The organism is Pseudomonas sp. A-1, from assembly GCF_004801855.1.
Lineage (GTDB): Bacteria > Pseudomonadota > Gammaproteobacteria > Pseudomonadales > Pseudomonadaceae > Geopseudomonas.
Genome location: NZ_SSTC01000021.1, coordinates 1 through 53,864, shown reverse-complemented (window position 1 = coordinate 53,864; position 53,864 = coordinate 1). Strand labels below are relative to the sequence as shown.

Genomic DNA, 53,864 nt, shown 5'->3' with positions numbered 1-53,864 from the left:
TGGGGAGGTTGCCCTCCGCCTGCCGGTGGTGACCGGCGATGATCTTGGGGTTCGTAGGGTGGGTTACGGCTGTCGCCGGCATCGGTGGGTTACGCCGCAGGCGGCTAACCCACCCTACGGTCATGTGCTCTGCTGCTCCGCCAGCCTGCCTTCGGCCTCGGCCAGTCGCGCGCGAGCAGCCTCCAGCGCGGCCGGGTCGGCGTTCTCGTCGCGCTCCAGCTTGCGCAGGTCGGCGCGGGCGAAGGCGACCTCGGTCTTCAGGGCGCGGGTGGCCTCGTCGACCGGGCGCTTGTCGGTGCGCACCAGCTCCGGCGCCGGCTTGCTGGAGGCGTCCTCGGCGGCGTGCAGGGCCTGCTCGGCGCCTGCCAGCGCCTCGCGCAGCCGGGCCAGCTCGGCTTCGCCCGCGCCAGCCTTCTCGGCCTTCTTCAGCTCGGCGCGCTTCATCGCCAGCTCGACCTTGGCCTTCTTCAGCGGGTCGATCTCGGCCCTGGCCGGTTCGGCCGGCGCGGGCGCCGGTGCGGCGGCCTGCTGTTCCAGCGTGGCCAGGGCCTTCTCCGCGTGCGCCTGCTGCTCGCGCAGCCTGGCCAGTTCGGCCTGCTGTTCGGCGTCCGGGGCCTCGAGCTTCTCCAGCTTGCGGATCTGCGCCTTGAGCATGGCGGCCTCGATCTTGGCCTTCTTCAAAGCCTCGTCGCCGGCCGGCCTGGCGGCGGCGGGAGCGGGCGCGGCGCTTTCGGCGGCGGCCAGCGCCTGGTCGGCGGCGGCGAGCTGCTCGCGCAGCTTCGCCAGTTCGGCCTGCTGTTCGGCGTCCGGGGCCTCGAGCTTCTCCAGCTTGCGGATCTGCGCCTTGAGCATGGCGGCTTCGATCTTGGCCTTCTTCAGCGCCTCGTCGCCGGCCGGCTTGGCGGCGGCGGGCGCGGCCGGAGCGGAGGCCTGGGCTTCGGCGAGGGCCTTCTGTGCGGCTTCCAGCGCGGCGCGCAGCTCGGCGACCTGGGCGTGCAGTTCGGGTGTATCGTGCTGGGCCAGTTGCTTCTCGGCCTTCTTCAGCGCCACCTGGGCCATGCTGGCCTCGATCTTCAGGCGCTTGAGTTCCTCGCTCGCCGCGCTGGAGGCCGGTGCGGCAGCTTCCTCGGGCTTGGCGGCAGTTTCGGCCTGGGCGGCCTTGGCGCGTGCGGCCTTCTCGGCGCGCGCCTTGCGCTCCTCTTCCTTGCGCTCTTCCTCGCGGCGCAGGCGCTCCTGGCGCAGCTCGAAGCGCTGCTTGGAGTGCTCGGCCTTCTGCTGCTTCTGCTCCAGCTCGCGGATTTCCGCCTTGGCCGCCCGGTAGTACTGCACCAGCGGGATGCTCGACGGGCAGACATAAGCGCAGGCGCCGCACTCGATGCAGTCGAACAGGTTGTGCGCCTTGAGCTGCTCGTGCTCCTGGCCGAGGGCGAAGAAGTGCAGCTGCTGCGGCAGCAGGCTGGCCGGACAGGCCAGGGCGCACTCGCCGCAGCGGATGCACGGCATGGCCGGCGGCGGCGGCGGCAGTTCCTTGCTTGTCGGCGCCAGCAGGCAGTTGGTGGTCTTGACCAGCGGCACGTCGAGTGCCGGCAGGGTGAAGCCCATCATCGGTCCGCCCATGATCAGGCGGTCCATCTTGTTCGCGTCGAGGCCGGCGAAGGCCAGCAGCTCGCCGACCGGAGTGCCGATCAGCGCCTCGACGTTCATCGGCCGGGCCAGCGCCTCGCCGGTGAGGGTGACGATCCGCGCGATCAGCGGCCGGCCGAGCACCACGGCGTCGTGCACCGCCACCGCGGTGCCGACGTTCTGGCAGAGCATGCCGATGTCCGCCGGCAGGCCGCCGGCTGGCACTTCGCGGCCGGTGAGGATCTGGATCAGCTGCCGCTCGCCCCCCGACGGGTATTTGGTGGGGAACACGCGCAGCTGGTAGCTGCGCTCGCCGAGGGCGGCGCGCACCGCGGCGATGGCCTCCGGCTTGTTGTCCTCGATGCCGATCAGCACCTCGTCCGGCTGGATCAGCTGGGCCAGGATGTCGATGCCGACCACCAGTTCGGCGGCCTTCTCGCGCATCAGCACATCGTCGGCGGTGATGTACGGCTCGCACTCGGTGCCGTTGATCACCAGGGTGTGGATCTTCTGCTGCGGCCGCGCGGTGAGCTTGACCGCGGTGGGGAAACCGGCGCCGCCCAGGCCGTTGATGCCGGCGTCGCGGATCCTCCCCAGCAGCTCCTCGGGCGCCAGGGCGCGGAAGTCGGCGCAGGGGGCCAGCTCGCACCATTCGTCCAGACCGTCGGCCTCGATGACGATGGCCGGGGCCAGCATGCCGGAGGCGTGCGGGTAGGGCTGCGGGCCGATGAAGGTCACGGTGCCGGAGGTCGGCGCATGCACCGGGACGCTGACGAAGCCGGCGGCCTCGGCGATCTTCTGGCCCTTGCGCACCCGCTCGCCGACTGCCACGCAGGGTTCGGCCGGCGCGCCGATGTGCTGGCTGAGCGGCAGGGTCAGCTGCCTGGGCAGCGGCGCCGACTGGATCGGTGTGCGGTTGGACAGTTCCTTGCGCTCCGGCGGATGGATGCCGCCGGGGATGTCCCAGATCTTCGCGCGTACGTTCATGCGGCCTGCTCCCGGTCGCTGGCGATCAATTGGCCGGGCGGGAGCGGGCGCTCCCACTTCCAGTTCTGCACGCTGCCGCCCACCTCGAGCATGTCGATGCAGTCCACCGGGCAGGGCTCCACGCACAGGTCGCAGCCGGTGCACTCGTCCTTGATCACCGTGTGCATCTGCCGCGCCGCGCCGACGATGGCGTCGACCGGGCAGGCCTGCAGGCACTTGGTGCAGCCGATGCACTCGGCCTCGCGGATGAAGGCGACCATGCGCGGCTTCTCGCCGCCGGCGGCGTCGAGCGGTTCGGCCTCGACGTCGAGCAGGTCGGCCAGCGCCTGCACGGTGGTCTGCCCGCCGGGCGGGCACTTGTTGATCTTGTCGCCGCCGGCGATGGCCTCTGCGTAGGGCTTGCAGCCCGGGTAGCCGCACTGGCCGCACTGGGTCTGCGGCAGCAGGGCGTTGATCTGCTCGACGATGGGGTCGCCCTCGACGCGGAAACGCACCGCGGCATAGCCGAGGATGGCGCCGGCGATCAGGCAGATCGCGGCCAGGGCAACGACGGCAATGAGGACCAGACTCATAGCTTGATCAATCCGGTGAAGCCCATGAACGCCAGCGACATCAGGCCGGCGGTGACCAGGCCGATGGCCGCGCCGCGGAACGGCTTGGGCACGTCGGCGATGGCGATGCGTTCGCGCATGGCGGCGAACAGCACCAGCACCAGGGAGAAGCCCAGGCCGGCGGCGAAGCCGTTGGCGGTGGCGGTGAAGAAGGTGAACTCGGCCTTGTTGGCGTTGAGCAGGGCCACGCCGAGCACGATGCAGTTGGTGGTGATCAGCGGCAGGAAGATGCCGAGCACGCGGTACAGCACGGGACTGGTCTTGTTCACCACCATCTCGGTGAACTGCACCACCACGGCGATCACCAGGATGAAGGTGATGGTCTTGAGGAACTCGAGATCCAGCGGCTTGAGCACGTACTGCTGCACCAGGTAGCAGCACATGGCGGCCAGGGTCAGCACGAAGGTGGTGGCCAGCGCCAGGCCGATGGCGGTTTCGATCTTCTTCGAAACCCCCATGAACGGGCAGAGGCCAAGGAACTGCACCAACACGAAGTTGTTGACCAGAATGGCGCTGACCAGGATGAGGGCGAATTCGGTCATGGGCAGGGAGACTCGCGCCGGTGGATAAAGGGGGCGCATATTATCGTGAACCCGTTCATAGCGTACAAGCGGAGCGGGCTGGGCGCTTTTAAGCTCTTTTTGGAATAAATGCCGCGTGTCCGGCTATTAGCGTGGCTTGCAGCCGGCTCGGAGCGCGGTGCGTCCCATTGTCGCGAGCGCCCTTGTCGCAGGCGCGGGCCAGAGGCGCCGGCGCCTGCGGGGGGGTCAGTAGACCATGCAGGCGGCGTTGAGCAGGCCGGCGCACAGGGCGCTGCCGCCGAGGAACAGGCCGTGGGCCAGGCAGTTGCCGGTGATGCCCTGGCGCAGCTCGGGGAGCAGCCGGGCGACCGCCAGGTAGACCAGCGCCTGCACCAGCATGGCGATGCAGCCCCACACCAGCATGTCGAGCAGGCTGGTGCTGTGGGCGATGCTGCTGGCCAGCGGCAGGGCGAAGCCGAGCAGCGCGCCGATCAGGGCCAGGGCGGCGGCGAGGTTGCCGGCACGGATCAGTTCCAGTTCGGCGTAGGGCGTCAGGCGGATGTACAGGCTGGCGAACAGGCCGAACAGGGCCAGCGCAGTGGCGAAGTAGGCGAGGAAGCTGGGCAGGGTTTGCAGCAGGTCCACGACGGGATCTCCTTGGATTCGGTGGGCTCAGGCGTTGCGGAAGAAGTGCGGCACGAAGCGGCTGCTGTCGCGGGTGATCGGCCCGGCATCCTCGCGGATGCCCAGGCCCGCGGCGCGCTCGCCGACCATCCAGCAGCCGAGCACCGGGTAGTTGCCGGCGAACTCCGGCAGCGGCGCATACGCCTGCCAGATGCACGGCGCCTGGCCATGCGGGCCGTCGCTGGCCAGGATGCCGCCCTCGCTGACGATGCGGATGTTCTCGCCCTCGCGCGAATACAGCGGCTTGCGCACGTGGGGCAGCGGCAGGTCGTCGCCGAAGCTGGCCGGCAGCAGGTTGGGGTGCTCGGGAAACAGCCGCCAGAGGATCGGCAGCAGCGCTTTGCACGACAGCAGCAGCTTCCACGCCGGTTCGAGGAAGCGGATGCCGCTGGTCGCCACGTGGGCACCGAATTCGTCCTCCAGCAGCCATTCCCACGGATACAGCTTGAAGCAGTGGCGGATCGGCCGGCCGCCTTCGTCGACGAAGCAGTGCCGCGCGGCATCGAAGCCGATCCGCTCGATCGGCAGGTAGTCGCTGGCCAGGCCCGCCTGGTGCGCGGTGTCCAGCAGGTACAGGGCGTTGCCGGTGTCCTCCTCATGGCCGGCGAGGGCGGCGAAGTGCACCGGACCGCCGGGATCGAGCGCCCGCCAGCGCTCGATCAGCTGCTCGTGCAGCGAGTTGAACTGGTCGGCGTCCGGCAGCACGTCCTGCAGCCAGAACCACTGCACCACGCTGGCTTCCAGCAGGCCGGTGGGGGTGTCGGCGTTGTACTCGAGCAGCTTCGGCGCGCCCGTGCCGTCCCAGGAGAAGTCGAAGCGTCCGTACAGGCTGGGCTCCTGCCGCTGCCAGGAGTCGACGATCAGCTCGCGGGCGCGCGGCGGCAGGGCGAAGGGCGCGAAGTGCTCATGGCGGACGATCCAGTCCACCGCCTCCAGGCAGCGCTGGTGCAGGTCCTCGCTGGCGCTTTCCAGCGTCTCGATCTGCTCCAGGGTGAACTCGTAGGCGGCCGACTCGTCCCAGTAGGTGCCGTCGATGCTGTGGAAGGTGAAGCCCAGCTGCTCGCACTGGGCGCGCCAGTGCGGTCGCGGGGTGAAGGCACGGCGCTGCATCAGCCGCCCCCCGAGAAGCGCGCCCCGGAGCTGCCGAAGCCGCCACGGGCGACCATCTGCCGGGTCTGCACCAGGTGCTGGCGGGCCGTGTAGGGGCGGGAGCCGTCCTCGTAGCTGGGGCCGAGATAGCGGCTGACGCCGACGTAGCCGGAGCCACCGCTGCCGCCGCTGCTCTCGGGCTCGCAGGCCCAGGCGTGCTGGGCCCAGTCGGCCTGGCACTCCTCCTGGCTGGCGTAGCGGTCGCGGTAGACCGCGTCGTGGTGGAGGACGGACATCAGCACGCCGCCGGTGAGCACGCTGGTGAATACGACGGTGGATTTCTTCATGCGTCCTTGCGTGGTTCAGAAAGCGAGGCCGCCAAGTTTAACCGCGGCGGCGGGAAAAATCGGTGATGCGTGCCCGCGTGAGGTTCCGATCATGCCCACGCTCCTGCGTGGGCATGCGGCCCGAGCCGCTCCTGCGGCTGGACGCGGAGCGTCCAAGGCGGGGTTCCCACGCGGAGCATGGGAACCATCGACGTGCCAGCAGTCAGTGCACGCGCTGGCCCGGCTTGGCGCCGGCGTCCGGGCTGAGCAGGAAGATCTCCTCGCCGCCCGGGCCGGCGGCCAGCACCATGCCCTCGGACAGGCCGAACTTCATCTTGCGCGGCGCCAGGTTGGCCACGTACAGGGTCAGGCGGCCCTCCAGCTTGCTCGGGTCCGGGTAGGCGGACTTGATGCCGCTGAACACGTTGCGCTTGGCGTCGCCGATGTCCAGGGTCAGGCGCAGCAGCTTGTCGGCGCCCTCGACGAACTCGCACTTCTCGATCAGGGCGATGCGCAGGTCCACCGCGGCAAAGGCGTCGAAGTTGATTTCCGCAGCCAGCGGCTCCTTGACCAGTTCGCCGTTGCCGGTCGGGGCGGCTTCGGTGCTCTGGGCGGCGAGGTCTTCCTTGGAGGCTTCGATCATGGCGTCAATCTTCGCGGGTTCGATACGGGTCATCAGCGGGGTGAACGGGTTGAGCTGGTGGTTGGCCAGGCGCAGCTCGTGGTCCTGCCAGGTCAGTGGGGCGACGTTGAGGAAGCCCTCGGCGGCGGCGGCCAGGTTGGGCAGCACCGGCTTGAGGAAGATCACCAGCTGGCGGAACAGGTTGACGCCGAAGGCGCAGATCTCCTGGACCTCGGCCTGCTTGCCCTCGACCTTGTTCAGCGCCCACGGCGCCTTGTCGGCGATCCAGGCGTTGGCGCGGTCGGCCAGATGCATGATCTCGCGCATGGCGCGGCCGAAGTCGCGGTGCTCGTAGGCCTCGGCGATGCTCGGCGCGGCGGCCTGGAAGGCCTCCCACAGCTCGGGCTCGGGATTGGCGTCGACCATCACCCCGGCGTTGCCCTTGTGGATGAAGCCGGCGCAGCGGCTGGCGATGTTGACCACCTTGCCGACCAGGTCCGAGTTGACCTTCTGCACGAAGTCCTCGAGGTTGAGGTCCAGATCGTCCACGCCGCGCGACAGCTTGCTGGCGTAGTAGTAGCGCAGGTACTCGGGATTGAGGTGATCCAGGTAGGTGCGCGCCTTGATGAAGGTGCCGCGCGACTTGGACATCTTCTGGCCGTTGACGGTCAGGTAGCCGTGCACGTTGACCGCGGTCGGCTTGCGGTAGCCGGCGCCTTCCAGCATCGCCGGCCAGAACAGGGTGTGGAAGTTGACGATGTCCTTGCCGATGAAGTGGTACAGCTCGGCGGTGGAATCCTTGTTCCAGAAGGCGTCGAAGTCCAGCTCCGGGCGGCGCGCGCAGAGGTTCTTGAAGCTGGCCATGTATCCGACCGGCGCGTCCAGCCAGACGTAGAAGTACTTGCCCGGCTCGTCGGGGATCTCGAAGCCGAAGTAGGGTGCATCGCGGGAGATGTCCCACTCCTGCAGGCCGCCGTCCAGCCATTCGGCGATCTTGTTGGCCACCGCGTCCTGCAGGGCGCCGCCGCGGGTCCACTGCTTGAGCATCGTTTCGAAGTCGGGGAGCTTGAAGAAGAAGTGCTTGGAGTCGCGCAGCACCGGGGTGGCGCCGGAGATCGCCGAGCGCGGGTCCTTCAGCTCGGTCGGCTCGTAGGTGGCGCCGCACTTCTCACAGTTGTCGCCGTACTGGTCCTCGGCGCCGCACTTCGGGCAGGTGCCCTTGATGAAGCGGTCGGCGAGGAACATGCCCTTCTCGGGATCGAAGTACTGGGTCACCGAGCGGGTGGCGATGTGTCCGGCCTCGCGCAGCTTCAGGTAGATGCCGGTGGCCAGCTCGCGGTTCTCGATCGAGTGGGTCGAGTGGAAGTTGTCGAAGTTGACCAGGAAGTCGGCGAAATCGCCGCTGTGCTCGGCCTGCACGCCGTCGATCAGCTGCTGGGGCGTGATGCCTTCCTTCTCGGCGCGCAGCATGATCGCCGAGCCGTGGGCGTCGTCGGCGCAGACGTAGATGCACTGGTTGCCGCGCTGTTTCTGGAAGCGCACCCAGATGTCGGTCTGGATGTACTCGAGCATGTGGCCCAGGTGGATGGAGCCGTTGGCGTAGGGCAGGGCGCTGGTAACGAGAATCTGGCGGGGCTCGGACATGATGATCGGCTGCACTGGCGAAACAGGGAAAGGCGGGAACTATATAGGCACGGGCGGTTTTTTTCATCCGCGGGGCTGGCGCTCGGGTAGGATATCCCCCCGTTCCGCTCAACCATTCTTCCCGGGAGTCACCCATGAGTGCCGTCACCCGCGCCGCCGTCGAGGCGGTTCTGCGTCAGTACCTTGATCCGCATCTCGATCAGGACCCGGTCAGCGCCGGCTGCCTGCGCGACGTCGCCATCGACGGCGGCCGCGTGCGCGTGCGTCTGGAGCTGGGCTACGCCGCCGGGCTGTTCAAGGCCGGCTGGGCCGAGCTGCTCAAGTCCGGGCTGGAGAATCTCGACGGCGTGACCGAAGCCGTGGTGCAGGTGGACTGCGTGATCCCCGCCCACCAGGTGCCGGCGCAGACCCAGGCGCTGGCCGGGGTGAAGAACGTCATCGCCGTGGCCTCGGGCAAGGGCGGCGTCGGCAAGTCGACCACCGCCGCCAACCTGGCGCTGGCGCTGGCCCGCGAGGGCGCGCGGGTCGGCATCCTCGACGCCGACATCTATGGCCCCAGCCAGGGCCTGATGCTTGGCATCAAGGACGGCACCCGCCCGCAGGTGAGGGACGGCCAGTGGTTCGTGCCGCTCGAGGCCCATGGCGTGCAGGTGATGTCGATGGCCTTCCTCGCCGACGAGCGCACGCCGATGGTCTGGCGCGGCCCGATGGCCTCCGGCGCACTGCTGCAGCTGATCACCCAGAGTGCCTGGGACAACCTCGACTACCTGGTGGTGGACATGCCGCCGGGCACCGGCGACATCCAGCTGACCCTGGCGCAGAAGGTGCCGGTGGCCGGCGCGCTGATCGTCACCACCCCGCAGGACCTGGCCCTGCTGGATGCCAGGAAGGGCGTGGAGATGTTCACCAAGGTCAACATCCCGGTGCTCGGCGTGGTGGAGAACATGGCGGTGCACATCTGCTCGAACTGTGGGCATGCTGAGCACCTGTTCGGCGAGGGCGGCGGGGCCAAGCTGGCCGCGCAGTACGGCGTCGAGGTGCTGGCCTCCCTGCCGCTGGCCATGGCCATCCGCGAGCAGGCCGACGGCGGCAAGCCGACCGTGGTGGCCGAGCCGGACGGTCCGCTGGCGCTGCTTTACCAGCAGCTGGCGCGCAAGGTTGGCGCGCGGCTGGTGCGCCAGACGGCGCCGGCGATGCCGAGCATCAGCATCAGCGAGGATTGATCCGCGAGACGGGCGGCGGCGTTGCCGTCGCCCGTCTCGGGAAGAAATCGCAGGCATAAAAAAACCCCGCCTGGGCGGGGTCTTTTGCGGGAAAGAACAGGTCAGATGACCTGGACTTCCTCGGCTTGCATGCCTTTCTGGCCGCGGGTCGCGACGAAAGAAACGGCTTGGCCTTCTTTCAGGCTCTTGAAGCCGTCGCTCTGAATGGCGCGGAAGTGTACGAAGAGGTCGTCACCGGATTGCGGGGTGATGAAGCCGAAGCCTTTCTCATCGTTGAACCACTTGACGGTACCGGTTTGGCGATTGGACATGTGAATGTCTCCTTGCATGAGTTTGAAAAGGTGGGTGACCTGGAAATTCCGGGCCGGGAACTGAATGCAAGGAGTTAGGAGTCGTAGCAATGACTGGATTGAGATCCGGACATTTTGTAGCGATTCACGGTGACACATGCAGCAGCTGCAGCCACCATACGCGTTTTGCGCCAGGAAGCGAGCTTTATTTTCATTTTTTTGCCGCAAGCGACCGGCGGCAGGTCGAGACTCGTGGTCGGCAAGCCTTTGAACCGGGCTTTGCGCCCCGGTAAGATGCGCGCCCGACCTTTATCTCGCACAGCCTGAGCAGGACACCCGCCATGAGCATCAAATCGGACAAGTGGATTCGCCGCATGGCCCTCGAGCACGGCATGATCGAGCCCTTCGTCGAGCGTCAGGTGCGCGGTGCCGATTCCGACCGGGTCATCTCCTACGGGGTGTCCAGCTACGGCTACGACGTGCGCTGCGCCGACGAATTCAAGGTGTTCACCAACATCCATTCGGCCACCGTCGACCCGAAGAACTTCGACGAGAAGAGCTTCGTCGACGTCAAGGGCGACGTCTGCATCATCCCGCCGAACTCCTTCGCCCTGGCGCGAACCGTCGAGTACTTCCGCATCCCGCGCGACGTGCTGACCATCTGCTTGGGCAAGAGCACCTACGCGCGCTGCGGCATCATCGTCAACGTCACCCCGCTCGAGCCGGAGTGGGAAGGCCACGTGACCCTGGAGTTCTCCAACACCACCACCCTGCCGGCGAAGATCTACGCCAACGAGGGCGTGGCGCAGATGCTGTTCCTGCAGTCCGACGAGGAGTGCGAAGTGTCCTACAAGGACCGCGGCGGCAAGTACCAGGGCCAGACCGGGGTGACCCTGCCCAAGGCCTGAGCCGCTCCGCTGTCGAAAACGAGCCGCGCCTGTCGCGGCTCGTTCGTTTCCGGCTACTCCCCGAACGGCCAGGTCTCGTCCTCGCCGCCGTGCGGGGTTTCCCGGTCGAGCGGGGTGACCGCACAGGTCTGCTCCAGCCACAGCCAGGCGTCGAACTGCTCGGCCAGCACTGCCTCGAAGTAGTGGCTCTGCCGCTCGCTCTCCGGGCGGTAGATCACGCCGATGGCGCGCTCCAGCAGGGTGTCGGACAGCGCGGCGCGCAGCTCATCGCGGGCGTCGCCACGCCAGTCGGTGAGCGAGGCGGGGATGCCGGCCTGCAGGAACACCTGCTCCCAGCTGTCGTGACGCGAGGGGCGCACCTGCTTGATCCGCATCGGCTCGTCCCAGTTGTCGGCCGCCGCCACCGTGCCGCGGTCGGTGCCCATGCCGATCAGCACCGCCTCGCGGCCCCAGGCGTCGCGGCACAGCTCGCCGATGTTGAACTCGCCGGCCCAGCCCATGGCGGTGGCGCTGGCGTTGCCGATGTGCGAGTTGTGCGCCCAGACCACCGCCTTCGCCGCCGGGCCGCGGTGCTCCAGTAGACGCTCGAGGCTGTCGAACATGTGCTGGTCGCGCAGGTTCCACGAGGCGACCGAGCCGTGGTACATGGCCCGGTAGTACTGCTCGGCGGCCTGCACCACGCGGGCGTTCTGGGTGGCGTCGAAGAACGCCTCGCCGCCCTCGGCCAGGTGCTCCAGGCGCTGTTCGAGCAGGGCGCGCAGCTGTTCGACCACCGCGTCCTCGCAGGAGCGCTGGCCGTGCAGGACGTTGCGTCCGTACAGCGCCGGCGCATTCTCCCAGGGCTTCAGGCAGCCGTAGCGCTGGCGCGCGGCCTGCGCCGCCTCGGCGTCGGTGCGGTCCAGGTAGTCGAGCACCGCGCTGATCGAGGCGCTCAGGCTGTACACGTCGAGGCCGCGGAACTCGACGCGCCGCGCCATGGGCAGCGCCGCGTTGTGTTGCGTGAGCCAGGCGCAGAACCCGGCGACCTCGCGGTTGCGCCACATCCAGGTGGGGAAGCGCCGGAAGGCCTGGCGCGTCCAGGTGGGCGGCTCCTGAGCGCGCACCTGGCGGTCGATCTGCGCGGCGTCCGGCCAGTCGGCCTCGACGGCGACTATGCTGAAGCCGTGTTTTTCGATCAGCCGGCGGGTGATGGCCGCGCGGGCGCGGTAGAACTCGCTGGTGCCGTGGCTGGCCTCGCCGATCAGCACCACGCGGGCGTCGGCGTAGCGGTCGAACAGCGCGGCGAACTCGGCGCTGTCCACGCCCGGCAGCGGCTCGGCGAAGTGGCGCAGCAGGGCCAGGCGTTCGCTGGCGCCTGGCCGGTGGGCGTGTTCTTTCATGTGGGCCTCCCGACGCACCGGGCTGCGGTGCGTCAGGGAAAGCCTAGCCAGCGGTGGCGTGTGCGTGCGCCGGGCCGACGAACTCACTGGCGGCTCAGCCTCCCACCGTCACCCCCAGCCAGTGCCCCAGCCCGTAGGTGATCGCCGCCGCGCCGAGGCCGAAGGCCACCTGGCGCAGGCCGGAGTAGAGCAGGCCGCGGCCGGTGAACAGGGTTACCAGGGCGCCGATCAGGAACAGCCCGCCGGCGCTGAACAGGGCGCAGGCCAGTACCGCGGCCTGGCCGTCGAGCAGCAGGAACGGCAGCACCGGGATCAGCGCGCCGAGGCTGAACACCACGAAGGAAGTGATCGCCGCCAGCCAGGCCGAGCCGCCGAGGTCGTCGGGATCGACGCCCAGCTCCTCGCGCACCAGAGTGTCCAGCGCGCGGCTCTTGTCGGCCATGATGCCTTCGGCCATGGCGCGCGCCTTGCCCTCGTCGAGGCCCTTGGCGCGGTAGATCAGCACCAGTTCCTCGGCTTCCTCGTCGGGCACCATTTCCAGTTCGTCGCGCTCGGTGGCGATCTGCTGCTCGTACAGCTCGCGGGCGTTCTGCACTGACAGCCACTCGCCGAGGGCCATCGAGCAGGCGCCGGCGAGCAGGCCGGCCACTCCGGTGAGCAGCAGGGCGTCGGCAGCGAAGGCAGCGCCGGCCACGCCCATCACCAGGCTGAAGTTGGAGATCAGGCCGTCGTTGGCACCGAGCACCGCGGCGCGCAGGGCGTTGCCGCCGCCGGCGCCGTGGCGACCCTCCAGGCTGGCGAACAGGCGGCCGTTCCAGGTGTTGCGCCGGCCGCGGGCCAGTTCGTTGAGCAGGCGGGCGTGGGAGCGCTCCTGACCGGGCATGCCGGTATCGCAGGCTTCCGGCTGGTCGTCGTACTGGCCGCGGTCGATCTGCTCCAGCGAGGCGGCGGCGCCGATCACCCAGTCCGGGCCGAGCAGGCGGGCGATGCGGATCAGCAGGCGGGTGCGCCAGCTCGGCGCCAGCTCAGGCGCGCTGGCGCCGAGCTGGCGGAACTGCGTGCGCCAGAACTCGGCATGGCGCTCCTCGATGGCGGCCAGGCGGCGGTACAGCTCGCCCAGCTCCGGGCGGCTTTCGTAGCGGGCGAGGGCGCGATACAGCGCGGCGCTGTCGATTTCGCCCTGCAGGTTGCAGCGGTAGCGGGCGAGCTGGGCCTGGCGTTCGGCGGACATGGGGCGGCCTCGGCGATGCGGGAGCATCTTTACAGACTAGCCCCGTGGCGAAGGCTCAGGTGCGCAGGGCGCACCCTACGGAGCACGCCAGGGTACGCCACAGGCTACGGATCTCGCCGGTAGGGTGCGCCGTGCGCACCCCAGGGACGTGCGCCGTTACCGCCCCGGGGTCAGCAGCAGGCGCTGGCTGCCGTAGGCGCGGTCGAGGTTGCGCTCCTGGAACGGCAAGATCTGGTAGCGACCCTTGAGCCAGGCGTCGATGCCGTCGGCATAGTGCGGGCTGGCCGGATTGCCCGACTGCCCGGAGCTGTTGACCGCCTGCAGCGGCTCGTCCTGGCCGAAGTCGACCACCATGCGCGCGGAGGGGATCAGCCAGGTGTCGAAGTCCTTGCCCCACAGCCAGGCCGAGACGTTCAGCGTGCTGTGGTCGCCGCCGGCCGGGTAGGGACCGCGGTCCAGGTAGTCCCGGATGCTCGCCAGGCTGGCGCGTTGGCCGGCGCTCATGTACGGCGCCAGGCGGGTGGCGTCGCTGTCCCACTGGTAGCGGTGCAGCTTGCCCCACTGCCAGGCGCTGCGGTTGCCGCCCAGTTCGCTCTCCAGGCGCGCCACCGCGCCGGCCAGGCTGCGCGCGAGGATCGCCGGCTTGTCTTCCTTGTGCGGCGTGCGCACGTCGTCCCAGAACGGGCTGTCCTGGCGGCCGAGCAGGTGGTCGGCCTGCGCCGAGTAGCTGAGCTTGGCGATCTCCACCAGGCCCTGCCAGGCCGGGCTGTCCTCCGGGCCCAGCTCGTCGAGGAAGGTCTGCCGCGCGCTTTCCTGGAGGAACATGGCGTACAGCGCGGCGTCGGCCGATTGCGCCGCAAGGCGGCCGTCGAAGGCCTGCAGGCGCTTGAGCGCCTCCTGCGCGCGCTCGCGATCGCCACCGGGCAGGGCGGCGATGGCCTGCTGCAGCGGCTGGGCCATGCCGGGGTCGGCGAACATCGCCTTGAGCTTGGCGGCGAACGGCGTCTGCTGGTCGTACTGCATGGCGATCATGCTGCGCGCGTCGTGGCGCGTGCCGGCGCCGGCCAGCTCGGCGATGCGCTCGGCGCGCTCGGGGTAGAACCAGGAGCTGGACAGCTGCACGCCGTAGCCGCCCGGCACGGTGCGCTGGTTGGCAGTGCCCAACCAGCCCTGCGGCGGGTCCTGGTCGTAGGGATGCAGCATGGTGTCGGCGTAGCCGTCCCAGCCGTACTGGCCGTCCCAGCCGGGCGAGGGGACCAGGCCGCGGCCGCCCTTGCGGTTGGGGTAGCGGCCGGTGACCTGCCAGGCGATGTGCTGGGCGTCGGCGTAGACCAGGTTGAGGCCGAGGGCGCGGATGTTGCGCACCGGCTCGTGGGCTTCGTCCACCGACTGCGCGCGCGACAGGTCGAAGAAGGCGTCGAGGGTCTGGTCGGCCTCGAACAGGCTGCTCTTCAGGGCGATGCCGTAGCCGCTGGCCAGGGCGATCGGCTGCAGCGGATCCTTGCGCTCGCCGAGCACGCTGTTGAGCAGCGGGCCGTGGCGGGTTTCCAGGACGGTTTCGCGGATCGGCCGCTGGCCCTTGATGAAGAAGGTTTCCTGGCGTTCGCGCGCCGGCTGCCACTGGCCGTCGGCGAGGTATTCGAGGCGGTTGCCCTGGCGGCGCACCTGCTCGAGGAACAGGTCCTGGGTGTCGCCCATGACCATGGTCATGCCCCAGGCCAGCTTGCCGTTGAAGCCGGCGACCACCGCGGGGATGCCGGCCACCGAAAGACCGGCGACCTGGTATTTCGGCGTGCGCAGCTGCACGAAGCTCCACAGCGAGGGCTGGGTCAGCGGCAGGTGCGGGTCGTTGGCCAGCAGGCTCTTGCCGCTGCGGCTGCGCTGCGGGGCGATCGCCCAGTTGTTCGACGCCGCCACGCCGAGCATGTTGAGCGCCGCCAGCTGGCCGGCGGCGCCGTCGAGGGCGGCCAGGCCGGGGATCTGCCCGCCGAGCCGGAGACCCTTGAGCTTGTCCGCCTCGTCGACCGGCAGCGGCTCGTCCGGGTAGGTCGGCAGCAGCCAGGCCAGCTGCTCGGTGCCGACCTTCTGCGCCAGCGCCAGGCCGGCGATCTCCTCCTGCAGGTTGACCGACAGGCCGAAGTTGAGCAGGCAGAAGATCAGCGCCGAGTCCTCGGGCTTCCAGTATTCCGGGCGGTAGCCGGAGGCGGCCAGGTCCATCGGCAGCCTGTCGCGGTGGCGGAACAGCCAGGCGTTGACGCCGCGGGCGTAGACCTCGAAGAAGCGGCGCAGGCGCGGCGAGGCGTTCTTCCAGACGATGTCGGCGCTCTCGCGCAGGTTCACCGCGCGCATGAAGCGGTCGATCTCCAGCACGCCGGGGCCGGCCATCTCGGCCAGGCGGCCCTGGGCCATCAGGCGCAGGCCGACCATCTGGCCGATGCGGTCGCTGGCGTGCACGTAGCCGAGGGCGAACAGCGCATCGTGGTAGCTGCGGCTCTCGATCAGCGGCATGCCCAGCGGGTTGCGGCGCACCGACACCGTGTCGGCCAGGCCCTTGAGCGGCTGCACCCCGGAGCTCGGCGGCAGGCTGTCCTGGTAGCGGTTGTCCAGCCAGGTCTGGCAGCCGCTCAGGCTGACCAGCGCGGTCAGGGCGGAAGCGCCCGCCAGCAGGGCGAGGGGGCGGAACGAACGCAGCGGCATGACGGGGCTCCGGAAACGGGCGGACGGGATCGGCCCGGCGTGTTCGCCGGGCCGGAAAAGGGCGCTACGTTAGGCGGCGAAAGGGCGCCTGACAAGAGCCGTCAGGCGCCGTGCAGGCGGGCTCAGCCGGCCCGGGCGAGCGGCGGCGGCAGGCCTTCGTCGAGCAGCCAGCGGGCACCCTTGCGGGCGGCGGCCTTGTGGCGGAGTTCCAGCTCGCTGAAGTGCTTCTCGTGGGCGCGGCGCTCGGCGGCGGAGAGCTGCTTCCAGGCGGCATGGGTGGGGATGCCCGAGGTGGCGTCGAACAGGGTGTGGAATACCTGGCAGTGCTCGTGGCCGCTGAGGGCGATGTCGTAGTTGTCGAGCAGCACCTTGATGCGGATGGCGCCCTCGATCAGCGGCAGCTGCCCGTCGAGCAGGCTGCCGGCGAGGATGCGCAGGTCGCCGTTGAGGCGCTGCTGGCGTTCGCTCTCGGCGGTGGCGTAGGCCTTCTGCTGGGCCCACACCCGGCGCCACAGGTGCAGGGCGTAGCCGCCCAGCACCAGCACCACCAGGACTCCGGCCAGCAACAGGCCGAGGGACAGCGTGCTCATCGTCGACTCAGGCGCCGTGGCACTTCTTGTACTTCTGGCCGCTGCCGCACGGGCAGGGATCGTTGCGGCCGACGTCCTTCAGCGGGTTGCGCACCGGCTCCTGGTGGCCGTGGTTGCAGTGCGGGCCGTGGACGTGGGGTTCGTGGTGGTCATGGCCGTGGTTGCAGTCGGGGCCATGCACGTGGGCTTGCTGATTCATCGCTCACTCCGGAATGAAATCGCCGGGAACTATCTGGCCGCTGCGTGCCAGCTGGACGCGGCGGCCGAACATCAGCCCGGTCTTCACCTCGCCTTCGAGGCGATAGCGGATCGGTTTGTCGGGCTTCTCCAACAGTTTGACGATGTATTTCATGTGCCGCCAGAGGTTGGTGTTCACCGGCACCTCGAATTCCTCGCGGCCGTTGGCCGGAACGGTGAACCAGGTGGCGGATTCGCCGCTTGCCAGCTTCACGTCGTTGAGGAAAACCGTGTAAACCAGGCCGCGGATCGGCAGACTCACGTCGTTGGGGTTGTCGACGCGAAAGCGCAGCTTGAACTCCTGCTCGAGCAGGCGGGCGCGGATCACCTCGACCTTGACCAGCTGCACGTCGGGATCCTTGAAGCCGCCACCGAGCCAGGTGGCACAACCGCTCAGGCCGGAGCCGGCCAGCAGGAGCAGGAGGAAGCCGAGGATTCTTGTTGGATGTGCCGGGAAAAGCATGCCATGACTCCGTTGGATGCCCGAGTGTAACAATCGACGGACGGGCTGCAACGTGTTGTTGCGGGAATGTTGCAGTAAAAAAACCAGCGCCATAGTGCGCAGGAAAAAGGACAGGAGTGTGACGGTTGAGCAATCTCTTTGAAGTGGCCTTCGCCGGCGAGCTGATGCCGGGAGCCGAGCCGGAGCAGGTCAAGGCCAATCTGGCGCGGCTGTTCCAGGCCGACCCGCAGCGCATCGCCGCGCTGTTCTCCGGACGGCGCATCGTGATCAAGGGCGGCCTGGATGCCGAGAGCGCGGAAAAGTACCGCCTGACCCTGGCGCGTGCCGGGGCGGTGGTCGAGGTCGCCCCGCTCGGTCAGGCCGAGCCGACCGCGGCGCCGGCACCCGGCGTGGCTGCGACTCCGGCAGCGGTGGCGCCCGCCGCGCGCCCGGCGCCGGTCTCCGGCGACTTCCCCGAGCTGAAGGTGGTCCCGCGCGACCAGTACATGGCGGCGTTCCGCGACGTGGCGGCGCCGGACTTCGGCCTGGCGCCGGTCGGCGTCGACCTGCAGGACACGCGCCCGGCGCTGGTGGCCCCGGCGCTGGACCTCAGCCAGCTCAGCGTGGCGCCGGTCGGCAGCGACATGGGCCAGGCCAGGGCGGCGCCGACCGCGCCGCCGCCGGACACCTCGCACCTGCGCCTGGCCGAGTGACGGCCTTGGCGGGGGCCGCGTTCAGGCCAGGCCCCCGCAGCACTTCTTGAACTTCTGCCCGCTGCCGCACGGGCACGGGTCGTTGCGCCCGGCCTTGAGCGCCACGGTCGGGTCGATGAAGTACCAGCGGCCGTCAACCCTCACGAAGTCCGAGCGTTCGCGGTGGGCGTGTTCGCCGGCCGCATCCTGCCAGCGCGCGACGAAGGTCACCTGCGCGCGTTCCGGCGTGCCGCCCTGCGGCCGGTGCGCTTCCACCGACAGTCCCAGCCAGCGGCTCTGCGCGCTCCAGGCGGCCATGGCCTCGCGCTCGAGGCCGGCCTGCTGGGCGGGCAGGGTGGTGGCCACCAGGTAGTCGATCAGGCCCAGCACGTAGGCGCTGTAGCGCGAGCGCATCAGCGCTTCGGCGGTTTCCGGCACGCCGCCGGCATGGTAGCGAGCGCAGCAGTCGGCCAGCGGCAGGCCGCTGCCGCAGGGGCAGGAGGAGTGGGACATCGGCGGTATCGTCGGCAGTCTGACAGGGGGCGCTAGGGTAGTCCGGTCGGGGGCTGCGGTGCCAGCTGGCAGTGGCGGCGGGGGGCGTCTTTACTTGCTCCTATCGGCAATAAGGACCGATGCAAAGGAGAACTGCATCATGGCAAACGCACTTGCAAGAGCCGCTCTGCCCGCGATCCTCGCCAGCACCCTGCTGGCCGGTTGCGCCTCCACCACCAGTACCGGCGATGCTCCGCTCAACCAGCGCAACTGGCCCTGGTGCAGCCTGATCGGCGGCCTTGCCGGCGGCGGCCTGGGCGCCACCGAAAGCGCGGCCATGGCTGGCGGCGGTGCCGCCGCCGGCGCCATCGTCGGCGGCCTGCTGTGCTACGTCCAGGACGGCGATGCCGACAAGGACGGCGTCTTCGACCGCCGCGACCGCTGCCCGGACACTCCGGAGGGGACCGCGGTGCATCACAACGGCTGCCCGCTCAAGGAGTATCCCGCCGCCGCCCCGGTCGCCGAGCCGCCGGCCCCGCAGGACGAGGTGATCGTGCTCAGCGATCAGGGCGAGGTGCTGTTCGCCTTCGACTCGGCCAAGCTGACCCCGGCGGCCATGGCGACCCTCGACGGGCTGCTGGACAGGCTCGCCGCGCCTGACGTGCAGGCGATCCGCGTCGAGGGGCACACCGACAGCGTCGGCAGCGACGCCTACAACCAGAAGCTTTCCGAGCGGCGCGCCGCCAGCGTGGCGAACTACCTGGCCAGTCGCGGCGTGGCGGCCGACAGGCTGAGCACCCGCGGTTTCGGCGAGAGCCAGCCGCTGGTCGACAACGCCAGCGACGACGGGCGTGCGCAGAACCGTCGGGTGGAGATCGTGATCGACCGCTGAACGGAGGGGCCGCAGGCGAGGGACATGCGGCCCCTCGCCGCGTCCGCTGCGTCGGCCCGTACTTGGCAGCCCCGCGGCCTGCAGCTAAGGTGCGCGCTGGTTTCCTCCGGACATGCCCATGAAACTGCTGACGACCCTGGGCCGCCTGCTGGCCGTGCCGTTCTGGCTGGCGGTGCTGGTCAACCTGGCCGCACCCTTCGCCGCGCCCTTCGCCCTGCTGATCGACGTGGCCGCCGCCGCCGTGTTCGCCCTGCACCTGCTGCAGCTGGTCGCCTGTCGCGATCGGCTCAAGGCCAGCGCCAGCCCGACCCGCGACCGCCTGTTGCTGCTGCTGTTCGGCGCCTTCTGGCTGGACCGCCTGCCGCCGGCCGCCGCCGTGGTCGAGCAACTGGTGCAGGCCACCCGCGAGGTGGCGATGGACGAGGAGGAGGGCCAGGCGGAGCACCCGCCGGTTGCCAAGGTCGAGGCTGCCTGAGCCGGCGTCGACCTTTCGGGTGATCCGCCCTGCAGTGCCCGGGCGGTCGCGCTATCATGGCGCCCGTCCCGATCACTGAACGCATATCCAGCGCGCCCGCCATGCTCAGCACCGAACTCAAGTCCCAGATCCAGGGCGCCTACTCCCGTTTCCTCGAGGCCAAGGGCCTCAAGCCGCGCTACGGCCAGCGCCTGATGATCGCCGAAGTGGCCAAGGGCCTCGGCGCCATCGCGGTCGACGACGAGGGCAAGCGTCTCGGCGAGCCGGCGGTGGTGGCGGTCGAGGCCGGCACCGGTACCGGCAAGACGGTGGCCTACACCCTGGCGGCGATTCCCGCCGCCAAGGCCGCCGGCAAGCGCCTGGTGATCGCCACCGCCACCGTCGCCCTGCAGGAACAGATCGTCTTCAAGGACCTGCCCGACCTGGCGCGCAACAGCGGTCTGTCCTTCAGCTTCGCCCTGGCCAAGGGCCGCGGCCGCTACCTGTGCCTGTCCAAGCTCGACCTGCTGCTGCAGGAAGGCGCCGCCCAGGGCGCCACCGCCCAGCTGTTCGAGGAGGAGGGCTTCCGCATCGACGTCGACGAGGCCAGCCAGAAGCTGTTCAACAGCATGATCGAGCGCCTGGCCGGCAGCCGCTGGGACGGCGATCGCGACGCCTGGCCGGAGGCCATCGACGACGCCCAGTGGGCGCGGCTGACCACCGACCACACCCAGTGCACCGGCCGCCACTGCCCGAACTTCCAGCAGTGCGCCTTCTACAAGGCGCGCGAGGGCATGACCAAGGTCGACGTGATCGTCACCAACCACGACCTGGTGCTGGCCGACCTGGCCCTCGGCGGCGGCGCCATCCTGCCGCCGCCCGGCGACACCCTCTACGTGTTCGACGAGGGCCACCACCTGCCGGACAAGGCCATCGGCCACTTCGCCCACTTCACCCGCCTGCGCTCCACCGCCGAGTGGCTGGAGCAGATCGCCAAGAACCTCACCCGCCTGCTGGCGCAGAACCCGCTGCCCGGCGACTTCGGCCGGCTGGTCGAGGGCGTGCCGGAGCTGGCCCGCGAGATCCGCGCCCAGCAGCAGTTCGTCCAGGCCGCCTGCGAGGAACTCGGCGACTTCCGCCCCGGCGAGGACATGGAAGGCCGCGACCGGCCGCGCCACCGCTTCCCCGGCGGCGTGGTGCCCGAGCACCTGCGCGAGATGGGCATCGAGCTGAAGAAGGGCTTCAACCGCCTCACCGACCAGTTCACCCGGATGAGCGACATCCTCAAGGAGGCGATGGACGGCGACGGCAGCGCCGGAGTGAGCAACTACCAGGCCGAGGAGTGGTATCCGCTGTTCGGCAGCCTGCTGGCGCGTGCGCAGAGCAACTGGGAGCTGTGGACCGCCTTCACCAGCGAGGACCCCGAGGACAGCCCGCCGACGGCGCGCTGGCTGACCCTGGTGGAGAACGGCAGCTATCACGACATCGAGGTCAACGCCAGCCCGATCCTCGCCGCCGAGACCCTGCGCCGCCACCTGTGGAACGTCGCCCATGGCGCCCTGGTGACCTCGGCGACCCTCACCGCACTGGGCAGCTTCGAGCGCTTCCGGATGCGCTCCGGCCTGCCGAAGAACGCTGTCACCGCGGTGGTGCCCAGCCCGTTCCGCTATGCCGAGGCCGGCCTGCTGCACGTCCCTGACATCCAGGCCGACCCGCGCAAGGCCGACGAGCACACCGCGGCCATCGTCCGCGAGCTGCCGGCCATGCTCGAGGGCGCGCGCGGCAGCCTGGTGCTGTTCTCCTCGCGCAAGCAGATGCAGGAGGTGTTCGACGGGCTCGAGCGCGACTGGCGCAAGCGCGTGCTGATCCAGGGCAACCTGTCCAAGCAGGAGACCCTCAACAAGCACAAGGCGCGTGTCGACGACGGCGAGCCCAGCGTGCTGTTCGGCCTGGCCAGCTTCGCCGAGGGTGTCGACCTGCCCGGCGCCTGGTGCGAGCACGTGGTGATCGCCAAGATCCCCTTCGCCGTGCCGGACGATCCGGTCGAGGCGGCGCTGTCGGAGTGGATCGAGGCGCGCGGCGGCAACCCGTTCATGGAGATCGCCGTGCCCGACGCCTCGCTGCGCCTGATCCAGGCCTGCGGCCGCCTGCTGCGCACCGAGCAGGACACCGGCACGGTGACCCTGCTCGACCGCCGCGTGGTCACCCAGCGCTACGGCAAGGCCATCCTCAACACCCTGCCGCCGTTCCGCCGACAGATCGACTGAGTTCATATTGCCGGTGCGCGCGGCGCACCCGTGCGGCGCGTAGTAGGGTGCGCCATGCGCACCATCCATGCCCATGGCCGCGCGCAACCGTAAACCTGGCACAGGAGTCCCCATGCACATCCACGGCTATTTCGACCTGCAGTTCGAGGCGGTGAAGGACGCCTTCGCCGAGCTGTTCAACGACCCGCAGGAGCGCGGCGCCGCGCTGTGCGTGCAGATCGGCGGTGAGACGGTGCTCGACCTGTGGGCCGGCATGGCCGACAGGGATGGCCAGGAGCCCTGGCACACCGACACCATCCTCAACCTGTATTCCTGCACCAAGGCCTTCACCGCCGTCGCGGCGCTGCAGCTGGTCGGCGAGGGCAAGCTGGAGCTGGACGAGCCGGTCGCCCGCCTGTGGCCGGAGTTCGCCGCCGCCGGCAAGCAGCACGTCACCCTGCGCCAGCTGCTCAGCCATCGCGCCGGCCTGCCGGCGATCCGCCAGCCGCTGCCGCCGGAAGCCCTCTACGACTGGGAGGCGATGACCGCCGCGCTGGCCGCCGAGGCGCCGTGGTGGACGCCGGGCGACGGTCACGGCTATGCGCCCATCACCTACGGCTGGCTGGTCGGCGAACCGATCCGCCGCGCCACCGGGCGCAATCCCGGCGAGGTGATCGTCGAGCGCACCGCGCGGCCGCTGGGCCTCGACTTCCACATCGGCCTCCCCGACAGCGAGTTCCACCGCGTCGCCCACATCTCCCGCGGCAAGGGCAACCTCGGCGACGCCGCCGCCCAGCGCGTGCTCAACGCGATGATGCGCGAGCCGCAGGCCATGACCACCCGCGCCTTCACCAACCCGCCGTCGATCATGACCAGCACCAACAAGCCGGAGTGGCGGCGCATGGCGCAGCCGGCGGCCAACGGCCACGGCAACGCGCGCAGCCTGGCCGGCTTCTACGCGGGACTGCTCGACGGCAGCCTGCTCGACAGCGCCCTGCTCGCCGAGATGACCCGCGAGCACAGCCTGGGCGACGACCGCACCCTGCTGACCCACACCCGCCTGGGCCTCGGCCTGATGCTCGAGCAGCCCGAGGTGCCCAACGCCACCTACGGCCTCGGCCGCCACGCCTTCGGCCACCCCGGCGCCGGCGGCTCCATCGGCTTCGCCGACCCCGAGCGGGAGCTGGCGTTCGGCTTCGTCACCAACACCCTCGGCCCGTACGTGCTGATGGACCCGCGCGTGCAAAGGCTGGCGCGGGTGGTGGGGGAGTGTTTGTAGGGAGGAGGCCGCGATGCAGACAATCAGCTACGCCAAGGCTCGCCGGCATCTGGGGAAGCTCATGGACCGGGTGAACAACGACCGTACCCCCATTCTGCTCACCCGTCAGCAGGGCGAGCCGGTGGTGATGATGTCCCTGGCCGAGTACAGCGCGCTCGAGGAGACGGCCTACCTGCTCCGCTCGCCGGCCAATGCCGAGCTGCTGATCGGGTCGATCAACAGCCTGCGGGTTGGCAAGGCGCAGGAGCAGCAACTGATCGACGAGGAGTGAGCAGGCTTGAGCATCCTGAGGCCTGGGACGACTACCTGTGGTTCCAGCAGAACGACAAGGCAGGGCTCAAACGGATCAACCTGTTGATCCGTGACGCCCAGCGCAATCCGTTCAGCGGTATCGGCAAGCCGGAACCCCTCAAGCACAACCTCAGCGGCTTCTGGTCGCGGCGCATCAGCGAGGAGCACCGGCTGGTCTACACGGTCGATGGCGATGCGCTGCAGATCGTGATGTGCCGGTATCACTACTGAGCGTTTGGTCCGGCACCTCCTCGCCCTTCTGCACAGCAGGGGGCCTGTTTTCGTTGATCGGTCTGTAGCGTTGGCTGTGCTATGTTCCGCGACCTACAGGCGTTTTTTGGAAAAGGATTTTCCCCATGCCGCAGTTTTTCGCCCATTCCACGGCCACCCCTGACCGCAGTGACTGGCAGTTGCTCTCCGACCACCTCCAGGCGGTGGGGCAACTGGCCGCTGACAAGGCCGCGGCATTCGGTGGCGAGTCCATGGCCGAAGTCGCCGGTCTGCTGCATGACCTCGGCAAGTACAGCGACGAATTCCAGCGCAGGATTGCCGGCGACCTGCTGCGGGTCGATCACGCCACCCATGGCGCCATTCAGGCGGTCGAGCGTTACGGCCCCCTGGGTCTGCTGCTGGCCTACGCAATTGCCGGGCACCATGCCGGACTGGCCAACGGCAGCGAGACCGGGCAGCGCACGGCACTGCGTGATCGTCTGCGAGGTATAGAGCTGCCGGCTTTGCTGAACCACTGGCAGACGGAAATCGCGCTGCCTGAAAAGTCGACACTGAAACCACCGGCCTTGCGCCAACGCCGCGAGCGCCACTTCTTCCAGCTGGCTTTTCTGGGCCGCATGCTGTTTTCCTGCCTGGTCGATGCCGACTTTCTCGATACCGAGGCTTTCTATGCGCGGCTCGAAGGACGAGCGTCCAGACGGGCAGCCGGACATCCCGATCTGCGCACGCTGCGTGCCGCGCTCGATACGCATCTGGCTGGCTTCGAGGCCGATACGCCGGTCAACCGCCTGCGTGCGGAGATCCTGGCCGGCGTGCGCAGCCGGGCCGAACTCGCCCCCGGACTGTTCACCCTGACGGTGCCCACTGGCGGCGGCAAGACCCTCGCCTCGCTGGCCTTCGCGCTGGACCACGCCATTCGCCACGGCCTGCGCCGGGTTATCTACGTGATTCCCTTCACCAGTATCGTCGAGCAGAACGCCGCGGTCTTCCGCCGCGCGCTGGGCGAGTGGGGCGAGCAGGCGGTGCTGGAGCATCACAGCGCCTTCGTCGACGATCAGTCGAAGGCTCTGCAGGCGCGCGACAAGCTGCGCCTGGCGATGGAGAACTGGGACTTCCCCATCGTGGTCACCACCGCGGTGCAGTTCTTCGAGAGCCTGTTCGCCGACCGCCCGTCACGCTGCCGCAAGCTGCACAACATCGCCGGCAGCGTGATCGTGCTCGATGAGGCGCAGACCCTGCCGCTCAAGCTGCTGCGCCCCTGCGTCGCGGCCATCGATGAGCTGGCGCTGAACTACCGCTGCAGTCCGGTGCTGTGCACGGCGACCCAGCCGGCCCTGACGGCGCCGGATTTCAAGGGCGGCCTGCAGAACGTGCGCGAGCTGGCGCCCGAGCCGCAACGGCTGTTCCGCGAGCTGGAGCGGGTGCGGGTCAAGTCGGCCGGGCGGCTGAGCGACGCCGAGCTGCAACGGCACCTGAGCGAGCGCGAACAGGTGCTGTGCATCGTCAACAACCGCCGCCATGCCCGTGCGCTATACGAGTCTATCGCCGAGGCAGAGGGCGCGCGCCACCTGACGACGTTGATGTGCGCCCGGCACCGCAGCCAGGTGCTGGCGGAAGTGCGCCAGCGGCTCAGGGACGGACTGCCCTGTCGGCTGGTCGCCACCTCGCTGATCGAGGCCGGCGTGGATGTCGACTTCCCGACCGTGCTACGTGCCGAAGCCGGCCTGGACTCCATCGCCCAGGCGGCCGGGCGCTGCAACCGCGAAGGCCGCCGGCCAACCGAAGCCAGCGAGGTGCTGGTGTTCTCCACGGAAAACGAGGAATGGGCGCCACCGCGGGAGCTTGTGCAGTTCGCCCAGGCGGCCCGCGAGGTGCTGCGCCAGCATCCGGACGACCCGCTGGGCCAGGCCGCCATCACCCGCTACTTCCTGCAGTTGTACTGGCAGAAGGGCGAGCGCGAGCTGGACAAGGCCGACCTGCTGGGGCTGATCGAGCGCGGCCGGCTGGAGGGCCTGCCGTTCGAGACGCTGGCGCGCGAGTTCCGCATGATCGACAGCGTGCAGCAGCCGGTCATCGTCCCGTGGGACGACGAGGCCCGCGATGCCCTGCGGGCGCTGCCCTTTGCCGAGGGCTGCGGTGACTTGGCCCGGCGTCTGCAGCCCTATGTCGTGCAGTTGCCCCGCCAGGGCTACGACGCCCTGTACAACGCAGGGGCCATCCAGCCGGTCGCCAGCGAGCGCTATGGCGAGCAGTTCATGCAACTGGTCAACTCTGACCTGTATCACGAGTCCTTTGGGTTGCACTGGGACAATCCGGTGTTCGTCAGCAGCGAAAGGCTGTGCTGGTGATTGGGACGCAGGCATATCTGGAAAAGGAGGGCCAATGGCCTACGGAATTCGCTTGTTGGTCTGGGGCGAGCGCGCCTGTTTCACCCGGCCGGAGATGAAGGTTGAGCGCGTCTCCTACGACGTCGTCACGCCGTCGGCGGCGCGGGGCATTCTCGAAGCTATCCACTGGAAGCCTGCGATCCGCTGGGTGGTGGATCGCATCCGGGTACTCAAACCGATCCGCTTCGAGTCGATCCGGCGCAACGAGGTCGGCGGCAAGCTGTCGGCGGTCAGCGTCGCCAAGGCGATGAAGGCCGGGCGTACCGACGGACTGGTCAGTCTGATCGAGGACGACCGCCAGCAGCGCGCGGCGACTGTACTGCGCGATGTGGCCTACGTGATCGAAGCGCACTTCGAGCTGACGCCGCGTGCCGATGCCAGCGACTCGGAAGGCAAGCACCTGGACATCTTCAACCGGCGTGCCCGCAAGGGGCAGTGTTTCCATGCTCCGTGCCTGGGCGTGCGCGAGTTTCCCGCCTGCTTCGAACTGATCGAAGAGGACAGCAGCCTGCCGGTGCCGCATGCCGATCTGCTCGGCGAGCGGGATCTGGGCTGGATGCTGCACGACATCGACTTCGCCAACCAGATGACCCCGCACTTCTTCCGTGCAGTCATGCGCGATGGCGTGATCGAGGTGCCGCCGTTTGCTGGCGGGGAGGTCAAGGCATGATCCTCGCGGCGCTCAACGGCTATTACCAGCGGCTGCTGGCGCAGGGCGCGGAGATTTCTCCGTTCGGCTACAGCCAGGAAAAGATCGGCTTCGTGCTGGTGCTGTCTGCGCAGGGTGAGCTGGTCGATGTGCAGGATATTCGCGAGTTGGATGGCAAGAAGCCGCAGCCCAAGTTGCTCAGTGTGCCTCAACCGGAAAAGCGAACTTCTGGCGTGAAGTCCAACTTTCTCTGGGACAAGACCAGTTATGTGCTGGGCGTGGCTGATGCCAAGCTGAGCAAGGAGGACAAGGCTGCCGGCAAGTCGGCCATCAAGTTGAGTCCAACTGAGCATCAGGCCTTTCGGGAACTGCACCAGAAAGCACTGGCCAGCGCCGACGATGTCGGGCTGCAAGCGTTTTTGCAGTTCTTGGCGAACTGGACGCCGGAAAGCTTCCAGCCGCCGTTGTTCCGCGAGGAGATGCTCGACGGTAACCTGGTGTTCCGTCTGGACGGGCAGCGTCAGTATCTACACGAATCGCCGGCCGCGCAGGCCATCTGGGCGAATATGCAGGCTGCAGGTGAAAGTCGCGAAGGTATCTGTCTGGTCAGCGGTGCGCAGCAGCCGCTGGCGCGTCTGCATCCGGCGATCAAGGGGGTGAATGGCGCGCAAAGTTCCGGTGCCTCGATCGTTTCCTTCAACCTCGAGGCCTTTTCCTCGTATGGCAAGAGCCAGGGCGAAAATGCCCCTGTTTCCGAACAGGCAGCCTTCGCCTATACCACGGTGCTCAACCACCTGCTGCGGCGTGACGAGCACAACCACCAGCGCCTGCAGATCGGCGATGCCAGCGTGGTGTTCTGGGCCGAGGCCGACTCCGCAGGCGAGGCCGCTGCCGCCGAGGACCTGCTGTGGAGCATGTTCGATCCGCCGGCCGACGACGACTCCGAAGCCGAGAAGTTGCGGCTGGTCCTGAATGCCGTGGCCAGCGGTCGCCCGATGCGCGATCTCGACCCTCAATTGGAGGAGGGGACGCGCATGTATGTGCTGGGGTTGGCGCCCAATGCATCGCGGCTGTCGATCCGCTTCTGGGAGGCCGGCAGTCTCGGTTTTTTTGCCCGCCGGCTGGCCGAGCACTTCCGGGATCTGGCCATCGAGCCGCGGCCATGGCGAATAGAGCCCAAATTACTGCGACTGTGTTTGGAGTTGTTACCTGCTGGAGAGCGAGACGGGAAAAGCATCTATGACCTTTTGCAGGACAAGCGAATTGCAAAGATCTCAGGTGAAATGACCCGCGCCATCCTGACCGGCAGCCGCTACCCGCGCAGCCTGCTGAACAACGTGATCATGCGCATGCGCGCCGACGGGGACATCTCCGGCGTGCGGGTTGCGCTGTGCAAGGCCGTCCTGGCGCGCGACCTGCGCCTGGGCGTCAAGGGAATCAACGAGGAACTACCCATGAGTCTCGACAAGGAAGCCAGCAATCCGGGTTATCGCCTGGGGCGCCTGTTCGCCGTGCTGGAAGGCGCCCAGCGGGCGGCGTTGGGCGGTCAGGTCAACGCCACTATCCGCGACCGCTACTACGGCGCGGCATCGGCCACGCCAGCGACGGTGTTCCCGATGCTGCTGCGCAACACCCAGAACCACCTGGCCAAGCTGCGCAAGGAAAGGCCGGGGCTGGCCGTGAACCTGGAGCGCGATATCGGTGAAATCATCGATGGCCTGCAGAGCCATTTCCCGCGCAGCCTGCGCCTGGAGGATCAGGGGCGCTTCGCCATCGGCTACTACCACCAGTCCCAGGCCCGCTTCAGCCATGCCGACAAGGCAGAAGACGCACACGCCGAATCCACCGCGCAAGGAGAGCAGGAATGACCGCCATCACCAACCGTTACGAGTTCGTCTATTTCTTCGATGTCACCAACGGCAACCCCAATGGCGACCCGGATGCCGGCAATCTGCCGCGGCTCGATCCGGAGACCAACCAGGGGCTGGTCACCGACGTCTGCCTCAAGCGCAAGATCCGCAACTATGTGGCGCTGGAGAAATCCGATGCGGAGGGTAAGCCCGAGGCGGGCTATGTCATCTACATGCAGGAAAAGTCGGTGCTGAACAACCAGCACAAGCAGGCCTACGAGGCGCTGAAGATCGAGCCGGAGCCGAAGAAACTGCCCAAGGATGAGGCTAAGGCGCGCGAGTTGACGGCATGGATGTGCCGAAACTTCTTCGATGTCCGCGCTTTCGGTGCGGTGATGACCACCGAAATCAATGCCGGACAGGTGCGCGGTCCGATCCAGATGGCCTTCGCCACCTCGGTCGACCCGGTCGTGCCGCTGGAGGTATCGATCACCCGCATGGCGGTCACCAACGAGAAGGATCTCGAGAAGGAACGCACCATGGGCCGCAAGCACATCATCCCCTACGGCCTGTACCGCGCCCACGGCTTCATCTCCGCCAAGCTGGCCGAGCGCACCGGTTTCTCCGACGCCGACCTCGAATTGCTCTGGCGTGCGCTCGGCAACATGTTCGAGCACGATCGCTCGGCGGCTCGCGGCGAAATGGCCGCACGCCGGCTCATCGTGTTCAAGCACGAATGCGCGATGGGCAATGCGCCCGCCCACAAGCTGTTCGAGCTGGTCAAGGCCGAGCGGGTGGAGGGCGAGGCGGATACGCCGGCCCGCAGTTTTGCCGATTACCGCATCAGCGTGGATGCCGAGTCCGTGCCGGTCGGCGTCAGTGTGCGCGAGTACATCTGAGCCGGGGAGTGCGGACATGGATGACGACGATCTGATACCGCTGTCCGCTCTCCAGCACTACCTGTACTGCCCGCGGCAGTGCGCCCTGATCCATGTCGAGCGCCTCTGGGCCGAGAACCGCCAGACGGCGGAAGGCCGCCTGCTCCACGAGCGTGCCGACCAGCCCGGCAGCGAGCGGCGCCGGGGCGTTCGCACGGTGACGGCGATGCCGCTGGTGGAGCTGCGGCTAGGCATCGTCGGGGTTGCCGATGTGGTGGAGTTCCACACAGAGGATGGTGTGGAACGAGCCTTTCCCGTCGAATACAAGCGCGGACGTCCCAAGGCGCATCGTGCCGACGAGGTTCAGCTGTGCGCCCAGGCACTGTGTCTGGAGGCGATGCTGGGGCAGTCGGTGCCGGAGGGCGCGTTGTTCTACGGCAAGACCCGACGGCGGCGCCAGGTGCTGTTCGATACGGCCTTGCGCGAGCTGACGCGGACTACCATCGCCGCCACGCGCACGCTGATCGAGAGCGGGCGCACGCCGCTGGCCGAATATCAGCCACGGCGTTGCGATGCCTGTTCGCTGATCGACCTGTGCCAGCCGCGTCTGCTGGGGCGCAAAGAGGCGGTCGATAACTGGTTGCGCCAACAGATCAAGGATTGAAGCATGCGACGGCAGCTCAACACGCTCTATGTCACCTCGGAAGGCGCCTGGCTGCGCAAGGACGGCGCCAATATCGTCATGGAGATCGAGGGGGAAATACGCGGGCGCATCCCCGTGCATATGCTGGAGAGTCTGGTGTGCATCGGACGAGTTCTGGTTTCGCCGCCGTTGCTGGGCTACTGCGCCGAGCAGGGCATCACCATCAGTTACCTGACGCCCAACGGCAAGTTCCTGGCGCGCGTCGAGGGGCCGGTGTCCGGCAACGTGCTGCTGCGCCGCGAACAGTATCGGCGCAGCGACGATCCACAGCGCTGTGCTCCGATCGTGGCCAACCTGCTGGTGGGCAAGGTGCACAACCAGCGTGCCGTCATCGGGCGTGCTTTGCGCGATCATGGCAGCAAGCTGGACGAGGAGGAACGCGGCGCCTTGAGCTTCGCGCACAAGCGTCTGGCGCGTATTGCCGAGAAACTGTTGTCGGTGCGTGAGTCGGATGTGCTGCGTGGTCTCGAGGGCGAGGCGGCGCAGGCCTACTTCGGTGTTTTCGATCACCTGATCCGCATCCCGGGGCCAGCATTCCGCTTTTCCGGACGTACGCGCAGACCGCCGCTGGATGCGGTGAACGCCTTGCTGTCGTTTCTCTATACCTTGCTGACCCACGACTGCCGCTCGGCGCTGGAAACCGTCGGGCTCGATCCGGCCGTCGGCTACCTGCACCGTGACCGCCCGGGCCGGCCAAGTCTGGCGCTGGATCTGGTCGAGGAGTTTCGCCCAGTGCTGGCTGACCGCCTGGCGTTGTCCCTGATCAACCGCAGGCAAGTGTCAGTCGGCGATTTCCGCACGCTGGACAATGGGGCCGTGCTGCTGAAAGACGATGCGCGGCGACTGGTGCTGACAGCCTATCAGGAGCGCAAGCGGGAAGAGTTGCGGCATGCCTTCCTCGAAGAGCAGGCCCCTGTGGGGATGTTCATGTTCATCCAGGCCCAGTTGCTGGCGCGCCATCTGCGCGGCGATCTGGACGCCTACCCACCGTTTCTGTGGAAGTGAGGTGCCGGGCATGATGGTTCTGGTGAGCTATGACGTCAGCACCGAAGGAGACGGCGCCCGGCGTTTGCGAAGGGTTGCGCGGGCTTGTCTGGACTACGGGCAACGAGCGCAGTACTCGGTATTCGAGATCGAAGTCGATCCGGCGCAATGGGCCTTTCTCAAACAGCGCCTGTGCGACCTGATCGATCCGGAAGTCGACAGCCTGCGCTTCTACTATCTGGGGCGGAACTGGCAGTCCCGCGTGGAGCATGTCGGGGCAAAGCCGGTGCTCGACCTGAATGGTCCCTTGATCCTCTGAAGCCTTTGCGAACCCCAAGCGACCGGCGAATCCCCGGCAGGTTCGCAGCTATTTAACAATTTGAATTCATTGATGTTTTTCGATGGTCTGTGGATGAAGGATCTTGATTGCGCGAAGTGTTTTGGCGGTTCGCGAATCCACGCTGGTTTTCTTAATTGAATCAATGAGTTATAAGAACGTGGTCGCGCCTCATGCGGGCGCGTGGATTGAAACGGACGACAGGGTCGAGGCGAACGCCCGGTACTCTGCGGTCGCGCCTCATGCGGGCGCGTGGATTGAAACTTCACACTGGCGGAGGCGCCGGCCTGGCGCAGCTCGTCGCGCCTCATGCGGGCGCGTGGATTGAAACTTCGGCATGGCCGACCGGGCGAAGCTTGCGCAGTCGTCGCGCCTCATGCGGGCGCGTGGATTGAAACGCCGATGCCGCGTGCTCAGCGGCCACGTCCCGGTCGTCGCGCCTCATGCGGGCGCGTGGATTGAAACTACGGACACCTTGGCCCATGTCGGAAGGGGCCGGTCGCGCCTCATGCGGGCGCGTGGATTGAAACTACCTGGAGTCGCTGGCCAACGACGCCACGCTGCTGCTGTCGCGCCTCATGCGGGCGCGTGGATTGAAACCCCAACGCGCAGCGCGGCCTCGGCGTCACGGCCACGGTCGCGCCTCATGCGGGCGCGTGGATTGAAACAACGCAGCGAACGGACGTCAGTACATGATCCCCAGTCGCGCCTCATGCGGGCGCGTGGATTGAAACCATACCGCACCCCCGGCCGCCAGCGCGCCGACCAGCGTCGCGCCTCATGCGGGCGCGTGGATTGAAACACCACGCCGGCCACCTTGTAGCCGTCCAGCCGCTTGTCGCGCCTCATGCGGGCGCGTGGATTGAAACAGCGCCACCGGCCTGATCGGCGAGACCCTGCCGAGTCGCGCCTCATGCGGGCGCGTGGATTGAAACGTCGGAGACGAGGCGACCTGGCTCGCGAGCCTGCAGTCGCGCCTCATGCGGGCGCGTGGATTGAAACAAGCAGGTTGCCCCCAACGGGCTGTACGTGCCGGCCGTCGCGCCTCATGCGGGCGCGTGGATTGAAACTCCCGCACATCGGCGGGCGACTTGCCGTCCACCGGTCGCGCCTCATGCGGGCGCGTGGATTGAAACACATGCTGCTCATCTGCATCGGCGTATCGCTGGTGTCGCGCCTCATGCGGGCGCGTGGATTGAAACACGTCGAAGGGCGCAGCGGGGTCCGGCAGCTGGGCGTCGCGCCTCATGCGGGCGCGTGGATTGAAACGACCACCACGGCATCCGACTGGACCGGCGCAATTGTCGCGCCTCATGCGGGCGCGTGGATTGAAACCGCGCCTGGGGTCAGGACGGCGTGGAATGCGTTTCGTCGCGCCTCATGCGGGCGCGTGGATTGAAACTTGCATCTGCCCCGTCGTCTCGAGGAGGTACAACAGTCGCGCCTCATGCGGGCGCGTGGATTGAAACGCCTGGATCTTGCCGGCCAGGTCGCGCTCCCAGCGTCGCGCCTCATGCGGGCGCGTGGATTGAAACGACCTCGGCCCGCTGCTCGAGGGCATCGGCATGGAGGTCGCGCCTCATGCGGGCGCGTGGATTGAAACGCTGGCCTGGCCCTGCTGATCAGCCTGCTGGCCGGTCGCGCCTCACGCGGGCGCGTGGATTGAAACGATTGACGGCCAATGCGGCAGCGGCTGCACCGTGTCGCGCCCCACGCGGCTGCGCGGATTGAAACAGGCAGTAGTCCGCGCCACCGTGCAGCTGATTGGCTTTGCTCCCCGATTGAAGCACAGGATTTGCGAACGAATTGCTCAAGGCCGCGTTAGGAAGGCACTCTTGGAGTTGATCTTTATCAGGGCAGTCGGTACTTCTTGTGGTTAGCGCTTTCCCATCGACCGCCGCGTACCGCGCGGGGCCATGCCCGGGCGTTTGTCGTGGTTGCACTTGTTGTTGCGCTGGTGCCAGGGCTGACCGTCGTCCTGCTTCGGAGCGTAGGTTTCCGGCGAGAAGGGGAAGCGGAAGGCGGGGATGCCGCCGCTCTGGCCGGCTTCGGTGCCGGTCGGCTGGGCTTCGCAGGGTGCATGGGTGTCGGGGGTGTTGGTCTTCGACATGGTGTATCCGGTTCGGCGTTGGGGAGGCTCTGGTCGGCCAGACCTCGGTGCGGCACGCATTATACCCGGTCGTGATGCGTCTGCCGTGCCCTCCGCTGCGGTCGCCCGCCGCCGTGCGGCGGCAGGTCGACGCACGGTGCTTCAGTCCAGCAGTTCCTTCGGCACGTTGCCGCCGTTGGCGGCCAGCTTCTGCAGCACGGTCTTGTGCAGCCACATGTTCATCTGCGCCGAGTCGCCCATCTTGTCCGCCGGGCAGCCCAGTTCGCTGGCCAGTTCCTTGCGCGCGGCCAGGCTGCTGTCGAGGCCGAGCAGCTTGAGCAGGTCGACGATGGAGACCTTCCAGTCGAGCCTTTCCGGATGGGCGGCGGCCAGACCTTCCAGTCGGGCCACCACATCGACCAGCGGCATGGCCGGCGTCGCGCCGCCTTCGGCTACCGGACCGGGGGCGGTTCCGCCTGCCGGTGCGCCTGGCGGTGCCGGTGCGGCCTGCGCCTTGGCGCCAAGGCCGAGCTTTTCCAGAATCGTGCTGAACAGACCCATGGCGGTGCTCTCCTGCTGTGGGGAAGGGGCGCAGGGAGCATAGACCACGACATCCGCGCGCGCCGGCAGGGCACGCCTCGGAACCGCAGGCCGGCATCCACGATGGGCGCCGGACCACGGTGCCTGCGCATCTCGCCCATGCCAGCCCCTGTGGCCGGGGCGGGAGGCCCGCGCCGGAGCGCGGGAAACCGCAGGGGTCAGACCTTCTTGACGAACTCGGACTTAAGCTTCATGGCGCCGATGCCGTCGATCTTGCAGTCGATGTCGTGGTCGCCGTCGCACAGGCGGATGCCCTTGACCTTGGTGCCGACCTTGACCACCAGCGAGGAGCCCTTGACCTTGAGGTCCTTGATCACGGTGACGGTGTCGCCGTCGGCGAGGACGTTGCCCACCGAGTCGCGGATCACCTTCTCGCCCTCGGCCTGGGCTTCGCCGCCGGCCAGCGCGGACCACTCGTGGCCGCACTCCGGGCAGATCAGCGACGGACCGTCCTCGTAGGTGTATTCGGAGCTGCATTTGGGGCAGGGCGGCAGAGTGCTCATGAATGATCCTCATGTTCGGACAGTGAAAGGCCGTGGATTATATAAGGTTTTGCTCCCGCGGCGGTAAACCGTGTGGCAGATGGCGCCGATCCGAGCCCCGCCTGGCCGGCCGCGGCGGCTCGCCTCGCGCATGACCTCTGGTCATGCAGGCGTCGCCGGCAACGCAGTGGCGGCGGTGAGGAAAACTCTTGCAATAGCTCGCTTTTGACATCGTCCGGGGCGATTCAGAAGATGCGCCTATCTTGCTGCAACCACTGAAGAGACAAGCATGCACGCTGAAGAGAAGAACCTGATCGACGGTCTGTTCACCCGCCTGCGTACCGTGGAGGGGCAATCCGCCCCGCGCGAAGCCCAGGCCGAGGCGCTGATCAACGAGCACATCGCCCGCCAGCCGGCGGCACCCTATTACATGGCGCAGGCGATCATCGTGCAGGAGAACGCCATCCAGCAGCTCGACGCTCGCGTCAAGGAGCTGGAGGCACAGGTCGAGAGCCTCAGGCAGGTCCAGAGCCAGCCGCAGCAGAGCAGCGGCGGTTTCCTCTCCGGCCTGTTCGGCGGTCGCTCCCAGCCGCAGCAGCCGGCGGCCAGTGCCCCGGTCAGCGCCCAGCCGGCGCGCTCCGGCTGGCACGAGCCGGCCGGTGCCAGCCGTTTCGGCCAGCAGCCGGGCTTTGCCCAGCAGTCCGCCTTCGGCCAGCGCGGCATGCCGGCGCAGGGTGGCGGCTTCATGTCCGGCGCCCTGCAGACCGCGGCCGGCGTGGCCGGCGGCATGGTGCTGGGCAACATGCTGATGGACATGTTCCAGGGCGACGAGGCGGAGAAGGTGGCCGAGGCGGCGCCGGCCGAGCAGCCGCAGGTGGCGGAAGAAGCCCCGGCCGCGGAAGAAGCCGATGGCGGTTTCTTCGGTGGCGACTTCTTCGGTGGTGGCGACGACGAGGATTTCGTCTGATCCTGCCGGCGTTCCCTGCCTGAGGTTTCCCGTGCTGCGGCGCGGGAAACCCGTATGCAATCCTTGCGCATGACGCCCTCGATCGTGCACGGCGCCGATCCCCCCTGGCGCCAGCTGCAGAGACCTTGCCCCAAGTGGTAAAAACAGTCGGTCCGCTGCTGCCTTGGCTGCCCCGCTGCGGTGGTCCGGCTGTCAGCTGTCCGGGGCGAGCATGCGAGGAATGCCAATGAAGAAGTCGATCCTGCTGGTGCTGGCTGGCCTGAGCCTGCTGGGCGGTTGCGCGTCGTCGGGCTATGCGCCAGTGGAACGTCCGGCCAGGTTGCAGGTGGCCTTGGTTGACCCGCTGTGGGATGGTCAGACGGTCCCAGCCGGACAGCGCTGCCTGTGGGCTGGTGGCCACGGTTCGACTCCGCTGTTGCGGGTCGGCAACATTCCGGCCGGCGCCAATGCGCTGATCGTCGAGTTCAGCGACCGCAGTTATTTCCTGATGGATCACGGTGGCCACGGCAAGCTGGGCTTGTGGCTGTCTCCGGGGCAGGCCAGTGCGACCATCCCCTCGGTCGCCGGGGAAAGCCTCGACCTGCCGGCCGGCATGTTCGTCGAGCAGAAGCACCAGGGCTGGCTGCGTGGCAAGGGTGGCGCCTACCTGCCGCCCTGTTCGGGCGGGCGCGGACACAGCTATTACGCCACTGTGAAGGCCGTGTACAAGGCCAGGGCGGCCGGCGAGGAGTCGCGCCTGCTTGGCGAGCAGAGCATCGAGATGGGCAGGTACTGAGCCGGACTCCGCCCGTCGCGTGCCTTTTCCCGGTCAGATCCTCGCGTCGGGGGACGCCAGGGCCACCAGCGCCTTGCTGCGCTGGTAGCGCGCCAGGCGCTCGGCCAGAGCCGCTGGCAGCCGGGTTGCCGGTGCGAAGTCCAGGCGTTGGTAGAAGCCGACCAGATCCGGGTGGCAGAACAGCCACACCGGCCCCGGGGTGCGCGCCAGTGCCTGCTCGACCAGCCGGCTGGCCAGGCCATGGCGGCGCTCGCCCGGCGCCACCAGCAGTCCGGTCAGCCAGTGCCCGTCGTCGACGGCGGTCAGGCACAGCGCGGCGAGGATTTCCTGGCGGCGCGCCACCCATACCCGGGCGCCGTTGGGGGCGCGCATCGACGAGCGATGGGCGCGGTAGAACTTGTCCAGCAGCGGCTTGAGCGGCGGCGCCAGCGGCGCGAACTGCAGTTCGGTCATGGCGACGGAGTGCACCGCCGGGCGGCGGTACACTGCTGGCAGGGCGTCACTCGGCGTTGAGGCCGACGTAGACGTTCTGCACGTCGTCGTGGTTGTCGAGCGCCTCGAGGAAGGCCTCGACTTCCTCCAGCTCGGCGCCGGACAGGCTCACCGGGTTCTTCGCCTTGTAGCCGAGGTTGGCCGACTGCACGGTGAAACCGAACTCCGGCAGCGCCTTGCACACCGCGTCGAGGTCGGTCGGTTCGGTGTAGAACAGGGTGGCGCCTTCCTCGGCCGCCTCGAAGTCCTGGGCGCCGGCCTCGATGGCGGCCAGCTCCGGGTCGGCGTCGCCTTCCGGGGTCGCCTCGATCATGCCCAGGTAGTCGAAGTCCCAGCTCACCGAACCGGTGGTGCCCAGCTGGCCCTTGCGGAACAGCACGCGGATTTCCGCCACGGTGCGGTTGAGGTTGTCGGTCAGGCACTCGACGATCACCGGCACGCGGTGCGGGGCGAAGCCTTCATAGACGGTGCGCTCGTAGTTGACCACCTCGCCGGACAGGCCGGCGCCCTTCTTGATCGCGCGCTCCAGGGTGTCCTTGGGCATCGACGCCTTCTTGGCCTGATACACGGCCAGGCGCAGCTTGGGGTTCATGTCCGGGTCGGCGCCGTTGCGCGCGGCAATCATGATTTCCTTCACCAGCTTGCCGAAGATCTTGCCCCTGGCGTTGGCGGCGGCTTCTTTCGGTTTGGCTTTCCACTGGGCGCCCATGTCGGTTCTCTCGCTGCGAGGGTTGGGTCCCCGGGCCGGCCCGGGAACGGGGAGTGGCCGATTCTAGCGGCTCGGGCGCTCGCCGGCACCTGTCGCACAGCGTCCGGCGGTTGTGGGGGGCGGGGCTTTTAACTATCCTCTGCCGCCATTCACGAGCCCTCGGAGCGTTCCCATGCTTGAAACCACCCTTGCGCAACTCGAAGGCCTTGTGGCCGATCTGCTGCAACAGAACCAGACCCTGAGCGCCAGCTGCCAGCAGCTCGAGCAGCAGCTGCGCCAGGCCCGCGAAGAAAACGAGAACCTGCAGATGGCCGCGCTGGAGCAGGAAGAGCAGCAGGCCGCCACCCTGGCCCGCCTGCAGGCGCTGATCCAGCGCGCCGGTGCCAGTAGCGCCGCATGAGCGAGAGTGGCGTCCGTGTCCTGAAGATCCTCGGGATCGGCTACCCGGTCAGGGCGCCGGCCGGCGAGGAGGCGATCCTCGAGCAGGCTGCGGCCAGGCTGCAGGAGCAGCTCGACCAGAACCAGCAGCGCTTCCCGCGCGCCGGCAGCCACGAGCTGCTGGTGCTCACGGCGCTGAACCTGTGCGTGCCGCTGCTCAGACAGGAGGCGGAGCAGCGCGAGGCCGAGGAACGCCTCGCCGCGCTGGCGCAACGCATCGCCCGGCAGCTGCAGGGCGACGGTACGGCCTGATTTACGCCGGACAATGCAAAAGGGGCTGCCATCGGGCAGCCCCTTTTGCTTGTGCGCCGGGATCAGTCCTGGCGGCTGGTGACTTCCAGCAGGTGGTAGCCGAACTGGGTCTTCACCGGACCCTGCACGACGTTGAGCGGTGCGCTGAACACCACGCTGTCGAACTCCTTGACCATCTGGCCGCGGCCGAACGAGCCGAGGTTGCCGCCGTCGCGGCCGGACGGGCAGGTGGAGTTGTCGCGGGCGACCTGGGCGAAGTCGGCGCCGGCTTCGATGGCGGCTTTCAGTTCAAGGCACTTGGCTTCGCTGGAAACCAGGATGTGACGGGCAGTGGCTCGGGCCATGGGGATTCCTCCAGTGATTGGCCGTCCAGCCTACCGGATCGCGGCGCGCATGCAAGCGGCCCCGGCGTGCGACGCCGGGGCATGGCATGGCTCAGGGCGCCGCGTGGCTGCCCAGCAGGGTGCCGCCGGACTTCTTGACGCGCTTGGCCTGGCGTTTTTCCTGGGCGCTCTTCTGCGGCTTCTTGCGGCCTTCCTTGTGGGTTTCGTGACTCTTGCTCATGACGGCGATCTCCGGGGAGTGACGTCTCAAGTCTAGTGCGCGGATGCGCCGGCTGCCGGGTAGCCGGCGCGGCCAGCAGTCCCGCGGCGCCAGATCGCGGGCCAGAAACGACGAACGGTGGACAAGCCAGGCTTGCCCACCGTTCGTCATGCCCCACGCCGATAGCGGCGCGGGTCGTTGCCGGGGTCAGTGCAGCGGCTGCCGCCTGATGGTCTTCAGCAGGTCCTCGGGGCTGATCTCGGCGACGATGCTCGCCTGGCTGCCCGGCTGCGGCAGGTTGAGGATGTGGCCCTTGATCTTGCCGATCACGTGCATCTCGCACGGCTTGCAGTCGAACTTCAGGGTCAGCACCTCGTCGCCGTGCACCAGCTGCATGGGCGCGACCTTGTTGCGCACGCCGGTGTAGCCCTTGGCCTGCTTGGGGCACAGGTTGAAGGAGAAGCGCAGGCAGTGCTTGGTGATCATCACCGGCACCTCGCCGGTCTCCTCGTGGGCCTCGTAGGCCGCGTCGATCAGCTGCACGCCGAAGCGCTGGTAGAAGGCGCGCGCCTTCTCGTTGTAGACGTTGGCGAGGAAGCTCAGGTGCGACTCCGGGTAGACCGGCGGCGGCACGCTGACCGGCTTGCGGAAGCCCTTGCGGTGGGCGGCGATGCGCGCGGCGGTCAGCGCCTCGATCACCTCGCGGCGCAGCGCCTTGAGCTGCGAGTTGGGCACGAACGGCATCTGCGGCGCGTCGATCTCCACGGCATCGGCGTGGTAGATGGTGGTGCCCAGCTGGCCGAGCAGGTCGCGCAGCTGCTCCAGCGCCTGCTCCGGCTTGTTGGCTGCGCCGAAGGCGCCGTCGAGGCTGGCCGAGGCGCTCACGCCTTCCTCGCTGGCGGCGGTCAGGGTGACGCGCCCGGCACTCAGCGTGGCCTGCCAGCTGACGCCGACGCGCCGTTCGGCGGAGGTCTTCAGCAGCGCCTGCTGCCAGTTGTGGTCGAGGTTGCGGTTGAGCGGATGGTTCGGGCGCAGGCGCTTGAGTTCTTCCGGCATCTCGTTGGGCTCGACGCGGTACTGCCAGCGCGGCTCGCCGTTCTCCTCGAACTGCCTGAGCAGCTCGACCACGCTGGCGCGGAAGCCCACCACCTCGCGCTTGACCAGCACGTTGAGGCCGTCGCCGTTGGACAGCGGGTCGCTGGTGCTGGCGATCAGGTCGCGCTTGCCGACCTTGAGCACCTCGCCGACCGGCAGGCCGGTGAACTTCGGCGAGTCGAAGGCGCCGATGTCGGCCAGGCGGTCGTTGACGAAGTAGTCGGTACTGCCGCGGTGGAAGGTGCGCTCGGGGTCGGGGACGAAGAAGTGCTCGGTGCGGCCGCTGGACGCGCGGGCCAGTTCCGGGCGTTCCTCGAGGATCTCGTCGAGGCGCTGGCGGTAGTAGGCGGTGATGTTCTTGACGTAGCTGACGTCCTTGTAGCGCCCCTCGATCTTGAACGAGCGCACGCCGGCGTCGATCAGCGCGCGCAGGTTGGCGCTCTGGTTGTTGTCCTTCATCGACAGCAGATGCTTCTCGTAGGCCACCACCGCGCCGCTCTCGTCCTTGAGGGTGTAGGGCAGGCGGCAGGCCTGCGAGCAGTCGCCGCGGTTGGCGCTGCGTCCGGTCTGCGCGTGGGAGATGTAGCACTGCCCGGAGAAGGCCACGCACAGCGCGCCGTGGATGAAGAACTCCACGGTGGCGTCGACGCTGTCGCTGATCTGGCGGATTTCCTGCAGGTTCAGCTCGCGGGCCAGCACCAGCTGGGAGAAGCCGGCGTCGGCGAGGAACTTGGCCTTCTCCAGGCTGCGGATGTCGGTCTGCGTGCTGGCGTGGATCTCGATCGGCGGGATGTCCAGCTCCATGATGCCCATGTCCTGCACGATCAGCGCGTCGACGCCGGCGTCGTACAACTGGTGGATCAGCGTGCGCGCCGGTTCCAGCTCGTCATCGTGGAGGATGGTATTGAGGGTGACGAACACCCGCGCATGGAACAGGTGGGCGAACTTCACCAGCTCGGCGATATCCGCCACGCTGTTCTCGGCATTGTGCCGCGCACCGAAACTGGGGCCGCCGATGTACACGGCGTCGGCGCCGTGCAGGATGGCCTCCCGGGCGATGGTGACATCCCGCGCGGGGCTGAGCAGTTCCAGGTGGTGTTTGGGCAGAGACATGGGGCGGGCTCGCGAGCGCAACGAAACAAGCCGTGCATTGTAGCGGCCCGGGACGCGTTTGGATCGCTGGCGTGATGGCCGGGGCGGCGGCGGTCAGGCGTCACCCAGCAGGTCGAAGGAGTCGAGCAGGCGGAAGGCGATTTCCGGGCGCGCCTCCAGGGCGCGGCGGATCGCCGCCGGAATGGCGCGGCGGGTCCTGCGGCACAGCCCCGCCTGCTCGGCGAGGCGGATGGTGATGCCGCGCATGCTGCGCACCTCGTTGTGGCCGGGCGCGACGGTCAGGCGGATGCCCAGCTGCTCGTACATGCGCCGCTGCAGGCGCTCCAGCTCGGCCAGCTCCCGGATGTTCTCCAGCCGCTCCAGCAGGCGCCTTTCCTCGTGGCGGGTCAGCAGCAGGATGCGCAGGTCGCCGTGCGGATCGTCCAGCAGCTCGCGGTGCCTGCAGATGCAGACACCGGGCGGGCAGGGCTGGCGGAGTGGCGGCGGAGTGCTCATGAGTCCGATCATAGCCGCGCCGCCGGCAGGCGCACAGCTGCCGCGCCCTGCGCGCCCCGGCCAGCCGCCTTCCCGGGCGGGCGTGCGCAACGGGGCCGCAATCGCGCATCATGGCGGCAGTCCGACCAAGGAGGTTTCCATGCCCATTGCTTCGTCCGTGCTGCGGCTTGCCGCGGTGCCGCTGGGAGTGCTGTTCGCCGCCGCTGCCGGGGCGAGCGAAGAGTCGCAGTTGCTCGAGTCGATCAACGCCTACCGCGGCCAGGTGCAGCGCTGTGCCAACCAGGTGTCCGAGGAGCTGCCGCCGCTGGTGGCCGATCCGCGCCTGATCCTGCCGGCCGGCGCCGTGGGCGACCTGCAGCAGGCGCTGACCCGCACCGACTACCAGATGGTGACCGCCCAGGCCATCAGCCTGTCCGGGCCGCGCGACGCCCAGGCGGTCATGACGGCGCTGCAGGCCAGCTACTGTCAGGTGCTGCTGGACCCGCAGTTCGTCGATATCGGCGTCAGCCGCGCGGGCCGCGACTGGCGCATCGTGCTGGCGCGGCCGCTGCTGGCCGGGCGCATGGGCGACTGGCAGGCGGAAGGGCAGAAGCTGCTCGACGGCATCAACGCCGCCCGCGCCCAGGCCCGCCAGTGCGGCGGCCAGACCTTCGCCGCGGCGGCGCCGCTGGCCTGGAACGCCACCCTGGGCAGCGTGGCGGAAACCCACAGCCGGGCCATGGCCAACGGCAACTTCTTCGCCCACCGCGACCGCGACGGCCGCACCCCGAGCGACCGTGCCGAGCTGGCCGGCTACGGCGGCGGGCTGATCGGCGAGAACATCGCCGCCGCGCAGGACAGCGCGCGCAAGGTGGTCGACGGCTGGCTGGCCAGCCCCGGCCACTGCGCCACCCTGATGAACCCGCAGTACCGCGAGCTGGGCGCGGCCTACGCGATCGACCCGAAGAGCGATGCGGGAATCTACTGGACCGCGCTGTTCGGCGCGCCCTGAGCGACGCGCCGTCGAGCGGACGGGAGAATGCCGTCCGCTTGGCTATGCTCAAGGGCGGACTTCCACACCACAGGGGAGGAACCGCGATGAGCAGTTTCGAGATCGAGAGCTGGTGCAAGCCCAGTCCCGCCGAGAAATCCGTGCCCATGGGGCTGATCCACTTCTACATCGGCGGCGACCAGCGCGTGAAGCTCGAGCAGGCCGAAGAGCGCCTGCAGCGCAGCGGTGCAGCCGAGGAGCTGCTGGACGTCGACCTCGCCACCCTGGAGCTGGTCACCCCACCGGAATGCGGGCCGCTGTCCGACTGCCAGCTGCGCGTCTACCTGCGCAAGGAGGACCAGCGCGGCCAGTTCCACCTGGTCGGCCATCGCGCCAGCGACGGCAGCCTGATCTATACCAACGCGGTGCTGATCGACGCGCTGATGTAGCGAGCCGGCCACGGACGCGGCTGGGGAGGGTGGGGGCGCGGGTGTTACCGCACCGGTGCCGGCGTAACGCCGCCTGGGTCGGCGGGTAACCGATTGGCCGTCACCGGCAGCCCCGCGGGTGCGCCTGAAATGGATAAGTCATTGATTTTAAAGGGATTTCAAAAGTTGGCACGGCACCTGCTTTATCTCTGGCACAACAAAAACAACAACGCTGAACCAACACAACAAAAACAAGACGTAACGACTCCATAACAACAAGAACAACAGGGTGGAGGCGCAGCAAACAGATTCTTTTGGAGAGGAGTTGCCCGTCAGGGATCTCCCCCCGACCAGACCGAGAACGATAAAACTGCCCCGAGGCAGCGGCCAGCACCGGTAGGACCCGCAAGGGTAGCGGCAACATCAGCGTCCAAAGGAATACGTTTGTTCTTGCGGTCCCGACTTGGGACTACCACCGGCCTCCGGCCGGGCGGGTTGCCAAAAACAACAACAAGCCCGTCAGCACAACAAGAACAAAGCATGACCGATTCGAAGGGGGAGCCCATGGGCTCCCCCTTGTGCTGTCTGCCTTCCTGATCCTGCCGCGTCCCTGTCAGGCGGGGCCGTCCCGCCTACTGCCACTCGCCCAGAATGATCCGCCACTCCTCCTCGCCGACCGGCATCACCGACAGCCGGCTGCCGCGCTGCACCAGCGGCAGGTTCTCCAGGCCGGGCAGGGCCTTGAGGCGGTCGAGGGAGATCAGCCGCGCCAGCTTGCGCCCGAACACCATGTCCACCGCATCCCAGCGCGGCTTGTCCGGCGTGCTTTTGGCGTCGAAGTAGGGCGACTGCGGATCGAACTGGGTCGGGTCGACGTAGGCCGTGCGCGCCACCCGCACCACGCCGGCGATGCCGATGTCCTTGCAGCTCGCGTGGTAGACGAACACCTCGTCGCCCTCGGCCATGGCCCGGAGGAAGTTGCGCGCCTGGTAGTTGCGCACCCCGTCCCAGCGGATCGGCGTCTGCGGCGCGCGGGCGAAGTCGTCGATGCCGCATTCGGAGGGTTCGGTTTTCACCAGCCATCTGGCCATGAGCGCGTTCCTGTGCAGAGTGGGGCGGGCAATCATAATGCAGCCCGGCGCGTCAGGCTGGACAAGCGCGCCCGCGGCCCCTACAAAGACGGCCTTGCGCGGGCCGGCTGCCGGCCGGGCGCCTTGATTCGATCGAGAGACAGGTGGACTTGTGAGAAAGAAGAAACCCGTGGACCCCGTTCGCCAGGCGAACAAGAACCGTGGCTACCGGATCGGCTGGCTGATCGCCCTGGCCGGCATCGTCTGCGGCTTCGCGCTGGTGGCGCTGAGGCAGGGCTGACAAGGCGCCGAGCGCCCCACGGCAGGCACGCAAGGAGGCGTCCCATCATGCTGCCCTATGATCGTCGTCTGAAACCGCTTTCGCGCCAGCTGCGCAACGACATGACCGACGCCGAGCGGTGCCTGTGGGCCTGCCTGCGCCGCAAGCAGCTGGGCGGCCTGCAGTTCTACCGGCAGAAACCGCTGGCTGGCTACATCGTCGATTTCTACTGTGCCGCGGCGCAACTGGTCATCGAGCTGGACGGTTCCCAGCACCATGCGCCGGAGGCCATCGAATACGACCGCCAGCGCACCCGAACGCTGGAGGCGCTGGGGCTGCGGGTGATCCGCTTCGACAACCGGCAGGTGCTGCGGGAGCTGGCGGGGGTGCTGGAGGTGATTCGGGAGGTGCTGGGAATCCCCCCCGGCCCCCCTTTTGCAAAGGGGGGAGTGGGACGGTGCGAGGTCTGATGGTCGGGGGCGTCACCCGCAGCGGCGGAATCCCCCCGGCCCCCCCTTTTGCAAAGGGGGGAGTGGGGCGGTGCGAGGTCTGATGGTCGGGGGCGTCACCCGCAGCGGCGGAATCCCCCTCGGCCCCCCCCCCTTTTGCAAAGGGGGGAGTGGGGCGGTGCCAGGTCTGATGGTCGGGGGCGTCACCCGCAGCGGTGGAATCCCCCCCGGCCCCCCTTTTGCAAAGGGGGGAGTGGGATGGTGCGAGGTCTGATGGTCGGGGGCGTCACCCGCAGCGGTGGAATTCCCCCCGGCCCCCCCTTTTGCAAAGGGGGGAGTGGGGCGGTGCCAGGTCTGATGGTCGGGGGGGCGTCACCCGCAGCGGCGGAATCCCCCCCGGCCCCTCTTTTACAAAGGGGGGAGTGGGGCGGTGCGACTCCTGATGTTCAGGCACAGAACGCCATTCTCCAGCACACCGCCGAGCCATCCCTGTATTGGCAGAGAGGGAGTCGGTCGGTGGAGCTACAGGTGTTCAGGCACAGAACGCCATTCTCCAGCACACCACCGAGCCATCCCCCCCTTTGCAAAAGGGGGGTTAGGGGGGATTCCCTCTACTGCTGCAACGCAGGCCTGCTGTCCTTCCCGGCCGACCAGATGCGGTAGCGCACCTCCACGTCGGCGGGGGCGTAGATCACCAGCGGCAGCCTGCTGTTGTAGCGCACCAGCATCGGCTCGCCGCCGACCGGCACGAAGGCCTGCTTGCGGCTGTCGTCCGGGCAGGCCATCAGGGTGCCGAACGCCGGGCCGACCTTCTCCAGCTCGTAGTAGCCGTAGCCCCAGTCCTCCACGGTCTTCTCCTGCCACTGGCCGCCCAGGCGGCGCTGGTTGCAGTCCACATCCATGGTCTTGCCGGCGATCAGCTCCACCCTGTGGTCGGCCTCGTCCGGCTGGGCCGGCAGGTCGATCACGTGGCGCTGGTAACCCGCGGCGGCGGCCGGGAACGGCTTGAGCGCCTCGGGCGTAGCGGCGCAGGCCGCCAGCGGCAGGCCGATGGCGAGGGCGAACAGGGCAGGGGGGCGAACGATCATGGGCAAGTTCCTTGCGCTGGGGCGTTGCGGGTGAGCCGCATCACGGTAACAGACTGACCGGCCCGGTGTGCCGGGGTTCCATGGCGCAACCTGCGAACTGCGCCATGCCGCGCTGCCGCGTGGCCTCTTTCCGTGGCGATAGGAACGGGTAGAGTATCGCCACCCGCAACCACCGCGAGAGGATTCCCCATGCCGACCTACGACTACCGCTGCGAAGCCAACGGCCAGGTGTACGAAGTCCAGCACCCGATGGCCCTGAGCCCGAAGACCTGGGGCGAACTGCGCGCCGCCTGCAGCCTGGCGGAAGATGCCTCGATCCCCGACGACGCCCCGGTGACCAAGCTGCTCGGCGCCTCCGGCGTGGTCAGCAGCCGCGCCCTGAAGAACCCCGAGCCCCCGGCCTGCGCCCGCGGCGGCTGCGCCGGCAACTGCGTCTGAACGGATAGCCGTCTCTCGTAGGGTGGAGGACTCGCGCAGCGATCCTCCACCGGGCGGCGCCGACCGAGCGCCCCGCCGCCGGGCGTGCTTTTCATGCCCCCATCCCCGGCTTGGGCTATGATGCGCGCCCCCACGCTCCGCCTGGAACAGCAGACCATCATGGCCGGCAATACCCTCTACAACGACCTGTCCGGTTATTACGACCTGATGTGCGCCGATATCGACTACCCGGCGCAGAGCCACTGCGTGCACCGGCTGCAGCAGCTGTTCGGCAATGGCGGGCGCCGGCATCTCGACCTGGCCTGCGGCACCGGACCGCATGTCCGCCACTTCATCGACGCCGGCTACGCCAGCAGCGGCCTCGACATCAACCAGCCGATGCTCGATCGTGCCGCCCTGCGCTGCCCGGAGGCGCAGTTCTCCCGCCAGGACATGTGCGCCTTCACCGCGGACGAGCCGCAGGACCTGATCACCTGCTTCCTCTACTCGATCCACTACAGCGGCGGCCTCGACCGCCTGCAGGCCTGCATCGCCACCGCGCACCGCGCGCTGGCCAGCGACGGGCTGTTCTGCTTCAACGCGGTCGACAAGCGGCGGATCGACAACGCCTCCTGCGTGAGCCACAGCGCCCAGCATGAGGACGGCCTGTTCAGCTTCAGCTCCGGCTGGAACTACCCCGGCGCGGGCGAGCGCCAGTCGTTGCGGCTGCGCATCGAACGCCGCGTGGCGGACGAGACCCAGGTGTGGCACGACGAACACCCGATGGTCGCGGTGAACTTCGACGAGTTGCAGGCGCTGCTGGAGCCGTACTTCGAGGTGCATGTGTTCGAGCACGATTACCAGAAGCTGATTCCTTGGGACGGCAGTTCCGGGAATGCGCTGTTTGCCTGTGTGAAGCACTGAGGCTTTCCAAGCCAGGTAGGGGCGCTTTTCGCCGCCGCAGCGCCCGGCGTAGGGTGGATGGCCACCCCGTGGAAAACTCGCGCAGCGATTTTCCACCAAGCGAGGTGCAGGCTACTTCGCTGGAGCATGCGGCGCTGCGGGTGAACGCGGAGTGTCGAGGGCTGCATTCCCACGCGGAGCGTGGTAACGATCGGAGTCCTGCAAGCGCATGGCTTCAGACGAAGTGTTTGGGCGCGTTGATGATGCGCTGGTACTTGCGCAGCTCCCGTCGGCCGTTGCGGATATCCAGCAGGAATATCTCCGCGGTGCGCCAGATCATCATCCACGCGGTGACGGTGACTACCCCCACGGGGATAGTGCCCTCGACGCCCAGCGCCGTGGCCGCCAGCACCAGGGTGATCGCCAGCCCTGCCAGCACCACCCCGCCCAGCCGCTGGGCTCTGATATTGCCTTTGAGCTGTTCGCTCTTTTCCGTAAAGGTATTGCCGATGGCCTGCTGCAGGCGCTCGCGCTCGTCTTGCGGGCAGCTGATTTGCAGCTCCAGTTCGGAGTGATACCAGGCGCTGTCCGACAGGTAGTCCGCCAGTTCGGGGCACAGTCTGGGGTTGTCTGGCGAGGCAAAGGGATTCAGGTAGTCGTGCTGGATCGTCAGGTCGATCTTCTGGCTCATGGCGTACCTTCGCAGGTTTAGGTCGTGGCTGGCGGGCTTGTGTTGATGGTAGACGCGCCGCCAGGTAACGGCCTGAATCGCCTCGGAGGGGGGATTTGCTGAGTGCCGCTGCCGATCCACGAAGGCGGCGGGGTGCTCAGCCAAGAGGTTGAGGTTTTCGTGCCGCTGCTGTTTTCCGCATTGATTGCGGCAGTGGTTCCGCCCTGCTGGGCGGGGCTGCGGTTGTGCGTAGGGTTTCTGGTGGACGCGGAGCGTCGAGGGCGGCGTTCCCACGCGGGAGCGTGGGAACGATCAAGCGATCAATTCTATCGCTTTATAGTCAGCTCACTCCGGGCCTCAAATTCCACACTTGAGTCCCTTAGTTTCACAGTCGCACTTGCCTCCATTGAGCTATGAAACTCTTGTATCGGTGGAGCATCCACTTTCTCAGGGTTATTACTCCACCAGACAGAAAGTGGCACAACAAATATCAGAGAAACCAGACCAACGAGTACAGCTACAATAACTGCAATCTTACTGTCCAAAAACAGAAGCTCCATTATTGATCCAATTACAACAAGCCCCCAATAGACATACCTATCCCCTGTGCTCACTGCCGAAGCTGAGCACACAAGTATTCAGAAGGAGGGGGTCAGGAGCTAGCTGCTCCAGGCAAATGGGCCGTTCTAACGGGGTCAGAGAGGAGCCCGCAGGCTCCTCTCTGTTGGTGCATCAATCCCAGGCCAACGCCCCACCCGTCTGATACTCGGTCACGCGAGTCTCGAAGAAGTTCTTCTCCTTCTTCAGGTCCATGATCTCGCTCATCCACGGGAACGGGTTGGTGGTGCCCGGGTACTGTTCCGGCAGGCCGATCTGGGTCAGGCGGCGGTTGGCGATGAACTTGAGGTAGTCCTCCATCATCGCCGCGTTCATGCCCAGCACGCCGCGGGGCATGGTGTCGCGGGCGTATTCGATCTCCAGCTGGGTGCCCTGCAGGATCATCTGGGTCGCTTCGTCCTTCATCTCGGCGTCCCACAGGTGCGGGTTCTCGATCTTGATCTGGTTGATCATGTCGATGCCGAAGTTCAGGTGCATGGACTCGTCGCGCAGGATGTACTGGAACTGCTCGGCAGTGCCGGTCATCTTGTTGCGGCGGCCCATGGAGAGGATCTGGGTGAAGCCGCAGTAGAAGAAGATGCCTTCCAGCACGCAGTAGTAGGCGATCAGGTTCTTGAGGAACTGCTTGTCGGTCTCGACGGTGCCGGTGTTGAACTGCGGGTCGGAGATCGAGCGGGTGTACTTGAGGCCCCAGGACGCCTTCTTCGCGACGCTCGGGATCTCGTGGTACATGTTGAAGATCTCGCCCTCGTCCATGCCCAGCGACTCGATGCAGTACTGGTAGGCGTGGGTGTGGATCGCTTCCTCGAAGGCCTGGCGCAGGATGTACTGGCGGCACTCGGGGTTGGTGATCAGGCGGTACACGGCCAGGGCCAGGTTGTTGGCGACCAGCGAGTCGGCGGTGGAGAAGAAACCGAGGTTGCGCATGACGATGCGGCGCTCGTCCTCGGTGAGGCCGTCCTGGCTCTTCCACAGGGCGATGTCCGCGTTCATGTTGACCTCTTGCGGCATCCAGTGGTTGGCGCAGCCGTCGAGGTACTTCTGCCAGGCCCAGTCGTACTTGAACGGCACCAGCTGGTTGAGGTCGGCGCGGCAGTTGATCATGCGCTTCTCGTCGACGCGCACGCGGGCGGCGGCGCCTTCGAGGTCTTCCAGGCCTTCGCGGATGTCCAGCTCGTTGAGCGCGGCCTTGGCGCGGGCCACGGCGGCGGAGTCGTCGGCGGTGACGGCGCGGGCGTCGTGGGCGAAGGCGTCGCCGGCGCTGTCCAGCTTGTCGAGGGTCATCGGCGCAGCGCTCTCGCTGGCGGCAGCGGCCGGCTTGGCGGCTACGGTTTCCTCGGTATCGAATTCATCCCAGCTCAGCATGGTGCTTGCTCCTGATTGGGGGACCGGGGCAGGCCGGTCGAAGGTGTTCGGTAGCCCCTCTCCCGGCGGGAGAGGGGCGTGCGGCTTACTGGCAGGCTTCGCAATCCGGGTTGTCGATGCTGCACGCCTGCGGCACCGGCGCCGGCTTCGGCTCGGTCTGCGAAATCGACGGATTGCCTGCGGCCGAGGTATCTCCAGCAGACACGGCGTTGAGCTTGCCGGTGGTGATGGTCGACTTCTCGGTGCTGGTGGCGGCCAGCGCGCGGAGGTAGTAGGTGGTCTTCAGACCGCGGAACCAGGCCATGCGGTAGGTCACGTCGAGCTTCTTGCCCGAGGCGCCGGCGATGTACAGGTTCAGCGACTGGGCCTGGTCGATCCACTTCTGGCGGCGGCTGGCGGCCTCGACGATCCACTTGGTCTCGACTTCGAAGGCGGTGGCGTACATCGCCTTGAGGTCGGCCGGGATGCGCTCGATCTGCTGCACGGAGCCGTCGTAGTACTTGAGGTCGTTGACCATCACCGGGTCCCACAGGCCGCGGGCCTTGAGGTCGTGGACCAGGTAGGGGTTGATCACGGTGAACTCGCCGGACAGGTTCGACTTCACGTAGAGGTTCTGGTAGGTCGGCTCGATCGACTGCGACACGCCAACGATGTTGGAGATGGTCGCGGTCGGCGCGATGGCCATGATGTTGGAGTTGCGCATGCCCTTCTGCACGCGGGCGCGGATCGGCGCCCAGTCCAGGGTGCTGGAACGGTCGACCTCGATGTACTTGGCGCCACGCTGCTCGGCGAGGATGTCCAGCGAGTCGATCGGCAGGATGCCCTGGCTCCACAGCGAGCCGTCGAAGGTCGAGTAGGCGCCGCGCTCGTCGGCCAGGTCACAGGAGGCCTGGATGGCGAAGTAGCTGATGGCTTCCATCGACTGGTCGGCGAAGGCGATGGCGTCTTCGGAACCGTAGGCGATGTGCTGCAGGTACAGGGCGTCCTGGAAGCCCATGATGCCCAGGCCCACCGGACGGTGCTTGAAGTTGGCGTTCTGCGCCTGCGGCACGCTGTAGTAGTTGATGTCGATGACGTTGTCGAGCATGCGCACGGCGGTCTTCACGGTGCGCGCCAGCTTGGCGGTGTCCAGCTTGCCATCGACGATGTGGTTGACCAGGTTGATCGAACCCAGGTTGCACACCGCGATCTCGTCGGCGTTGGTGTTGAGGGTGATCTCGGTGCACAGGTTGGAGCTGTGCACGACACCGACGTGCTGCTGCGGGCTGCGCAGGTTGCACGGGTCCTTGAAGGTCAGCCACGGGTGGCCGGTCTCGAACAGCATCGACAGCATCTTGCGCCACAGGTCCTTGGCCTTGATGGTCTTGTGCAGCTTGAGCTTGCCGTACTGGGTCAGGGCCTCGTAGTACTCGTAGCGCTCCTCGAAGGCCTTGCCGGTCAGGTCGTGCAGGTCCGGCACGTCGGACGGGGAGAACAGGGTCCAGTCGCCGTCCTCGAACACGCGCTTCATGAACAGGTCGGGAATCCAGTTCGCGGTGTTCATGTCGTGGGTGCGGCGACGGTCGTCACCGGTGTTCTTGCGCAGCTCGAGGAATTCCTCGATGTCCAGGTGCCAGGTTTCCAGGTAGGCGCACACGGCGCCCTTGCGCTTGCCGCCCTGGTTGACCGCCACGGCGGTGTCGTTGACCACCTTCAGGAAGGGTACGACGCCCTGGCTCTTGCCGTTGGTGCCCTTGATGTAGGAGCCCAGTGCTCGCACCGGGGTCCAGTCGTTGCCCAGGCCGCCGGCGAATTTCGACAGCATGGCGTTGTCGTGGATGGCGTTGTAGATGCCCGACAGGTCGTCCGGAACGGTGGTCAGGTAGCAGCTGGACAGCTGCGGACGCAGGGTGCCGGCGTTGAACAGGGTCGGGGTCGAGGCCATGTAGTCGAACGACGACAGCAGGTTGTAGAACTCGATGGCGCGCGCCTCGCGGTCCTGCTCCTCGATGGCCAGGCCCATGGCGACGCGCATGAAGAACACCTGCGGCAGCTCGAAGCGGATGTCGTTCTTGTGCAGGAAGTAGCGGTCGTAGAGGGTCTGCAGGCCGAGGTAGGTGAACTGCTGGTCGCGCTCGTGATCCAGCGCGGCGCCCAGGCGGGCCAGGTCGAATTCGCGCAGTTTCGGATCGAGCAGCTCGAACTCGATGCCCTTGTCGACGTAGACGGCCAGCGCTTTGGCGTAGAAGTCGGCCATCTCGTGGTGGGTGGCGCGCTCGGCGATGCCGAGGAAGCCGAGGGCTTCGGCGCGCAGGGTGTCCATCAGCAGGCGGGCGGTGACGAAGGAGTAGTTCGGCTCGCGCTCGACCAGGGTGCGCGCGGTCATCACCAGGGCGGTGTTGACGTCCTTCTCGGACACGCCGTCGTAGAGGTTCTTCAGGGTTTCGCGCTGGATCAGCGCGCCATCGACCTCGGCCAGGCCTTCGCAGGCCTCGGCGATGATGGTCTGCAGGCGGCCCAGATCCAGCGGGGTCTTCTCGCCGTTGGCCAGGGTGACGCGGATGCTCGGGTGCGGCTGGGCCACTTCGCTGGTCGCGGCGGCGCGCTTGCGCTCCTGGGCGCGGGCTTCGCGGTAGATCACGTAGTCGCGGGCGACCTTGTGCTCGCCGGCGCGCATCAGGGCCAGTTCGACCTGGTCCTGGATCTCCTCGATGTGGATGGTGCCGCCGGACGGCATGCGGCGCTTGAAGGTGGCGCTGACCTGCTCGGTCAGGCGCGCCACGGTGTCGTGGATGCGCGACGAGGTGGCAGCGGAGCTGCCCTCCACCGCGAGGAAGGCCTTGGTGATGGCAACGGTGATCTTGTCGTCGGTGTAGGGCACGACGGTGCCGTTGCGCTTGATCACGCGCAGCTGGCCGGGAGCGGTGGCGGCCAGATCCTGGCCGGCGTCGGCCTGGGCGTTCTCGCGAGTGGTGTCGGTGTGCATCGGGGACTCCGCAGTTTGGGTTTCGGACCGGACGCTCGCGCGGTGCGCCTTGGCGGGTCGACCTGCCGCAACACCACGGTGGGCAGGCGGGCAGGCGGCACGGGGCGAGCGTCAGTTAATGACTCTGTTCCGGCTGCGACAGAGCGGTGCGCCGGTCTGTCTGCAGGCTGTTGCAACTACTACATCTTGTGTTTCGTCTTCGCCTGCCGGCGCCCCTCGGGGCGTCGATCCGGCGCGCGGCAGTGAGGCTAGCAGAGCGGCCGTCCGGGCGGCTGCGGCCTTGTCTCACTGCGGCTGTGACGAGGGTCAAAGAGCTGGCGCCTGGTGGTGCCTGAAAAAGCCGAAGGACACTAGATGTAGTGTCCTTCGTGTGCCTTTGGCACAGCATAGTGCGCTCGTTACGAGGGTGCAAACCGCGGCTGTGGATAGTGCTGTGGATAAGCTGTGGGGCTGCTGTGCGCTTCTCCAGGCCCTGCGGTGCAGGCCGCGGCAGTGCTGTCTCTGCGCCGTTCGTCGCCTGCCGTGGACCGTCCTGCAGGCCGGCTCGGGTGGCGAAGGGCGCGCAAATTAACACAATATCTAGTATGTGGGCAGGCTTGGAAAAATGCCCCGATTGTGCGATGCGCCTCAGTCGGCGGCGACTGCCACCAGGCTCAGCAGGCGCTCTTCGCGGACGGCGAACTGGCCATCCAGGCAGCGTCCCTGGCGCCATTCGCCGTCCAGGTCCTCGCGCAGCTGCAGGCGCACCCGGCCGTCGCCGGCCTGCTCGACCAGCGCGGCGGCGTGAAACCAGAAGCGCCGGCCGACCAGCGGGTAGAGGGCCTTGAACAGGCTTTCCTTGAGCGAGAAGCACAGGGTCAGGTGCAGGCCGCGCTCGGCCTCGGGCAGGCGGCGGAAGTGCGCCAGTTCGTCGGCGGTGAGGATCTCGCCGGCCAGGCGCTCGGCGCGGTCGCTGCCCAGCAGGCGCTCGGCGTCCAGGCCGAGGCCGCGCCAGGCGCTCCGGGCGCCGACCAGGGCGGCGGCCCAGCCGTGGCTGTGGGTGATGCTGCCGGTGACGCCGACCGGCCAGCAGGGCGCGTTGTCGGCGCCGCGGGCGGGGTAGCTGGGCTGGCCGCTGAGGGC

Annotated in this window: 55 protein-coding genes and 1 CRISPR repeat array; of the genes, 25 read left to right on the top strand and 30 right to left on the bottom strand. The window is 67.8% G+C overall.

What is annotated here, in order from left to right:
* Positions 1–120 precede the first annotated feature (120 nt).
* The 7 genes from rsxC to metG form a co-directional block, all read right to left on the bottom strand.
* On the bottom strand, positions 121–2,610 hold the full coding sequence (rsxC, locus tag E5198_RS06745) for an electron transport complex subunit RsxC (RefSeq protein WP_136489236.1): 2,490 nt from the start codon (positions 2,608–2,610) through the stop codon (positions 121–123).
* Positions 2,607–3,182 carry an electron transport complex subunit RsxB gene (rsxB, locus tag E5198_RS06740; RefSeq protein WP_136489235.1) on the bottom strand — a complete coding sequence of 192 codons (576 nt, stop codon included), beginning with the start codon at positions 3,180–3,182 and terminating at the stop codon, positions 2,607–2,609. The genes rsxC and rsxB overlap by 4 nt, the downstream gene beginning before the upstream one ends.
* Entirely contained in the window at positions 3,179–3,763 is a 585-nt protein-coding gene (gene rsxA / locus E5198_RS06735; RefSeq protein ID WP_136489234.1) for an electron transport complex subunit RsxA, read from the bottom strand. Before rsxA ends, rsxB begins: the two co-directional genes overlap by 4 nt.
* 225 nt (positions 3,764–3,988) lie before the next feature.
* Positions 3,989–4,387 (bottom strand): DUF350 domain-containing protein, encoded by a 399-nt coding sequence (locus E5198_RS06730; protein WP_136489233.1) that lies wholly within the window; start codon positions 4,385–4,387, stop codon positions 3,989–3,991.
* Between the two features lie 27 nt (positions 4,388–4,414).
* Positions 4,415–5,536 carry a glutathionylspermidine synthase family protein gene (locus E5198_RS06725; protein ID WP_136489232.1) on the bottom strand — a complete coding sequence of 374 codons (1,122 nt, stop codon included), beginning with the start codon at positions 5,534–5,536 and terminating at the stop codon, positions 4,415–4,417.
* Positions 5,536–5,862, bottom strand: coding sequence for a hypothetical protein (locus E5198_RS06720; protein ID WP_136489231.1), 327 nt, complete (start codon positions 5,860–5,862; stop codon positions 5,536–5,538). Before E5198_RS06720 ends, E5198_RS06725 begins: the two co-directional genes overlap by 1 nt.
* 202 nt (positions 5,863–6,064) lie before the next feature.
* Complete coding sequence (metG, locus tag E5198_RS06715) at positions 6,065–8,107, bottom strand: methionine--tRNA ligase (protein ID WP_136489230.1); 2,043 nt, start codon at positions 8,105–8,107, stop codon at positions 6,065–6,067.
* Between the two features lie 134 nt (positions 8,108–8,241).
* On the opposite strand from metG, the gene apbC reads away from it, so the two are divergent.
* Positions 8,242–9,330, top strand: coding sequence for an iron-sulfur cluster carrier protein ApbC (gene apbC, locus E5198_RS06710; RefSeq protein ID WP_136489229.1), 1,089 nt, complete (start codon positions 8,242–8,244; stop codon positions 9,328–9,330).
* A 101-nt stretch (positions 9,331–9,431) separates the two neighbouring features.
* Here apbC and E5198_RS06705 read toward each other — a convergent pair whose 3' ends face one another.
* On the bottom strand, positions 9,432–9,641 hold the full coding sequence (locus tag E5198_RS06705) for a cold-shock protein (protein ID WP_090214305.1): 210 nt from the start codon (positions 9,639–9,641) through the stop codon (positions 9,432–9,434).
* Between the two features lie 320 nt (positions 9,642–9,961).
* Here E5198_RS06705 and dcd point away from each other — a divergent pair, with 320 nt between their 5' ends.
* On the top strand, positions 9,962–10,528 hold the full coding sequence (gene dcd / locus E5198_RS06700; RefSeq protein WP_136489228.1) for a dCTP deaminase: 567 nt from the start codon (positions 9,962–9,964) through the stop codon (positions 10,526–10,528).
* A 53-nt stretch (positions 10,529–10,581) separates the two neighbouring features.
* Here dcd and E5198_RS06695 read toward each other — a convergent pair whose 3' ends face one another.
* The 6 genes from E5198_RS06695 to E5198_RS06670 all read right to left on the bottom strand — a co-directional run bounded on the left by E5198_RS06695 (position 10,582) and on the right by E5198_RS06670 (position 17,125).
* Positions 10,582–11,907: an erythromycin esterase family protein gene (locus E5198_RS06695; protein WP_136489227.1), complete on the bottom strand. Its 1,326-nt coding sequence runs from the start codon at positions 11,905–11,907 to the stop codon at positions 10,582–10,584.
* Between the two features lie 94 nt (positions 11,908–12,001).
* On the bottom strand, positions 12,002–13,138 hold the full coding sequence (locus E5198_RS06690) for a VIT1/CCC1 transporter family protein (protein ID WP_136489226.1): 1,137 nt from the start codon (positions 13,136–13,138) through the stop codon (positions 12,002–12,004).
* A 156-nt stretch (positions 13,139–13,294) separates the two neighbouring features.
* Entirely contained in the window at positions 13,295–15,835 is a 2,541-nt protein-coding gene (locus tag E5198_RS06685; RefSeq protein ID WP_136489225.1) for a penicillin acylase family protein, read from the bottom strand.
* 122 nt (positions 15,836–15,957) lie between these two features.
* Complete coding sequence (locus E5198_RS06680; protein ID WP_136489224.1) at positions 15,958–16,425, bottom strand: DUF2489 domain-containing protein; 468 nt, start codon at positions 16,423–16,425, stop codon at positions 15,958–15,960.
* A 7-nt stretch (positions 16,426–16,432) separates the two neighbouring features.
* The gene (locus E5198_RS06675; protein WP_136489223.1) at positions 16,433–16,624 is read right to left on the bottom strand and encodes an SEC-C metal-binding domain-containing protein; all 192 of its coding nucleotides are present in this window, start codon (positions 16,622–16,624) and stop codon (positions 16,433–16,435) included.
* Positions 16,625–16,627: 3 nt separating this feature from the next.
* Entirely contained in the window at positions 16,628–17,125 is a 498-nt protein-coding gene (locus E5198_RS06670) for an LEA type 2 family protein (protein WP_136489222.1), read from the bottom strand.
* 164 nt (positions 17,126–17,289) lie between these two features.
* On the opposite strand from E5198_RS06670, the gene E5198_RS06665 reads away from it, so the two are divergent.
* Positions 17,290–17,817 carry a hypothetical protein gene (locus tag E5198_RS06665; RefSeq protein ID WP_136489250.1) on the top strand — a complete coding sequence of 176 codons (528 nt, stop codon included), beginning with the start codon at positions 17,290–17,292 and terminating at the stop codon, positions 17,815–17,817.
* A gap of 21 nt (positions 17,818–17,838) precedes the next feature.
* Here E5198_RS06665 and E5198_RS06660 read toward each other — a convergent pair whose 3' ends face one another.
* The gene (locus tag E5198_RS06660) at positions 17,839–18,309 is read right to left on the bottom strand and encodes a YchJ family protein (RefSeq protein WP_136489221.1); all 471 of its coding nucleotides are present in this window, start codon (positions 18,307–18,309) and stop codon (positions 17,839–17,841) included.
* 139 nt (positions 18,310–18,448) lie between these two features.
* Here E5198_RS06660 and E5198_RS06655 point away from each other — a divergent pair, with 139 nt between their 5' ends.
* From E5198_RS06655 to cas2, 13 genes are all read left to right on the top strand, one after another.
* A complete protein-coding gene (locus E5198_RS06655) occupies positions 18,449–19,180 on the top strand; it encodes an OmpA family protein (protein ID WP_136489220.1) in 732 nt (243 codons plus the stop codon).
* Positions 19,181–19,298: 118 nt separating this feature from the next.
* Positions 19,299–19,655, top strand: a complete 357-nt coding sequence (locus E5198_RS06650) for a DUF1145 domain-containing protein (protein ID WP_136489219.1) — start codon at positions 19,299–19,301, stop codon at positions 19,653–19,655.
* Between the two features lie 101 nt (positions 19,656–19,756).
* Positions 19,757–21,901 (top strand): ATP-dependent DNA helicase DinG, encoded by a 2,145-nt coding sequence (dinG, locus tag E5198_RS06645; RefSeq protein WP_136489218.1) that lies wholly within the window; start codon positions 19,757–19,759, stop codon positions 21,899–21,901.
* A gap of 112 nt (positions 21,902–22,013) precedes the next feature.
* Positions 22,014–23,159 carry a serine hydrolase domain-containing protein gene (locus E5198_RS06640; protein ID WP_136489217.1) on the top strand — a complete coding sequence of 382 codons (1,146 nt, stop codon included), beginning with the start codon at positions 22,014–22,016 and terminating at the stop codon, positions 23,157–23,159.
* Between the two features lie 13 nt (positions 23,160–23,172).
* Positions 23,173–23,430 (top strand): type II toxin-antitoxin system Phd/YefM family antitoxin, encoded by a 258-nt coding sequence (locus E5198_RS06635; RefSeq protein WP_136489216.1) that lies wholly within the window; start codon positions 23,173–23,175, stop codon positions 23,428–23,430.
* Positions 23,427–23,681 carry a Txe/YoeB family addiction module toxin gene (locus E5198_RS06630; protein WP_136489215.1) on the top strand — a complete coding sequence of 85 codons (255 nt, stop codon included), beginning with the start codon at positions 23,427–23,429 and terminating at the stop codon, positions 23,679–23,681. The genes E5198_RS06635 and E5198_RS06630 overlap by 4 nt, the downstream gene beginning before the upstream one ends.
* A gap of 125 nt (positions 23,682–23,806) precedes the next feature.
* Positions 23,807–26,029, top strand: a complete 2,223-nt coding sequence (locus tag E5198_RS06625; RefSeq protein WP_136489214.1) for a CRISPR-associated endonuclease Cas3'' — start codon at positions 23,807–23,809, stop codon at positions 26,027–26,029.
* Between the two features lie 34 nt (positions 26,030–26,063).
* Positions 26,064–26,738 (top strand): type I-C CRISPR-associated protein Cas5c, encoded by a 675-nt coding sequence (cas5c, locus tag E5198_RS06620; RefSeq protein WP_136489213.1) that lies wholly within the window; start codon positions 26,064–26,066, stop codon positions 26,736–26,738.
* A complete protein-coding gene (gene cas8c, locus E5198_RS06615; RefSeq protein WP_136489212.1) occupies positions 26,735–28,585 on the top strand; it encodes a type I-C CRISPR-associated protein Cas8c/Csd1 in 1,851 nt (616 codons plus the stop codon). Before cas5c ends, cas8c begins: the two co-directional genes overlap by 4 nt.
* Positions 28,582–29,466 carry a type I-C CRISPR-associated protein Cas7/Csd2 gene (gene cas7c / locus E5198_RS06610; protein ID WP_136489211.1) on the top strand — a complete coding sequence of 295 codons (885 nt, stop codon included), beginning with the start codon at positions 28,582–28,584 and terminating at the stop codon, positions 29,464–29,466. The genes cas8c and cas7c overlap by 4 nt, the downstream gene beginning before the upstream one ends.
* 16 nt (positions 29,467–29,482) lie before the next feature.
* Positions 29,483–30,109, top strand: coding sequence for a CRISPR-associated protein Cas4 (gene cas4 / locus E5198_RS06605; RefSeq protein WP_136489210.1), 627 nt, complete (start codon positions 29,483–29,485; stop codon positions 30,107–30,109).
* A 3-nt stretch (positions 30,110–30,112) separates the two neighbouring features.
* Positions 30,113–31,153, top strand: coding sequence for a type I-C CRISPR-associated endonuclease Cas1c (gene cas1c, locus E5198_RS06600; RefSeq protein WP_136489209.1), 1,041 nt, complete (start codon positions 30,113–30,115; stop codon positions 31,151–31,153).
* A gap of 10 nt (positions 31,154–31,163) precedes the next feature.
* Complete coding sequence (gene cas2, locus E5198_RS06595) at positions 31,164–31,451, top strand: CRISPR-associated endonuclease Cas2 (protein WP_136489208.1); 288 nt, start codon at positions 31,164–31,166, stop codon at positions 31,449–31,451.
* A 181-nt stretch (positions 31,452–31,632) separates the two neighbouring features.
* Positions 31,633–33,203: a CRISPR direct-repeat array (repeat unit 32 nt; unit sequence GTCGCGCCTCATGCGGGCGCGTGGATTGAAAC).
* Between the two features lie 142 nt (positions 33,204–33,345).
* Here the strand turns inward: cas2 and E5198_RS06590 are convergent.
* The 3 genes from E5198_RS06590 to E5198_RS06580 form a co-directional block, all read right to left on the bottom strand.
* A complete protein-coding gene (locus tag E5198_RS06590) occupies positions 33,346–33,579 on the bottom strand; it encodes a hypothetical protein (protein WP_136489207.1) in 234 nt (77 codons plus the stop codon).
* A gap of 141 nt (positions 33,580–33,720) precedes the next feature.
* On the bottom strand, positions 33,721–34,119 hold the full coding sequence (locus E5198_RS06585; RefSeq protein WP_136489206.1) for a DUF3597 domain-containing protein: 399 nt from the start codon (positions 34,117–34,119) through the stop codon (positions 33,721–33,723).
* Positions 34,120–34,316: 197 nt separating this feature from the next.
* Positions 34,317–34,661 (bottom strand): zinc ribbon domain-containing protein YjdM, encoded by a 345-nt coding sequence (locus E5198_RS06580; protein WP_136489205.1) that lies wholly within the window; start codon positions 34,659–34,661, stop codon positions 34,317–34,319.
* A 268-nt stretch (positions 34,662–34,929) separates the two neighbouring features.
* On the opposite strand from E5198_RS06580, the gene E5198_RS06575 reads away from it, so the two are divergent.
* A complete protein-coding gene (locus E5198_RS06575) occupies positions 34,930–35,607 on the top strand; it encodes a DUF2076 domain-containing protein (protein WP_136489204.1) in 678 nt (225 codons plus the stop codon).
* 226 nt (positions 35,608–35,833) lie between these two features.
* Entirely contained in the window at positions 35,834–36,382 is a 549-nt protein-coding gene (locus tag E5198_RS06570) for a hypothetical protein (RefSeq protein ID WP_136489203.1), read from the top strand.
* A gap of 33 nt (positions 36,383–36,415) precedes the next feature.
* Here the strand turns inward: E5198_RS06570 and E5198_RS06565 are convergent, their stop codons facing one another.
* Both E5198_RS06565 and E5198_RS06560 read right to left on the bottom strand, forming a co-directional pair.
* A complete protein-coding gene (locus E5198_RS06565; protein WP_136489202.1) occupies positions 36,416–36,835 on the bottom strand; it encodes a GNAT family N-acetyltransferase in 420 nt (139 codons plus the stop codon).
* Between the two features lie 46 nt (positions 36,836–36,881).
* The gene (locus E5198_RS06560; RefSeq protein ID WP_136489201.1) at positions 36,882–37,583 is read right to left on the bottom strand and encodes a YebC/PmpR family DNA-binding transcriptional regulator; all 702 of its coding nucleotides are present in this window, start codon (positions 37,581–37,583) and stop codon (positions 36,882–36,884) included.
* Positions 37,584–37,755: 172 nt separating this feature from the next.
* Here E5198_RS06560 and E5198_RS06555 point away from each other — a divergent pair, with 172 nt between their 5' ends.
* Together E5198_RS06555 and E5198_RS06550 are read left to right on the top strand one after the other, a co-directional pair.
* Complete coding sequence (locus E5198_RS06555; protein ID WP_136489200.1) at positions 37,756–37,983, top strand: hypothetical protein; 228 nt, start codon at positions 37,756–37,758, stop codon at positions 37,981–37,983.
* The gene (locus E5198_RS06550; RefSeq protein WP_136489199.1) at positions 37,980–38,273 is read left to right on the top strand and encodes a cell division protein ZapA; all 294 of its coding nucleotides are present in this window, start codon (positions 37,980–37,982) and stop codon (positions 38,271–38,273) included. The genes E5198_RS06555 and E5198_RS06550 overlap by 4 nt, the downstream gene beginning before the upstream one ends.
* Positions 38,274–38,335: 62 nt before the next feature.
* Here E5198_RS06550 and E5198_RS06545 read toward each other — a convergent pair whose 3' ends face one another.
* The 4 genes from E5198_RS06545 to E5198_RS06535 form a co-directional block, all read right to left on the bottom strand.
* Positions 38,336–38,617 (bottom strand): peptidylprolyl isomerase, encoded by a 282-nt coding sequence (locus tag E5198_RS06545; protein ID WP_136489198.1) that lies wholly within the window; start codon positions 38,615–38,617, stop codon positions 38,336–38,338.
* Between the two features lie 91 nt (positions 38,618–38,708).
* Positions 38,709–38,837, bottom strand: coding sequence for a hypothetical protein (locus tag E5198_RS21940; RefSeq protein ID WP_256659003.1), 129 nt, complete (start codon positions 38,835–38,837; stop codon positions 38,709–38,711).
* Positions 38,838–39,023: 186 nt separating this feature from the next.
* Entirely contained in the window at positions 39,024–41,024 is a 2,001-nt protein-coding gene (locus E5198_RS06540; protein WP_136489197.1) for a U32 family peptidase, read from the bottom strand.
* 93 nt (positions 41,025–41,117) lie between these two features.
* Positions 41,118–41,519 (bottom strand): hypothetical protein, encoded by a 402-nt coding sequence (locus E5198_RS06535; protein ID WP_136489196.1) that lies wholly within the window; start codon positions 41,517–41,519, stop codon positions 41,118–41,120.
* 139 nt (positions 41,520–41,658) lie between these two features.
* Here E5198_RS06535 and E5198_RS06530 point away from each other — a divergent pair, with 139 nt between their 5' ends.
* Positions 41,659–42,510 carry a CAP domain-containing protein gene (locus E5198_RS06530; RefSeq protein WP_136489195.1) on the top strand — a complete coding sequence of 284 codons (852 nt, stop codon included), beginning with the start codon at positions 41,659–41,661 and terminating at the stop codon, positions 42,508–42,510.
* 86 nt (positions 42,511–42,596) lie between these two features.
* Positions 42,597–42,938 (top strand): hypothetical protein, encoded by a 342-nt coding sequence (locus tag E5198_RS06525; RefSeq protein ID WP_136489194.1) that lies wholly within the window; start codon positions 42,597–42,599, stop codon positions 42,936–42,938.
* 611 nt (positions 42,939–43,549) lie between these two features.
* On the opposite strand, the gene E5198_RS06520 is transcribed toward E5198_RS06525, so the two are convergent.
* Positions 43,550–44,008 carry an EVE domain-containing protein gene (locus E5198_RS06520; RefSeq protein ID WP_136489193.1) on the bottom strand — a complete coding sequence of 153 codons (459 nt, stop codon included), beginning with the start codon at positions 44,006–44,008 and terminating at the stop codon, positions 43,550–43,552.
* 327 nt (positions 44,009–44,335) lie between these two features.
* On the opposite strand from E5198_RS06520, the gene E5198_RS06515 reads away from it, so the two are divergent.
* Positions 44,336–44,737, top strand: a complete 402-nt coding sequence (locus tag E5198_RS06515; RefSeq protein WP_136489192.1) for an endonuclease domain-containing protein — start codon at positions 44,336–44,338, stop codon at positions 44,735–44,737.
* Positions 44,738–45,327: 590 nt separating this feature from the next.
* Here E5198_RS06515 and eco read toward each other — a convergent pair.
* Positions 45,328–45,804 carry a serine protease inhibitor ecotin gene (eco, locus tag E5198_RS06510; RefSeq protein ID WP_136489191.1) on the bottom strand — a complete coding sequence of 159 codons (477 nt, stop codon included), beginning with the start codon at positions 45,802–45,804 and terminating at the stop codon, positions 45,328–45,330.
* Between the two features lie 189 nt (positions 45,805–45,993).
* On the opposite strand from eco, the gene E5198_RS06505 reads away from it, so the two are divergent.
* The gene (locus tag E5198_RS06505) at positions 45,994–46,242 is read left to right on the top strand and encodes a zinc ribbon domain-containing protein (protein WP_136489190.1); all 249 of its coding nucleotides are present in this window, start codon (positions 45,994–45,996) and stop codon (positions 46,240–46,242) included.
* Between the two features lie 159 nt (positions 46,243–46,401).
* Complete coding sequence (locus E5198_RS06500) at positions 46,402–47,145, top strand: class I SAM-dependent methyltransferase (RefSeq protein WP_178084049.1); 744 nt, start codon at positions 46,402–46,404, stop codon at positions 47,143–47,145.
* 214 nt (positions 47,146–47,359) lie between these two features.
* On the opposite strand, the gene E5198_RS06495 is transcribed toward E5198_RS06500, so the two are convergent.
* From E5198_RS06495 to E5198_RS06480, 4 genes are all read right to left on the bottom strand, one after another.
* On the bottom strand, positions 47,360–47,815 hold the full coding sequence (locus E5198_RS06495; RefSeq protein ID WP_136489188.1) for a hypothetical protein: 456 nt from the start codon (positions 47,813–47,815) through the stop codon (positions 47,360–47,362).
* A 711-nt stretch (positions 47,816–48,526) separates the two neighbouring features.
* Positions 48,527–49,777 carry a ribonucleotide-diphosphate reductase subunit beta gene (locus E5198_RS06490; protein ID WP_136489187.1) on the bottom strand — a complete coding sequence of 417 codons (1,251 nt, stop codon included), beginning with the start codon at positions 49,775–49,777 and terminating at the stop codon, positions 48,527–48,529.
* An 85-nt stretch (positions 49,778–49,862) separates the two neighbouring features.
* A complete protein-coding gene (locus tag E5198_RS06485; RefSeq protein WP_136489186.1) occupies positions 49,863–52,742 on the bottom strand; it encodes a ribonucleoside-diphosphate reductase subunit alpha in 2,880 nt (959 codons plus the stop codon).
* A gap of 627 nt (positions 52,743–53,369) precedes the next feature.
* The coding region (locus E5198_RS06480) for a 4'-phosphopantetheinyl transferase (protein ID WP_136489185.1) at positions 53,370–53,864 on the bottom strand (495 nt) is incomplete at its 5' end.

Bases quoted from the DNA above. Each gene is read 5' to 3' on its own strand.
- rsxC (WP_136489236.1), bottom strand. From the start codon at position 2,610: ATGAACGTACGCGCGAAGATCTGGGACATCCCCGGCGGCATCCATCCG.
- rsxB (WP_136489235.1), bottom strand. From the start codon at position 3,182: ATGAGTCTGGTCCTCATTGCCGTCGTTGCCCTGGCCGCGATCTGCCTG.
- rsxA (WP_136489234.1), bottom strand. From the start codon at position 3,763: ATGACCGAATTCGCCCTCATCCTGGTCAGCGCCATTCTGGTCAACAAC.
- E5198_RS06725 (WP_136489232.1), bottom strand. From the start codon at position 5,536: ATGCAGCGCCGTGCCTTCACCCCGCGACCGCACTGGCGCGCCCAGTGC.
- E5198_RS06720 (WP_136489231.1), bottom strand. From the start codon at position 5,862: ATGAAGAAATCCACCGTCGTATTCACCAGCGTGCTCACCGGCGGCGTG.
- metG (WP_136489230.1), bottom strand. From the start codon at position 8,107: ATGTCCGAGCCCCGCCAGATTCTCGTTACCAGCGCCCTGCCCTACGCC.
- apbC (WP_136489229.1), top strand. From the start codon at position 8,242: ATGAGTGCCGTCACCCGCGCCGCCGTCGAGGCGGTTCTGCGTCAGTAC.
- E5198_RS06705 (WP_090214305.1), bottom strand. From the start codon at position 9,641: ATGTCCAATCGCCAAACCGGTACCGTCAAGTGGTTCAACGATGAGAAA.
- dcd (WP_136489228.1), top strand. From the start codon at position 9,962: ATGAGCATCAAATCGGACAAGTGGATTCGCCGCATGGCCCTCGAGCAC.
- E5198_RS06695 (WP_136489227.1), bottom strand. From the start codon at position 11,907: ATGAAAGAACACGCCCACCGGCCAGGCGCCAGCGAACGCCTGGCCCTG.
- E5198_RS06690 (WP_136489226.1), bottom strand. From the start codon at position 13,138: ATGTCCGCCGAACGCCAGGCCCAGCTCGCCCGCTACCGCTGCAACCTG.
- E5198_RS06685 (WP_136489225.1), bottom strand. From the start codon at position 15,835: ATGCCGCTGCGTTCGTTCCGCCCCCTCGCCCTGCTGGCGGGCGCTTCC.
- E5198_RS06680 (WP_136489224.1), bottom strand. From the start codon at position 16,425: ATGAGCACGCTGTCCCTCGGCCTGTTGCTGGCCGGAGTCCTGGTGGTG.
- E5198_RS06675 (WP_136489223.1), bottom strand. From the start codon at position 16,624: ATGAATCAGCAAGCCCACGTGCATGGCCCCGACTGCAACCACGGCCAT.
- E5198_RS06670 (WP_136489222.1), bottom strand. From the start codon at position 17,125: ATGCTTTTCCCGGCACATCCAACAAGAATCCTCGGCTTCCTCCTGCTC.
- E5198_RS06665 (WP_136489250.1), top strand. From the start codon at position 17,290: ATGCCGGGAGCCGAGCCGGAGCAGGTCAAGGCCAATCTGGCGCGGCTG.
- E5198_RS06660 (WP_136489221.1), bottom strand. From the start codon at position 18,309: ATGTCCCACTCCTCCTGCCCCTGCGGCAGCGGCCTGCCGCTGGCCGAC.
- E5198_RS06655 (WP_136489220.1), top strand. From the start codon at position 18,449: ATGGCAAACGCACTTGCAAGAGCCGCTCTGCCCGCGATCCTCGCCAGC.
- E5198_RS06650 (WP_136489219.1), top strand. From the start codon at position 19,299: ATGAAACTGCTGACGACCCTGGGCCGCCTGCTGGCCGTGCCGTTCTGG.
- dinG (WP_136489218.1), top strand. From the start codon at position 19,757: ATGCTCAGCACCGAACTCAAGTCCCAGATCCAGGGCGCCTACTCCCGT.
- E5198_RS06640 (WP_136489217.1), top strand. From the start codon at position 22,014: ATGCACATCCACGGCTATTTCGACCTGCAGTTCGAGGCGGTGAAGGAC.
- E5198_RS06635 (WP_136489216.1), top strand. From the start codon at position 23,173: ATGCAGACAATCAGCTACGCCAAGGCTCGCCGGCATCTGGGGAAGCTC.
- E5198_RS06625 (WP_136489214.1), top strand. From the start codon at position 23,807: ATGCCGCAGTTTTTCGCCCATTCCACGGCCACCCCTGACCGCAGTGAC.
- cas5c (WP_136489213.1), top strand. From the start codon at position 26,064: ATGGCCTACGGAATTCGCTTGTTGGTCTGGGGCGAGCGCGCCTGTTTC.
- cas8c (WP_136489212.1), top strand. From the start codon at position 26,735: ATGATCCTCGCGGCGCTCAACGGCTATTACCAGCGGCTGCTGGCGCAG.
- cas7c (WP_136489211.1), top strand. From the start codon at position 28,582: ATGACCGCCATCACCAACCGTTACGAGTTCGTCTATTTCTTCGATGTC.
- cas4 (WP_136489210.1), top strand. From the start codon at position 29,483: ATGGATGACGACGATCTGATACCGCTGTCCGCTCTCCAGCACTACCTG.
- cas1c (WP_136489209.1), top strand. From the start codon at position 30,113: ATGCGACGGCAGCTCAACACGCTCTATGTCACCTCGGAAGGCGCCTGG.
- cas2 (WP_136489208.1), top strand. From the start codon at position 31,164: ATGATGGTTCTGGTGAGCTATGACGTCAGCACCGAAGGAGACGGCGCC.
- E5198_RS06590 (WP_136489207.1), bottom strand. From the start codon at position 33,579: ATGTCGAAGACCAACACCCCCGACACCCATGCACCCTGCGAAGCCCAG.
- E5198_RS06585 (WP_136489206.1), bottom strand. From the start codon at position 34,119: ATGGGTCTGTTCAGCACGATTCTGGAAAAGCTCGGCCTTGGCGCCAAG.
- E5198_RS06580 (WP_136489205.1), bottom strand. From the start codon at position 34,661: ATGAGCACTCTGCCGCCCTGCCCCAAATGCAGCTCCGAATACACCTAC.
- E5198_RS06575 (WP_136489204.1), top strand. From the start codon at position 34,930: ATGCACGCTGAAGAGAAGAACCTGATCGACGGTCTGTTCACCCGCCTG.
- E5198_RS06570 (WP_136489203.1), top strand. From the start codon at position 35,834: ATGAAGAAGTCGATCCTGCTGGTGCTGGCTGGCCTGAGCCTGCTGGGC.
- E5198_RS06565 (WP_136489202.1), bottom strand. From the start codon at position 36,835: ATGACCGAACTGCAGTTCGCGCCGCTGGCGCCGCCGCTCAAGCCGCTG.
- E5198_RS06560 (WP_136489201.1), bottom strand. From the start codon at position 37,583: ATGGGCGCCCAGTGGAAAGCCAAACCGAAAGAAGCCGCCGCCAACGCC.
- E5198_RS06555 (WP_136489200.1), top strand. From the start codon at position 37,756: ATGCTTGAAACCACCCTTGCGCAACTCGAAGGCCTTGTGGCCGATCTG.
- E5198_RS06550 (WP_136489199.1), top strand. From the start codon at position 37,980: ATGAGCGAGAGTGGCGTCCGTGTCCTGAAGATCCTCGGGATCGGCTAC.
- E5198_RS06545 (WP_136489198.1), bottom strand. From the start codon at position 38,617: ATGGCCCGAGCCACTGCCCGTCACATCCTGGTTTCCAGCGAAGCCAAG.
- E5198_RS21940 (WP_256659003.1), bottom strand. From the start codon at position 38,837: ATGAGCAAGAGTCACGAAACCCACAAGGAAGGCCGCAAGAAGCCGCAG.
- E5198_RS06540 (WP_136489197.1), bottom strand. From the start codon at position 41,024: ATGTCTCTGCCCAAACACCACCTGGAACTGCTCAGCCCCGCGCGGGAT.
- E5198_RS06535 (WP_136489196.1), bottom strand. From the start codon at position 41,519: ATGAGCACTCCGCCGCCACTCCGCCAGCCCTGCCCGCCCGGTGTCTGC.
- E5198_RS06530 (WP_136489195.1), top strand. From the start codon at position 41,659: ATGCCCATTGCTTCGTCCGTGCTGCGGCTTGCCGCGGTGCCGCTGGGA.
- E5198_RS06525 (WP_136489194.1), top strand. From the start codon at position 42,597: ATGAGCAGTTTCGAGATCGAGAGCTGGTGCAAGCCCAGTCCCGCCGAG.
- E5198_RS06520 (WP_136489193.1), bottom strand. From the start codon at position 44,008: ATGGCCAGATGGCTGGTGAAAACCGAACCCTCCGAATGCGGCATCGAC.
- E5198_RS06515 (WP_136489192.1), top strand. From the start codon at position 44,336: ATGCTGCCCTATGATCGTCGTCTGAAACCGCTTTCGCGCCAGCTGCGC.
- eco (WP_136489191.1), bottom strand. From the start codon at position 45,804: ATGATCGTTCGCCCCCCTGCCCTGTTCGCCCTCGCCATCGGCCTGCCG.
- E5198_RS06505 (WP_136489190.1), top strand. From the start codon at position 45,994: ATGCCGACCTACGACTACCGCTGCGAAGCCAACGGCCAGGTGTACGAA.
- E5198_RS06500 (WP_178084049.1), top strand. From the start codon at position 46,402: ATGGCCGGCAATACCCTCTACAACGACCTGTCCGGTTATTACGACCTG.
- E5198_RS06495 (WP_136489188.1), bottom strand. From the start codon at position 47,815: ATGAGCCAGAAGATCGACCTGACGATCCAGCACGACTACCTGAATCCC.
- E5198_RS06490 (WP_136489187.1), bottom strand. From the start codon at position 49,777: ATGCTGAGCTGGGATGAATTCGATACCGAGGAAACCGTAGCCGCCAAG.
- E5198_RS06485 (WP_136489186.1), bottom strand. From the start codon at position 52,742: ATGCACACCGACACCACTCGCGAGAACGCCCAGGCCGACGCCGGCCAG.